Here is a 55,335-nt window from a genome sequence, read left to right as displayed (position 1 = left end):
CATCGACGGGCAACGGCGTAACACTGCCCGCCGCCGGTGACATACCGTTGGGCAACGGTGGCAACGCGGTCAGTTGATCGCCACTGATGGCCAGCAACGCCGCACGAGCTGCCGCTTCATTGCCCGCGAGTGTGGCTTGTTGCACCTGCGCCTCACCGAGCGCCAAGCCGGCCAAGTCGCGTTCCGGACTGCTGATGTCGCCCACCTTCAACCGCTGTGCGGCCAAGTCATCGAAGCGCTTCATCAGCGCCAGGCGGCGTTGCCCCAGTTCGCTCTGTCGGGCTGCGAGTGCGGCCGTCGACCAGGCTTTCAGCCAGCGGGTGGCCACATCGCGACGCAGCAGGTTGTAGCCAGCTTCGGCCGCCAGCAGGTCGGCCTCGCCCTGGCTGGCGCGAGCGCGGCGTTTGCCGGACAGATCCAGCGGCAGGCTGATGCCGGCCGTGCGCCGATTGGCGTCGGCATTCTCCGCATCAAGCGACAGCGAGGGGTTGTACAGCGGCTGCGCAGCGGCACGCGCACGGGCCTGGGCAGCATCCAGATCCGCGCGCGCGGCCTGCACCTCGGGACTGGCTTGCCAGATACGGCGCACCGCATCCTGCAAGGGCGACGTCGACAACGATGTCGGCAGGGGAGCTACCGGTGGGGAGAAAGGGGATACGGGCGCGGCACTGAGCATCGCCGCGTACAACAGACACACGGCGCCGATGGGCACCGAACGAAAAACAGACATGAAGCGATCTCCTGAAAACGGTCACGAAGCGACGAACTGCACCGGCGGTGGCGTCGCGTAACGGAGCGGTTTCAGGCGATCGGAGGGCGCAGCAGCGAGCCGGTCGTGGCCGGCGTGAATCCCGAATGGAGGGTGAGCGGTGCGAAGCGTGCTTCCATCATGGCGATGGGAAGCGATGCGCTGACGGGGAACGTCACCGAATGGGCACAGGCACAGTGGCAACTGCGCCCTTCACCCAGAAGACAGGAGTTCGCATCGTCAGCCGATACCGAACTGACGGCGGTGTCCGCCAACAGGGTGGTCGGGGCAGCAGCGGTCGCCGACGCGAATCGCGCTCCCGGTCCATCGGCCACGCAGATCGATCCGCTGACCAGTTTGATCAGCAACACGGCCACGGCCAACACCCACAATCCGCGGTGGCGGCGCAGGCGAGTCAGCAGTGATGGCGCAGACCGATACATCCCATGATCCTATACGACAGCCACGCTGTTAGACAATTTCACTTGGGCGCCGGTCGTGATGAATTCAGACAACCCCCTACCGGCACCGTTTGACCCCTATGAAGGATGGTCTACCCGCAGCACGACTTCTGTTGCTGGATCGGCGGACACGGCACGCTGCCGTACGAGCAGAACACGCAGCAGTCGCCCGCCTTGGGCCGGAGCAATTCGCCGCAGCCCTCACAGTCGTAGAAGAACTGGCAGGCGTCGGTCGGCATGGTCTCGGTGGCCTGATGGTCGCAATGCGGGCACGTCAGCGTGCTCTGCAGGATGGGCTCAACCGCCATGGTTTTGCGCCGTAGCCGGAAAACCCGCCTCGGTAACCGTGCGCGCCAGTGTCGACTCCGTCGTGCGATCGGCATCGAACGTCACAGTGACAGTCTCGGCCTTGAGATCGACCTTCGAGCTCGTGACACCCGCTATGCGGCTCAAGGCTTTCTTGATCGTCACACTGCAGCTCGGGCACGTCATGTTCGCCGCATGCAGCACGGCCGTGGTGGGTGTTGCCGCATGAGCCATGCCCAGCCCCAAGATGGCGACCATTACGAATAGCCACTGACGCATCGTTCGTCTCCTACAAAAACCAGCCAATGAAATAGGGAAACAGCAACAACGGCACGGTCAGCACGGTGGCTGTCCACAGCCAAAACCGCCGCCGCCGCAAGACCGTCGGCTCGACGCAGGTGCCCTCGGTGCGGCAACGCGACCATGGCCCATACAGCGTCCAGAACGCGAGACCAAGGCTAAGCAAAGTGGCCGCGATGAACCATGGACGCCAGGGATCGAGCGCCGTGAGATAGGCGATCCACGCCCCGCTGATGCCCAGCAACACCAGCACCAGCGGTACCACGCAACACACGGATGCCCCGATCGCCGCGAGCAGCGCGACGATCACGGCGGGTAGCGACGATTTGGCTGGTAACGTATTCATGAGCGCATACTAACTTCCGTACCCAACTACGGAGTCAAGCATGACTTCCGCCCTCACCATCGGCCGGCTGGCCCTGGCCGCCGACGTCCACATCGAGACCGTGCGCTACTACCAGCGGGTGGGCCTGCTGCGTGAGCCCGAGCGCCCGTTGGGCGGTGTGCGTCGCTATGAACACCAGGATCTGGCGCGTCTTCAGTTCATTCGACGCGCCAAGACCATGGGTTTCACGCTGGACGAGATTGCCGGACTTCTCCACCTCAAGGGCAAACGAGCCTGCGAGCAGACGCGTCGAATGACCGAACACAAACTCCTCGATGTGCGCCGCAAGCTGGAGGATCTGAAGCGGCTGGAAACGGAACTTATGCAGCTCGCCGACGACTGCGCGCATGCGCCGCGTGGGGAGCATTGCCCGACCTTGAATTTTTTGCATCAGACGTAGCGCTTATCGGCCTGTGACGTCTGCGTACGGCGTGGTGCGAACCTCTGAAATGAAACTTCGGACACGTGCCAGTGGGCCGATGAGGAATAGAAAAGCGAAGAAGAAAGTATCTTGGCACTCTGTTACGAGCCAGATGGCACCGAACCGTGGCTTCCCAATCTCTACTCCCCCGCTGGAGCAGCCGTTTAAGCGACGCGGCCCCGCCAACAGACCAGTGATCAAGGATATGTATTCGATCCATATCCGTGGGTTTTGCGCTGGCGGGCTAGCTGTTGACTCTGTTGACTGGAACCTCCGCGCTGAACCATCCGATGGACAGCGCGGTCGCCAGCGCTTGAACCATGACGAAGATGCCAAGCGCCATCCCGAACCCAAGCCGAAGCGCCTCGCCGAACAGGAGGCTACCCACGCCGAATCCAGCGAATAGTGCGAAGACGTTCAAGCCCATCGCCTGTCCCGGGCGCTTTCCTCCAAGCGCGGTGACGATGCCCCCGAAGAGGGGCTGCGTCATGTCGTAGCCGAGAGAAAGGACGGTCACGGCCACAATCGCGAGTATCAGGGGACCGTTGAAAATCAGGGTAGCTGCACCTAGGGCACCCAACCCAAGCCCGATGGGCAACAACCTGGCGCGCCCCCAGCGGTCGGCGGCCCGGCCGATCAGCGGGCCGAACAAGAAACCAGGAATCCCGTAGCCGAGCAGGGCTACACCAATCCCTACCGGGCCAAGACCGTAACGCTGCTCGAAATAGACACCGAGCCACGTGAAGACGCCAGAGTGAAAAATCGAATTGACGAAAACATAGCCATAAGTGCGCTGCCCCCGCGGAGTGCCGATGAGATCGCGATATCCGAGGAATAGCTCTCCCATCGTCTCGGGAACAGCCTTCCTCCTCGACGAAATAAGTGAACGGCGGAGCAGCAGCACCACGAACACACCCACGGCGGCCAAGGCGACCAAAACAAAGAGGCCGCGCCAACCAAGCAGAGGCTCCAGCACGGCACCGAAAGTCGAGCCGAAAGCCATGCCACCGGCCATTGCTCCGAACAGCCAGCCGAGGGGCCGTCCACGTTGTTCGTACGGATACAGGCTGCCGATGCCGCTTTGGGCCGTCGCGGAGCATGCCTTGGCGGCCTTGTCGTCGCGTCCGCTCAGTCCGCGCGCCGCGCGTGATCGGTCCGCTTCGCCGTGCCCTGGGTCAGCTCGGCACGTACGCAATGCGCGTCGATGATCGACGTTACCGTGGCATACCCCGCCACCGCGAACTGTTGGCGGGGCTGCCCTTTGTTTGGAACCACGAAGGATGTCCGCAGGACCTCCAGTCGCGCACCAACCGCTGGCAGTGGCGTGACTCGATAACAGACATCCAAACGCGGGCCATCCACATGGCCAACCCAGCCATCAGTGTAGGAATCGGTCGCGTACGCGATGCGGCCAATGGTAAGGCCCGCGAGCAGCAGCGGGAGGCTGAGACAAGCAGTAAACGATTTCATGGTCGTTCTCCAAAAATGACAACCACAACAAACACCGCCAGGCGCACGCATAACGTGCGTGGCGGTACTGCTTTCACGACCGCCGGCTGACCCTCGACAGTTGGGGCCAGCCGGCGACGTGGTCTGTCAACGTGCCGGACGGATCGCCGTCACCGTGCTACCCGTGCTGGCCTGATGGAAGGTGAATTGCACCTTATCGCCCACCTTCACGTGCGTCAGCAGCTCCGGCGAAGCCACCTTGAACGGCATCGTCATGGCCGGCCAGCCGATGGCGGCAATCGCCTCATGCTGCAGCGTGAGGGTGCCCTTGGTGGTGTCGACCGCCTTGACCACGCCCACGCCCTGCACATCGGCGGGTGTGGCTTCATGCATCCCAGCCATGCCCGGCATGTTGGGATCCATCTGCTGAGGGTTGGCAAACACCGGAGCCGTGAACAGCGCAGCGGTGATCGCGAGGGTAATGCATGGCTTTTTCATGGGTCAGTTTCCTTGTGGGTTGGAGTGAAGTGTGGCGTTTGTCTTGCTGGCTTTACGCAGCCGATAACGAACCAGCAGGCGGTACGCCGCGGGTATAACGAGCATGGATAGCAAGGGTGCCGTGACCATGCCGCCGATCATCGGGGCGGCTATGCGCTGCATCACTTCCGAGCCGGCGCCATGGCCGAGCAGGATGGGAAACAGACCGGCGAGAATGACCGCGACAGTCATTGCCTTCGGGCGCACGCGCTGCACGGCACCCTCGCGAATCGCTTCGTCCAGCGCTTCTGGGCCGGCGTGGGGATCGAGCGCAAGTTGGTGCTCCCAGGCATGGTGCAGATACAGCAGCATCACCACGCCGAATTCAGCGGCGACTCCGGCCAGCGCGATGAAGCCGATGATCGTGGCCACCGACACCGCATGACCAAGCAACCAGATCAACCACAGACCGCCGACCAGTGCCAGCGGCACGCTGGCCATGATCAGCGCCGCTTCGCTCACGCGTCGGAAAACGGCATAGATCAATAGAAAAATGATCACCAGCGCAATCGGCACCACCACCTTGAGTCTTTCCATGGCACTGGCCAGGTATTCGAACTGACCGGACCACGCCACGGTCGTACCCGGCGGCAATTTGACTTGCTGCGCCACCGCGCGTTGCAGGTTGGCCACCACCGTGCCCAAATCGCTGCCGGCCGTATCGACGTAGACATACGTGGCCAGCTGCCCGCCCTCGCTTTTCAGCATGGACGGTCCTGCTTCAACGGCAATGTCAGCGATCTGGCCAAGTGTAATCTGCGCACCGTTGGCTGCGACGATCGGCAACTGCCGCAGCGCTCCAATGGAATCGCGCTCGGCACGCGGGTAGCGCACCACGATGGGATAACGTTCGCGCCCTTCGACGGTCTGACCGATTGGATCGCCACCGACCACGGTTGCGATCAGTTGCTGCACGCGCTCCTGGGTCAACCCGTAGCGCGCGGCGACATCACGGCGGATGTGCACGTCGACGTAGCGGCCGCTGGTCGGGCGCTCGGCAATCGCTGAGCTGACACCGGGCACGGTCTTCGCCACCGTCTCGATCCGATCGGCCACAGTCTGCAGCGTAGCCAGGTCGGTACCCAGCACCTTGATGCCGATTGGGCTCTTGATGCCGGTGGAGAGCATGTCGATGCGGTTGCGGATCGGCGGCACGAACAGGTTGGTCAGCCCCGGCACGTGCACCGCCTTGTCCAGTTCCGCCTTGATCTTGTCCATCGTCATGCCGGGCCGCCACTGGTCCTTCGGCTTGAAGGTGATCGCGGTCTCGAACATTTCCAGCGGCGCCGGATCGGTGGCCGTTTCGGCGCGCCCGGCCTTGCCAAACACATGATCAACCTCGGGCACGGTCTTGATCATGCGATCGGTCAACTGCAGCAACTGCGAGGCCTTGCCGGCGGACAGCCCCGGCAGTGCAGTGGGCATGTACAGCAATGTGCCTTCGTCCATCGCGGGCATGAACTCGCTGCCGAGCTTGGTCATCGGAATGACCGCGGTGAGCAGCAGCACACCGGCCAGCACCAGGGTTGCTTTCGGATAGCGCAGCACGGCTTCGAGGAGAGGCCGATAGCCATGGATCAAACCCCGGTTGAGCGGATTGTCGCGCTCGGCACGGATGCGCCCGCGGATCAAATAACCCATCAGCACCGGCACCAGCGTCACCGCCAGCCCAGCCGCTGCCGCCATCGCGTAGGTCTTGGTGAAGGCCAGCGGCTTGAACAGCTTGCCTTCTTGCCCCTGCAGCGCGAAGACCGGCACGAACGACAGCGCGATGATCAACAGGCTGACGAACAACGCGGGCCCCACCTCGGCGGCGGCCTCGGCAATCAGCGACCACCGCTGCGCACCTTGCGGTTCACGTCCGTCGTTCGCGTCACGCCAATGTTCCAGATGTTTGTGCGCGTTCTCGATCATCACGATCGCCGCATCCACCATCGCGCCGATCGCAATGGCGATACCGCTGAGCGACATCAGGTTCGCCGTGACGCCTTGCAGATGCAGTGCAATGAAGGCGACCAACACGCCCAGCGGCAGCGTGATCACGGCCACCAGCGCCGAGCGCAGGTGCCCCAGAAACAACACGCAGACCAGCGTCACCACCAGGAATTCTTCGAACAACTTGCTCCACAGGTTCTCCACCGCGGCGTCGATCAGCTGCGAGCGGTCGTAGGTAGGCACGATCTCGACGCCGGCCGGCAGGCTGCGCTGCAGTTCCGCTAGCCGTGCTTTCACGGCGGCAATGGTGGCCTTCGCGTTCTTGCCCGTGCGCATCACGATAATGCCGCCGACCACTTCACCTTGCCCGTCCAGCTCGGCAATGCCACGGCGAAACGTCGGGCCCCGCCGCACCGTCGCCACATCGCGCAGCAGCACCGGCACACCGCCGGCGTTGGTGGTGATCGGCACGTTCTCGAAGTCCGCGCGGCTCTTCAGATAGCCTTCGCTGCGTACCATCAGTTCCGCTTCGCCCTGTTCGATCACCGAGCCACCGTTGGCGCCGTTCGCGCTGCGTACCGCATCGACCAGCTGCGCCACGGTGACGCCGCGCGCCGCCAGCGCCTGCGGATCGGGCACGATCTGCCAGGCGCGCTCCATGCCGCCCAAAGTGGCGACCTCGGCGACATTCGGCACGGTTTTGAGCTGATAGCGCAGGAACCAGTCCTGTAGCGCACGCAACTGGCCAAGATCGTGCTGACCGGTACGATCCACCAGCGCGTATTCGTAGATCCAGCCGAGTCCCGTGGCATCAGGGCCGAGGGCAGGCGTGACTCCGGCCGGCAGGCGATCCCGCGCCTGGCTCAGGTACTCCAGCACACGCGAACGTGCCCAGTACAAGTCAGTGCTGTCATCGAACAACACATCGACGTAGGAGTCGCCGAAGAACGAAAAGGCGCGCACCGTCGTCGCGCCAGGTACCGAGAGCATGGTGGTGGCCAATGGATAGGTGACCTGATCCTCGACCACCTGCGGCGATTGGCCCGGGTAACTGGTGCGGATGATCACCTGGGTGTCAGACAGGTCGGGCAGCGCGTCGACCGGCGTGCGCGTCACCGAGAACATGCCCATCAGGGCCAAGGCCAGTGCAGCCAACAGCACGAACACGCGATGCGCAATCGCCGCGCGAATCAGGGCGGCGATCATGGTCGGTCTCCCATCGGCATGCCCGGCATGGGCACGCTCGTGGCCGGCGCCGGTTTGGTGGGGGCGTCATTCAGACGCTCCAGCGCACCGGACAGGCTCGCTTCGGAATCGATCAGAAACTGGCCGGAGACCACGACTTTCTCACCACCCGCGAGGCCATCGAGAATTTCCGTATAGCCGCCGGCCGCCCGCCCGATGCGCACCGATACGGCACGAAAGTGGCCATCTCCCTCGGCGAGAATGACTCGCGTGTGGGTGCCCGTCGCGATCAGCGCGTCGTCCGGTACCACCGGTACGGCCACGTCCGGAGTCGGGTTGAGTTGCACGGTAGCGAACATGCCCGGACTCAAGGCACCGTCGGGATTGTCGAGCACGATGCGGGCGCGCTGGGTGCGCGTCACCGCATCCACGTCCGACAGCAAGGTTTCCACGGTGCCGTGGAACGACCGACCCGGCAGGGCATCGACCGTGACCCCCACCGGCGTGCCGCTGCGCACCGTGCCGGCCACCGCCTGCGGGAGTGCCGCCTCGACCCACACGGTGGACAGACCGTTCAAGGTCATCAGGGTCTGGCCTGCAGTGACGCGCTGGCCTTCACGCACATCCAGTGTCGTGACGACGCCCGCTTGCGGGGCGTGCAGTGTGATCGCCGCATCCGCGCCATGACGCGACGACTGAATATCCGCCGCTGTCAGCCCCAACACCTGCAGCCGTTGCCGCGCTGCGGAGCGCAGCTCGCGCGCGTCGGCGGACCGCGCCTGCTCCAGCGCGCGATATTCCGCCAACGCACTGTTCCATTGCGGCGCCAGCAACTGCGCCAGCGGTGCGCCGGCAGCGACCACGGTATACGGCGCGCGCACATCAAGCTTGCTGATTACCGCATCAACCCGCGCGCTGATCGTGCTGGCCTGGCGCAAGTCCCAGGTAATCGTACCGGGCACCCTGATGGCCGAAGCCAGCACCCGCCGCTCGACTAGTGCCGTGCGCACGCCGAGGTTTTGCACGGTGGTGGGATCGATTTGGATGACATCCTTGGGTCCACCATCATCGGCATACTTGGGCACCATCTGCATGCCCATCGGCGACAGGCCCGGCTTGTCGAAATGCTGCTGCGGCACCATCGTGTCGTACCAGTACAGGACTTTTCGCTCACCGGCATCCGTTGCTGATGCCGCGTTGCCAGTCGACGCCGATGCCGACGGTGCATGCCGGCGACCGCCGAGATAGCCAACCACCAGCAGTACCGCCGCGAGCAAGACGCCGGCGAAAATCATCAGGGCAGGTTTCAAGTGTGCGCGCTTCATGGCGTCGTCTCCGAATTGGGTAGCAGATAGGCCAGCGCGGCCCACAGGCGCGCATGGGTCGCCAGTGCCTCGGCGTAGGCCAGCCGCTGTTCGATTTCATCGCGACGAGCATCGAGCCATGGCTGCAGCGCACCACCACCGCGGTAGCTGGCCAGCGCCGTGCGTGCACGATCCCGTGCGAGTGGCAGCAACGTGTCCTGATAGCGCTGGACTTGTCGTCCCCAACCCTGCCAATTCACCACCGCACGCGCCACCGCTTCGCGCTGGGCGCGACGCGCATCTTCGTGATCGGCCTGCACTGCATCCCATTGCGCCTGCTTGGCGCTGATTCCCCGATCCTGCCGGTTGCGGGTGAACAGCGGCAGGCTCACACCCACCTGCAAGGTCACCATGTCCGAGAGATACGGCGCGCGCCGGCCATACTCCACCGACACGTTCCAATCCGGGTGTTTGGCAGCCCGTGCCTGGGCGAGTGCGGCCTCAGCTACCTGTTCGCGTGCTTGCCACGCCTGCATGGGTGCCTGCTGATCAATGGCTTGCTCAAGTCGAGCAGGCGCTACCGGCAGCACCTGGAAATCAGGCGTGTCGGCCACGGTGGCCGCGTCCTCACCAAGCCAACGCTGCAACCCCGTATGTGCTGCGGCGAGATCGGCGTCAACGGCCTCCAGTCGGTTGTCCAGTGTGGCCGCATCCGTGCGCGCCGCCAGCGCGTCGGTGGCGCTGCCGTCGCCACCGCGCAGCCGCGCCTGCGCAATCAGCACGGCTAATGCGCTTTCGCCGCGCAACTCGCCCAGCAGCGCACGTTTCTGTTGTGTGGCCCATACCTCGATCCACGCATCGGCAATGCGTTCGCGCACCGTTTGCGCGGCGCCGACGTAATCGGCTTCGGCTGCGTCAATCTGCGCAGCGGCCAAACCGCGCTCGGCGTCGCGCGCCGCTCGCGATGGAATCGTCTGCATCACGCCGACGGTGCGCATGGTCATACTGTCCGAGCGCAGGCTGAAAGCCCCTGGGCTGGTGACGGGGAAATTGGAAAGTCCGAGCGTCAGGGTGGGATCCGGCAACTGTCCGGCGCGCGCACCTTCCTCGCGGGCTGCCGCCGTATCGGCGGTACGCGCTTCAAGTTGCGGCGCCCGCGCCAGGCCTTGCCGAACGGCCGCCTCAAGCGTCAGCGGTGGCTCGATGGCACCGGCCGCCGTGGCCAAGGCTCCCCACAGGAGCGCGGCCAGACCCGGCACCATCAGGCGCCGGGCAAAGTGATGGGACAACATGGGTGAATACTCCGCTGGTCTGCGATCTGCGTCGCGCCATGCAGGCGCGACGCCACATACGTCAATGCCGCAACGTGTCAGATCAGATCAGGAGTGAGCAGAACAACAACATGGGCGGAGGTGGCGGCGCGCGCAGATGCCCGGCCCGTTGGAGCGCGCGATTCGATGGCAGCGCAACGACGGCGGGCGCCATCAGCATCGATGGCATTGCCGGCAACACGCTTAATGGCACCGCCGTCGTATGCGCTTCAACCTGCGTCGCGTGATCGGGCGTGCAATGCTTTTGGCACAGCGGGCTGGCGGGGGCATCCTGATTCTGCGCACAGCCGCCGTCCATGCCCGACATCGAAGTCATCAGCGCAGCCGCCGGTGTCGCTTCGGGGACCGTCGGACAAACGTAGGCAGCCAGTGCCGTCTGCTGCCAAAGCAGCAGCAGCGTCACCAGCCAGATAAGGCGGCGACGTGTGGCGCGATGCATGCGGAAAGGACGGGCCATAGGCAACACTATATCTCCAAAATACCAAGAATTTCATTGACCTGAATCAACTACAGATTGTCGGCCCGGTCTCCTTCGCTGTTCTTGCCGGCCAACCCCGGCCCTCCTGGAGAACGGGGTGGTCGCCAAGCCCGATACCAAGGTGTGCTGGGCGTGAGGAAGGAAACACATGGTGGCGTACTCCCGCGTGCCGGCGAAGGCATCGCGCTGGATTCGCTTCGCTTCATTCGCCGGCGTTGGTCATCTCAGCCATGCCGTTTTCGGCCCAGTCGCAATGCGTTGGCAACCACCGACACGGAGCTCAGGCTCATCGCCAAAGCGGCGATCATCGGGCTGAGCAACAGGCCCGTCACGGGGTACAGCACGCCGGCCGCAATCGGTACACCCAGCGCGTTGTAGAGGAACGCAAAGCCCAGGTTCTGCTTCATGTTGGCGACGGTGTCGTTGGAAATCGACCGTGCCCGCACGATGCCGCGCAAGTCGCCCTTCACCAGCGTCACCTGCGCGCTCGACATTGCCACGTCGGTGCCGGTGCCCATGGCGATGCCGACATCGGCGCCGGCAAGCGCGGGTGCGTCGTTGATCCCGTCGCCAGCCATCGCGACCCGGTGTCCCTCGGCTTGCAGCTGTTGTACAAGTTCGATTTTGTCCTTCGGGCGGACCTCGCCATGTACTTCGTCGATGCCCAGGGTACGCGCGACCGCATGGGCGGTGGTGACGCCGTCACCGGTGGCCATCACGATGTTCAGGCCCGCATCGTGCAGTGCCACGATGGCATCTTCGGTGGTGGCCTTGATCGGATCGGCCACCGCGAGCAGGCCGGCCAGGACGCCATCGACCGCCAGATACATCACGCTGGCACCGGCCCGGCGCAGCTCTTCGGACGGGATGGAAAGAACGGAGGCATCGACCCCGACCTCGTGCATCAGCGCGGTATTGCCGATCGCCAGGATGGCGCCTCCCACTTTGCCGCGTACCCCGATGCCGGTGGACGACTCGAAGCTCTCCGGCGTTTCTAGCGTCAGGTTACGATGGCGGGCTTCCGCGACGATCGCGTCGGCCAGTGGGTGCTCGCTGCCCTGATCGAGGCTGGCCGCCAGGCGCAGCACCTCCTGCTCGGTGAACCCTTCGGCCGCGAGCGCGGTGTGGAACGCCGGACGTCCCTCGGTCAAGGTTCCCGTCTTGTCCACGATCAGGGTGTCAATCTTGCGCAGGTTCTCGATCGCCTCGGCATCACGGAACAACACGCCTTCCCCGGCGGCGCGGCCGGTCGCCACCATGATCGACATCGGCGTGGCCAATCCCAGCGCGCAAGGGCAGGCAATGATCAAGACCGAGATCGCGTTGAGCACTGCGAACGTCCACGACGGGTCCGGGCCGAACAGTCCCCACACGAAGAAGGTCGCGACGGCGATCGCGAGGACCGCGAGCACGAACCAGAAAGCTACCTTGTCGGCCATGCGCTGCATCGGTGCGCGCGAGCGTTGCGCCTGTGCGACCAGTTGCACGATCTGCGACAGCACGGTCGCCGAGCCGACTTTCTCCGCCCGGATCACCAGGCTGCCGGTGCCGTTGAGGGTCGCGCCGATCACGCTGGAGCCGATGGCCTTTTCGACCGGGACGGGCTCCCCGGTCAGCATCGACTCGTCGACATGGGAGTGTCCCTCGATGACTTCGCCGTCCACCGGCACCTTTTCGCCGGGGCGTACGCGCAGGCGATCACCGACGTGAACGCGGCTGAGTTCGACATCCTCCTCGCCGCCATCGTCGCGCAGGCGGCGTGCGGTTTTGGGGGCCAGCCCTAGCAGGGCTTTCAGGGCAGTCGAGGTCTTCGAGCGGGCACGCAGTTCGAGTAGCTGGCCGAGCAAGGTCAGCGAGACGATCACCGCGGCGGCTTCGAAGTAGACGCCCACGCGGCCGTGTTCGTGGAATGACTCCGGGAACAGGTCCGGTACAAGGGTGGCGACGATGCTGTAGCCGAACGCCGCGCCGACGCCGATGCCGATCAGGGTCCACATGTTGGGACTGAGGTTGCGGACCGACTGCACGCATCGAACGAAGAAGGGCCAGCCTGCCCACAACACCACCGGCGTGGTCAGTACCAGCTCGATCCAGGTCCGGGCGTCCACCGGCAATCGGGGGAAGTGGTGGCCGAACATCGCCAGTACGAGCACCACCAGCGTTGCCGGCAAGGTCCACCAGAAGCGGTGGCTGAAATCACGCAGTTCGGGATGGTCCTCATCGTTCAGTCCTGGCATTTCCGGCTCCAGTGCCATGCCGCAGATCGGGCAGATGCCGGGACCGTCCTGGCGCACTTGCGGATGCATCGGACAGACATACATCGTTCCCGTCGGTGCCTGCACGGGGGCACCATCGGGTCGCCGGGTCAGATATTTGGCCGGATCCCTCGTGAAACTTTCCAGGCAGCGCGCCGAACAAAAATGATGCGTTACTCCATCATGTTCGGCGTGATGGGCGGTCTGGTGTGGATCGACCTGCATGCCACAAACCGGATCGATCGCGGTTGTCACTGCGCCGGGTTGGGTGTGACGTCCGTGGTTGTCGGCGCCCGTGTGGTGATGATGGGTGTTCATGCATCCTCCCATGACGATGGCAATGGCTTGACGTTGATCGACGTGTCAGTGTCCGTGGCGGGCGAAGTCGGACGTCGTGCCGTCGCGGCCGACCAGCTCAACCACGTAAGGCTGGACGCGGCCATCGGGCATCTCCATGCCCGGCGAACCGGCCGGCATGCCCGGCACGACGAGGCCCTTGGCATCGGGCTTTTCAGCCAGGAGCCGCTTGATGTCCGGCGCCGGCACATGGCCTTCGACAAAATAGCCGCCCACTTCGGCGGTATGGCATGACCCTTTGCCGAACGGAATGCCGACCTGACTCTTCACCGAATCGAGGTCGTCGACATCGCGCACGTCGACGTTGAAGCCCGCGGCACGCATATGGTCGACCCACGCGCCGCAACATCCACACGTAGCGCTTTTGTGCACCAGCATGACTGGAAGCGATGCGGCCGGTGAGCTTGCTGTTGCGGCATGGATTGTCGCGGAGGATGGCTGGCTGGACTGCGCATCGACGGGGTAGGTGCAGGCACCAAGCGCGCTGAAGGAAACAACGGAGATGGCTGCGAACAAAACGTTTCTTGCATTCATGGCTGAGATGCTCATTCGCTTCACGGTCATTCTCCCGATACCGGTGCGGATTGCCACTGGATCGAGACGATCTTCCAGTCTTTGCCGTCCTTCTTGAGATTGAGCAGTTCGCGGCTGCGCAACATGGTCGGCTTGCCCTTGACCATGGCTTGGATGTCGCTCTCGCTGCCGACCATCGCGGTGTCGCCCATCGGCATCGAACCGAGCGAGACGGGTGTGATCCTCGCGCTCTTCAGGAACGCGATGTCCTCGCCGAGATGGCCGTTCGCGTAGTCGTCACGCGTCTGGGTATGCCCGCCTTCGCTGATGGTGACATCAGGTGCCAGCAGGGCAAGCACCGCCGTTCGATCGCCATGCTGCAAGGCCGTGTGGAACGCCTGTGCCACAGCTTCGGCCTCTGGTGCCGCCTTTGGCTTCATTCCATCCAGCGACAGCGGGGTTTCGGCTGCAGGCGCGGTGGTCGACGCATGATCATGGCTATCCTCTGGAGCGGCGCCATGGCTGTGACCGGCCTCGCCGGACATGACCATGTCTTTCATGTCGGCAGCACCGTGAGCGTCCTCGTCAGCAGCCCCACCGTGGCTATGGCCGCCTTCGTCGCCCATGTCCATGTCTTCATCCGGCGGCGCCTTCGCCACCATGTCCTTGTATTGCTCCGGCGTCATGGCCGGCAGCTTCTGCAGGAACGCGACCATGCTCCAGATGGTGGGATCGTCGTGACTGCCACCCCATGCCGGCATCGCGCTCATCTTGATGCCGTGCTTGATGATCCAGAACGCGTCCTTCGGATCGACCCGCGTCTGTGACAGATTCGGTGGCTGCGGGTACAGTCCGGGGCGAAGCTCCGAGTCCTTCATGCCCGGCTTGAGGTGGCACTGGGTACACATAGCCGCGTACTGGCCGGCCCCTTTCAGGATCAGCTGGGGATCGTTGAGATCCGGAACCGTGAGGTCTTCCGAGCGGACATGAATGGAGCGCTCGCGCAGGGTCTGCATGACCGCGAACACCGGCTTGGTGTGATGGTCGTCGGCGCCGATGTTGTAGATGCCGGAGTACACGAACGCGCCTGCACCGATGGCAAGGACGCCAAGAACAACGGCGACGGTGATGCTGTGATGCTTGATGTGCTGTTTCATGATGTTTCCCCTTAAAACCAGATGCGAACGCCGGCCACGATCTGCCGGTCGAGAACGGGTTGATGATCCTGCCGCGCGTAGTCGGCGGTGGTGCCGATGCGACGCACCCAGTTCACGCCGATGTACGGCGCGAACTGACGACGGATCTCGTAGCGCAGACGCAAGCCGAACTGAATGTCGGACACGCCGCTACCGATCCGGCGTTGCGGATCGTTCTTGCCGTACAGGTTGATCTCCGCTTCCGGCTGCAGGATCAGGCGCTGGGTGAAGAGCATTTCGTATTCGGCGCGCAGACGCGCGGCTGTACGACCGGAAGCCCCGACGTAACCCGTCGCTTCCACCTCGAACCAGTACGGTGCCAGGCCCTGCACGCCAAAGGCCGCCCACGTGCGCTTGGGGCCTTCGCCCACGTCCTGGCGACCGCCGAGCTGAGTGCTCCAGAACGTGGCGATGTTGTGGTTCCAAAACGCTTCGAGGTCGCCGTCTTCCAGCTTGCCGCGGCTGCGCTCGCCTTCAGTGCGTACCCACAGCTTGTTCTCGTCGTTGCCGTACCAGCCTTCGGCTTCCCAACTCTGGCCGTTGGCATCGCGGCCGTGGAAGGCTTCCAACTGGTCGATCAACAGCCTGCCCAGCGGTGCGTTGTCGGCCATGTCCATGCCTTTCATGGAGCCGTAGCCGACGCCGTCGGAGTAGTCGGAGCTGCGCGCATTCGCTGGCGGACTCCCGCCCTGCATCGGGCCCATCGTCATGCCCGGCATCGCACCCATGCCGGTCATGTCGCCTTGATCCTTCTTCGGCATCGCGCCGTGATCCATACCGGCCATGCCGCTGTGGTCCATCCCCTGCATCGCTTCCGGGCTCATGCCGGGCATCGACGAGTGATCCATCCCCGACATGTCGCCGGCGGGTGCTGCCGATGCGGCAGGTTTGGCGGGCGTGGGCATGTCCGACATCGCGCGGTGATCCATGCCAGGCATGCTGCTGTGATCCATGCCCTTCATGCCATCCATGTTGTGGGAAGCCGGCGTCGGCGGGGCTGCGACGGGTTTCTTCCTGGCTTTCTTGGCAGGCGGTTTCGTTGCCGGCTTCGCCGTGCTGCTCGCAGCAGCCGGCATGGCCATACCGGACATGCTGCCGTGATCCATGCCTGGCATGGAGCTCATGTCCATCGACGATGTGCTGCTGGACGCGGGTGCACTCTGCGCCGTGACCACCGGTGGCAACGCCAGCAATATTGCGGCCAGCAACGCGGAACGCAGCGGGACGACTGAGGTGCTGCGGCGATTCATTTTCATGACACCACCACTTCGCGGAACATGCCCGCTTCCATGTGATACAGCAGGTGGCAGTGGTAGGCCCACCGACCGGGGTTGTCGGCCGACACCGCATAGGTGATGCGCTGCGCCGGCTGCACGTTGATGGTGTGCTTGCGTACCTGGAACTGGCCTTCGGGATTCTCCAGCTCGCTCCACATGCCGTGCAGGTGGATCGGATGGTTCATCATGGTGTCGTTGACCAGCACGATGCGCAGCCGTTCGCCGCTGTTGAAATGCACCGGCTTGGCGTCGGAAAACTTCACGCCATCGAACGACCAGATGAAGCGATCCATATTGCCGGTCAAGTGCAGCTCGATCTCCCGGCTGGGTTCGCGCGCGTCGATCGGTCCGCCGATGGTGTGCAGGTCGGCGTAGGTCAGCACGCGTCGACCGTTGTCGCGCAGGCCGATGCCCGGGTCGTCGAGGTTGGTACGCGGCATGTCCACATGCATGTCCACGCCGGGGCCGTATTCGGTGCGGGCGTGGCGCACCACAGGCGCTGGCGCAGGTGCCATGCCCGGCATCGCACCGTGATCCATGCCGGCCATGCCCTGCATGCCCTGCATGCCGCTCATGCCCGACATGCCTTGCATGTTCCCGTGACCGGCATCACCCATCGCCATCGCACCCATCATGTCCTGCATGGCCAGCCACTGAATGGGATCGGGCTTGGGCACGTCTGCTTCCATGCCGGCGCGCGGCGCCAGCGTGCCGCGAGCGTAGCCGCTGCGATCGATCGACTGGGCGAACAGCGTGTACGCGCGCTCGTCCTGCGGCTCGACCATCACGTCGTAGGTTTCGGCCACCGAGATGCGAAATTCGTCGACCGACACCGGCTCGACGTCCTGGCCATCGGCCGAGATCACCGTCATCTTCAGGCCCGGAATGCGCACGTCGAAGATCGTCTGCGCCGATCCGTTGATGAAGCGCAACCGGATCTTCTCGCCGGGTTTGAAGATGCCGGTCCAGTTGCCCGCCGGCGCCGCACCGTTCATCAGGTAGGTGTAGGTGTAGCCGGAGACGTCGCCGAAATCGGTCGGGTTCATGCGCATCTCGTTCCACATCTTGCGCATGGCCAAGGCCTGGCCCAGCCCCTTCTCGCGCACATCGCGAAAGAAATCCGGCACCGTGGGCTGGGCGAAGTTGTAGTAGTCGCTCTGCTTCTTTAGCTTGGCGTAGATGCGCTCGGGATTTTCATCGGTCCAGTCGTTGAGCATCACCACGTAATCGCGATCGGTCGGATGGCGATCCGGGCTGGCCGGTTCGATCACCAACGGGCCATACAAACCCGTCTGTTCCTGGAAGCCCGAGTGCGAGTGGTACCAATAGGTACCGCTCTGGCGCACCTTGAACTGGTAGAGAAAGGTTTCGCCGGGAGCGATGCCGTCGAAGCTGATACCCGGCACCCCATCTTCCTGGAACGGCAGGATGATGCCGTGCCAATGGATCGAGGTCGGCACGCGTAACCGGTTGGTCACTCGAAGGTTCACCGTAGTGCCTTCCTTCCAGCGCAGAATTGGACCCGGGATGCCGCCATTGACGGTGGTCGCCAGACGCGTGGCGCCGGTGTAGTTGACCGGTGTTTCGGCAATATCGAGTGCGAAATCGGTGCCGCTCAGCACGGTGGGCTGGCCGGGGCTGGTCAGCGCCCAGGCATTCGAAGGACGCAGCAGGCCCAGGCCGGCTACGGCACCGCCGATGGCCACGCCTTGCACGAAACGACGCCGCGACAGATCCGCCGGGGGCGGGGAAAACAAGTTCATGGGATCTCTCCAAGGCAGGTGATATCGAACATTACCGATACCGATCACAGCCGATTGCTTGCGATCGCCGACACGCGACGATCGAACGCAAAGCTCATTAGCAACGAGGGAGAGTCAGACCGCCGGTGGTCGCAACGGAGGGGCGGTATTCAACGAAGGCGCGCTGCTGGGCAGCGGCAAGGCGTAGCGGGCGGTGATCGCAGTCGAGATCAGGGCAACTGCTGGTCCGGGTGGCAACGTGGTACTGCACATCGCGGCACAATTGCAGGTGTGTCCCGTCATGCCACCGCAGCAACCGGCCTGATCGTCGCAACAGGATCGGGATGCCTTGACGGCCACATGGTGGTGACAGTGTTCACTGACCGCCGCGACCGTTGCGTGCATGGGATGGGAGTGAGGACCTCCCGTCATGCCCATCGGTGCAGCGGCCAATGAGTTGATGACCAGCATCAGCCACGCCAACACGCCCATCGCCCGAAGGCGACGTGAACGAGCAAGCAGACGTAGCGAGAAGGTCATAGGGGGAGCTTACCCGTGTGACCTGACACCCTCAACTCTGGAGGTGGGTTCAGGGGATTCACGGCTTGCTGAAACCCATATGCAAGGTGATTTTGTCGCCGGCCTTCAGGCTGGCCATGGCGGACGGTGGGAAATGCACCTTCAAGGCCATGCCCTCAGTCGTCACATCAACCACGCCGGTCTTCGTATCGGCCGCCGTCACCGTCGCCGGCATCATGTGCATGCCCATCATGTTGTCGTGCATGCCCTTCATGTCCGAGTGCATCGCACCCATCTTGTCCATGCCGCTTGTGGGCGTGCTGTCTTGGGCCACGGCGACGCCACTGAGGGCCAATGCGAGCGCCAGAGAGCCAAGCGTCGAAAGTAGTGATTTGCGTGAAGTAGTCATATGGCTGTCCCAACGATGAGTTGCCAAACGCAACAGTGTCGAGCGTGTGCCCATTTGTGTGTACGCAAGTTGAAATTCCGGCCGATTGTCCACTTTGCTACGGGCAATGTGGTTACACCTTTAAATAATCCTCACAGGCCACAATGAGTTCGCGTACCTCGGGTTCGCCGGCATCGGTACGCGCCAGAAGTATCGCGCGAAGCTGCGAAATCTGGTCGTTGTTCGGGATCAACTCCGACGGGCTTTCCCACATCCAGTCGACCACGATCGGGAGGAGTTTGGCGGCAGAAAGGGTAGCTACTTCCTGCCGAGTCGGGACATACATGCCCGCCCGAAAAACCGGGCTATTCACGCCGTGGCTTTTCCGGGCGGCCTTGAACGCACTGTCTGGCATGCCAAAGCGGTCGTCGGGGTCAGTCATGGCACGTCTCCGTGGGACACCGATGGCTCGATGCGTGGCTTCGTGGTGCTGGCATGTCGCGCATCCTCTTCCGCATGAATATAGATCGAGGTCGTACCAATGGAGCTGTGACGCAGATTCTGCTGGATGTGGTGGATCGGGGTGCCGTCCTCGGCCTGGTGCGTGGCGGCCGTATGCCGCAGCCAATGGGTCGAGGCCCGCCGCACCCGCGCGGCTTGGGCACCATCGTGCTTTTGCAGCTCGTCGGCCACGCGCCGGAAGGTGTCCTTGACGATCTGGTAGACCGCCGTGGGTGTCAGCGGGGAAGACCGTCCGGCGATGCCCAGAATGGCCGGGGCTGTGCCGTCGCCCGAAGGCAACGCCGGCAGTCCATGGAAGCGCCGATAGCGTGCAAAGTCTTCCATGAGACCGTCGCTTAGGGGAATCGTGCCCTCGACGCCGCCTTTCCCCACGGTATGCAGCCACCACCGGCCACGAATAGGCTGAAAATCGCCCTCGCTGGCGGCCGCGGCTTCGGCGGCCCGCAAGGCGGTTTCATAGAGAAAGCGAAGGATCCAGCGAACGCGTTCGTAGCGCTGCCGTTCCCGCGCAGTTGTCTGTGGCCAGCCGTCGACGACGCGTAGCACCTGGTCCCAGAGGGCACGGTCCAGGTAGCGTTCGATCGTGCGGCGGGGGCCGCGGCGTGCCCGTCGGCGCTGCAGCACAAACGGACTGCCCGCGAGATAGCCAGCGCGCACGAGGTAATTGAACAGCCCCGCCAGGATGCCCAAGGCCTGCCGGCGACTGCGCTCGGCCAGCGGCCCGATGAACAGTCGCCGATGCTCACCGCGACGGGCGAGACCGGCGTCGCACCAGGTCGCCGGTGGCTGGGCAAGAAACGCCTCATAGGCGATGACATCCTCGCGGGTGAGACTGGACACCGGCTTGCCACGCACTTGGGTGGCCCAAAGCAGCAATCGCTCGGCCTCCTTGCGGTAGCTGCGGAAGGTATGCGGCGAGTCGTGATATTCCGCCAGCCACAGGCCGATCGCGGCCACGTCGTCGTTGGCGGCGATCTGCCGCGCCACACTGGCCGGTGCGCGGTTGGTGCCGACACCTCCCGACAGGGCGGGCGGCAAGGCTTGGGGCAACGCCAAAAGGGTCACTGCAGGCTCAGTCATGCTTTCCGATGTCCGACGCCACGGAAAACACAGCGTACTGCCAAAAGACTTTCGATTATAGGAGTTATCGTAAATTTCTTGATTTAATCATTACGTATATAACGTAATACTATGATATACATTCTCTTATCCTTCGAAATTGACCCTCCGAGCGACTGGGAATTTGCCATGAGCCGTGTCAGCGATACCCGTCAGCGTACCCGTGAAGCCGCCGCCCAACTCGTTGCCGGTGCGAAGCGGCCGCACGAAATCACCGTCGACCAGATCTACGCCGTCATCCAGCAAGGCAGCCGTACGACGATCAATGACGAGCTGAAGCAGTGGAAGGACGAACGTACGAAGGCCGATGCGCTCGGTGCTGATCTCCCGGCTGCTGTGGCCGACGCCATGCGTGCCCTGTGGGTGGTGGCCGTCGAACAGGGCGAGGTGGTGTTCGCCGAACAGCGGAGCACTTTGGAAGCTGCCGTGGCAGATGCGGAGCAGCAGCACGCTACGGTTACGCAGGCGCGCGACGACGCATTGGCGACCTCAACGACACTGACCGAACAGTGCGAAACACTTCGACAGCAGATCACCACGCTGCAAACGCGAGTGGAGTTCGAGGCCACCGCGAAGAATCAAGCGCTTCAGGATGGCCAGGCACTGCAGCAGAAACTCATCGCACTCCAGACCGACACCGCCGAACAGATCGAACGCATCCGTCAAGCGCAAACTGACCAGGCCGAAGAATTCCAAGCCGTGATTGCGAGCCGGGATGCGGCTTTTCAGGTCGAACGTGATACAGCGAACGAGCGGCTGGAGGCCGCCCAAGCCCGCATGCTGCAGGAGATCGATACAGCTCGCGAAGGCCAGCGGCGCGCAGAACAGCAGATGGTCAAAACGCGAGAACGACTGGAGCGACAACAAGCCAGTTTGGCGGAGCTGCGCACCGAAGCAGGACATCACCGTCGTGAACTGGCCGAGCGTGATACCCGCTTGGGGGCATTGGCCGCGGCTGTCGCGGATCGCGATCGCATGGCCATCGAACTGGCCGCAGCTCGCGGGCAATTGGAAGGTTTGGGAACGGCGATGCAGTCGCTCGAAACTCGGGCTATCACCGCCGAGTCGCGTATCAGTACGCTGCTGGACGAACGGAAGTCGCCAGCAACGCCTCGGAAGAAACAGGGCAAGAAGTGAGACGCGTAAGCCTTGTTTGAGGCTTATGACCCAATTTTACCCTTATCCGGGCACGACCCCGGCCACGCGCACGCGGCTGTTGTGCGGCTGCCTGCGCAGGGCATTGCCGTCAATGCAATGTGCTGCGTTCAACCGGGCGCGGATCTGCCGTAGCGGATGCGTCCCCAGGCTGAGGCCGACACGCGCGTAATCCGCCAGCGCATCCTCGGCCTGCGTGGGCAAGGGCAAGTTCACCGCCTGCTCGGCGGGGCTTTCGATACCGAACAGCGGCAGCTGTGCCTCGACCCCGGCCACCGCCCAGCGCGCGCGATGGCGATGGCCGGCCAGCCCGCGCAAGGTCGCCGCATCGGCCAGCAGCTCCTGATGACGGCGATCGAGGCCGGCCCGCGAGCACAGATCGGTGACGTCGGCGAACGGCCGCTGCCTGCGCGCCGCCATCAAGCGAAGCGCGGTCGCTTCGGAGCATCCCCGCACCATGCGCAGGCCCAGCCGGATCGCGCGCGCATCCACATGGCCACGCGGGTCGGGTTCCAGCGTGCAATCCCAGTCGCTGAAGCGCACGTCCACCGGGCGCACCGCGACGCGATGACGGCGCACGTCCTGCACGATCTGGCTCGGCCCGTAGAAACCCATCGGCTGCGCATTGAGCAGCGCGCAGGCGAACGCCGCCGGGTAATGGCACTTCAGCCAGCTCGAGGCGTAGACCAGGTTCGCGAAACTGGCCGCGTGCGACTCGGGGAAACCGTAGGAACCGAAGCCCTTGATCTGTTCGAAGATGCGCGCGGCAAAGTCCGCCGTATAGCCGTTCTTCAACATGCCCTGCATCAGCTTGTCGCGATGGGGCTCCAGTCCGCCATGGCGTTTCCATGCCGCCATCGAGCGGCGCAGTTTGTCGGCCTCGTCGGCGCTGAAGTCCGCCGCATCCATGGCCAGCTTCATGACCTGTTCCTGGAACAAGGGCACGCCGAGCGTGCGTTCCAGTACGTTCCTGAAAGCCGGCGACGGATAGTCGACCGGCTCCTCGCCGCTCCGGCGTCGCAGGTACGGATGCACCATGTCGCCCTGGATCGGGCCGGGCCGCACGATCGCCACCTGGATCACCAGATCGTAGAAATTCGCCGGTCGATGCCGCGGCAGCATCGCCATCTGCGCGCGGCTTTCGATCTGGAAGACGCCGACGGTATCGGCGCGCCGGATCAGTGCATAGGTTGCATCGTCATCCGGCTCGATCGTTGCGATGGTCTTCGCCACCCCATGCCCGCTTTCCAGCAGGGCGAAGCATTTGCGCAGACAGGTCAGCATGCCCAGCGCCAGGCAATCGACCTTCAGCATGCGCATGTAATCCAGGTCGTCCTTCTCCCACTGGATGACCGTGCGGTCGGGCATCGCCGCGTTCTCCACCGGCACCATCTCGCTCAACGAGGCATCGGAGATCACGAAGCCGCCGACGTGCTGCGACAGATGCCGCGGCATGCCGCGCAGCTCGCAGGTGAGCTTCAACACGCGGCGGATGATCGGGCTGTCCGGATCGAAACCCTGTTCGCGCAGCCGTTCCTCGGCTGCACTGTCGCCCCAGCCGCGCGCAAAGACGTCACTGAGCCGGTCGACCTGGTCCAGCGGCAGGCCGAACGCCTTGGCCACGTCGCGCACCGCACTGCGGTCGCGGTAGCAGATCACGGTGGTAGCCAGCGCCGCGCGCTCGCGCCCGTATTTCCCGTAGATGTACTGGATGACCTCCTCGCGCCGCTCGTGCTCGAAATCGACATCGATGTCGGGCGGTTCGTCGCGATCCTCACTGATGAAGCGCGCCACCAGCAGGTTGTTCACCTCCGGGTCCACCTCGGTGACGCCCAGCGCAAAACACACGGCGGAATTGGCGGCCGAGCCGCGGCCCTGGCAGAGAATGCCTTCGCCACGTGCGAACCGGACGATGTCGTGCACGGTGAGAAAAAAAGGTTCGTACTTCTTCGCCGCGATCAGCGCCAGTTCGTCGTCGATCAGCCTGCGCACCTTGTCGCTGGCGCCCTGCGGCCAGCGCCAGCGGATGCCCTCCTCCGCCAGCTGGCGCAGCCAGCTGGTGGGCGTGTGGCCATCCGGCACCAGTTCGGTCGGATACCGATATTCGAGTTCGCCCATCCGGAACGTGCAGCGCTCGGCGATGCGCACGCTTTCCTGCATCAGGGCTTCGGGGTAGATCCCGGCCAGCACGTCGCGCCGGCGCAAATGCCGTTCGCCATTGCGGAAGATCAGCGCACCCGCCTCGGCGATCGGCACGCGATGGCGGATCGCGGTGAGCGTGTGCTGCAAGGCCAGCCGGCGGCGCACGTGCATGTGCACGTCGCCGCTGGCCACCAGCGGAAGATCCAGGGCACGACCGAGCGCCTGCAGTTCGCGCAGGCGCCCGGCATCATCGGGCCCGCGATGCAGTTCCACCGCCATCCATGCACGATCGCCGAATGTTTCGCGCATCCAGCGGCCGTGGACGACGTCCGGTTGCGGTTGCGGCATCCACAGCGCCAGCGTCCCCGGCAGTCCGCCCTGCAGGTCCGCGCGGGCGAGCCGGTACCTGCCCTTTTCCGAGGCCCGGCGCCCGTGCGTGATCAAGCGGCAGAGTTCGGCATAGCCCTGCCGGCTCTCGCACAGCAGCACCAGCTTCGGGCCATCCTCGAGCTGGAACTCCGCGCCCACGATCAGCTGCAGGCCGGTTTCGTTCGAGGCCTGATACGCACGCACGATGCCGGCCAGCGAACATTCGTCGGTGATCGCCAGTGCGCGGTAACCGCACGCCCTGGCGCGATCGAACAACTCGGCCGCGTTCGAGGCGCCGCGGCCGAAGGAGAAATCGGACAGGCAATGCAGTTCGGCGTAGCCGCTCATGCGAGCCAACTCATGCGAACCAGCCCTGCAGCATCCAGCCGCTTTGCTCGCCGGGCGGACAGAAGGCCCACGCCCGCTGGCCGAGCGAGGTTTCGACCACGTAGTAGTCGCGGCACGCCTCGCCGCCATCCCACCAGCCGGTTTCAAGCCGCTCAGGGCCGGCGAGAATGCGCGGCGGCGGGCCGCGCAGCGGAATCGGATGCGCCAATAGCCAGGTCGGCCGTGGCGATGGCTCGTCGTGGACGCCGCCGCATTCGGCCACCGACTGGGCGCGCTCGGGGCGCGGGTCGGTGGTGCCGCCCAGCCGATAGACCGCCCGATCGCCAAGGCGAGCGCGCAGGCGTTCGCGCAGCTGTCCGAGCGGCAGCGCATTCGTCGGCCGCTCGTCGAACAGATCGCGTCCGGCGGGCACGAACGCCGGCAGGTCGCGCGCGATCAGGCGCAGCGCCAACACCGGCTCGGGGAGTACGACGTGCTCCAGCCGACCCCGTGCGAACTCGAACAGCATTGCGCCATCGCGCTCCGAGGCCAGCAGCCCTACGGGCACATCGGTATATCGGCCTTCGCGATGTTCCAGGCGCAACAGGAAACGTTGCACGCCTCCATCGCGGCCGGCGAGATAGGCGGAAAGATCACCGGCCATGCGCCGTACCGGAAAGACCAGCGCCGATCGATTTTCCACTTCGTGGAGCAATTCGATGCGCAGGTCGAAGATGTCCGGCGGGCGATACGGCTCCAGGCCCGAGGGCCGGTCGCCGGTCAGGCGATCCAGCGACGCCGGCAGTTCCGCGCCGAAGCGCCGACGCAAGCCATCCCGTGGCAGCGCCAGCACCTGGCCCAGGCTGCGGATGCCCATGCCAGGCAGCGCGGCGATGGCGTTCGCCGGCAGAGAGCTCTTCGCGATCGGCACCCGCTGCAAGGCATGGCGCAGCGCATCGGCAGACAGCACCGCCTGCCCATCGGAAACCGTGGCCAGCACATGCGCGGCGTGAGCCGTCGGTGCCGTGGCCAGCCGATGACGAAATCCAAGTTCGATGAAATCCGCGCGCAGCATCGACGCAAGCCGCGGCCACGGCCCGAACAGGCCCATGCTCCTGCTGACCTCCAGCACGATCGCATGCGGCAGCAGGCTGACCTCGGAGCTGTAGCGATAGGCCACGGCGGCCAGGAACCGGTGCCATCGATCGACCGAGCCGCGGTCATACGCAATTGCCTCGAATTTCGACAGCAGCGCCTGCGCGGCGCTCAGCCGCTGCCCGACGTGCAGGCCGGCCGCCCGGGCGGAGTCATTGGCCGAAACGATCGTGCGCGCGTTGACCGGGCCGTCGACGAGCACCAGCGGCCCCGGCGCGGGGCGGCGTCGGAGAATCCCATCCATGGCCAGATGCGGCAGGTTGATGCAGGTCCAGAGCATGTGCGGCCACCATCAACGGGCAAGCTGCGCCAGCGAAACGGGCTGGGTGGGCACGGCCCCACCGCGGCATTTGCGCACCCATATCCGCGGCTGCGGCGAGGCTTCCAGTTCCAGGCGCAGCGCGGCAGGCGATGCGTTGGAAAGATGGGAGCGATCGCGGAACACGAAGGCGAGCGCCTGGCCGGTGACCGCCGCCACCTGCAGGCGACGCAAGGCGCGATCGTCGGCCTGCCGCGGCCACGCCAGCACGGCGGCGCAGTTTCCCGACCGCAGGCATTGTTCGGTGGCCCAGAGCACGTCTTTTTCAGCGGCCTCGACGATCTCCACCCGGCGCATGTCGACACCCTGCTGGTGCCAGCCGGCGACGCACGGCGCATACGGCGGCGACACGATCACGACGTGGCGCCGGCTTTGGGTCAATCGCGCCAGCGCAGGCAGCACGAGGCGGAGTTCGCCCACGCCATCGACGGGCAGCAGGATCTCGGACAACGAAGCGCCAGGCCAACCGCCCGCGGGCAGCACCGCATCGAGTGCCCGCCAGCCGGTGGGCTGGTCGCCGTCCGGCATTTCGGGAGCGCGACCACGCCACACCTGGCGCGCATCGAGCAACGCGGAAAGTGGCGCCACGGCGTTCATCAACTGCCCCGCAGCAGGCCTGCAAACAGGCCTTCGATCGCGAAGTCTTCGGCAGGGTCCACGTCGATGGGGCGGAAGCCCGGGCTGTTGGGCAACAGGCGAACCACGTCGTCTTTCCAGTAAAGGCGCTTGATCGTGAAACGATCACCGCCCACGCGGGCGGCCACCACCTGGCCGTGACGGGCCACCGGCGTGGCGTGCACCGCCACCAGGTCGCCATCGAGAATGCCCTCCCCGCGCATCGAATCGCCGACCACCCTCACCAGGTAGTCCGGCCGCAGCCGGAACAGCGAACGGGAGACACGCAGGCTGCGATCGACCCGTGACTCCGAAAACAACGGCTCGCCCGCCGCGATGCGACCGATCAGCGGCAATTCCATCGTGTCCGCATCCATCGGATCGGGCTCACGCACCAGCCGGATGCTGCGGGCGCGGTTGGGTTCGATGGTCAACCGGCCTTTTGCTTCGAGTGAACGCACGTGCTTGAGCACCGCGCTGACGCTGTCGATGCCGAGCGCGTTGCCGATTTCCTCCAGCGTGGGCGACTGCCCATCGCACTCGATCCGCGCGCGAATGAAGGCGAGGACGTTTGACTGGCGCTGGGTGATCTGAAGAGTCATGGTTCGCATATTTTCACCAAAAAAGGTGAAAATGGAAGACAAAGAAATACTGAGTTGAAGAATATTTCAAAATCAATGGTCTAACGTATTTAATGCATCTAATTTCGAGAATACGCCGCACCAGCGTCACTCACCGCCATCTCGCGGAATGAGATATCGGCGCGATCCACCGCTCCCCTCGCCGACCCGGCCACTGCATGAACACCCTCCGGGATCGTCACGCTTTCCAATGACCGCACAGCAGAGGCTGTTCCTGCGCCATGTCAGCCTGCTTCCCACGGGAGCGAGCCCCCGGTTTTTAAGCAGCACGACGTCAAAAACTGGATCTGGGACACCGGCTCACAACGCGATGGCCAGTTCCGACAGGAGCTCCAGGTCCCGATCCGCCAGTACGCCATGCGCCGGCCTGCTCGACAGGGCGGCATCACGCGCCGCCATGACTTCGTGAATCTCGCTGGCACACAGCGCGACCACGCTTTCCAGCACGGCGTCGATGCTGGCGTGGCCGGTGTCCAGGTGCATCCGGGCCAGCAGTCGTTCGGTACCCGCAGCGCTCAGCATCAGGTCGCCGGTAACCCAGCTGTTGACGGTGAACAGACTGGTTGGCACGCCCTTGGCGCTCATCCCTATGCCCAGCAAATGCCGGGTGGTGACCGGCACCTGCGGATCGCCGGTCAACGCGGCGAAGGCCTTTTCCGCAGCCGACCGGAGCCGTCTTGCCCACAGCGGACGACGGGCAAACAGATGGAAGTGACCGTGTTCGGTCGCGCCGGGTCGATCTTCGGGTGAATGCGAGTGGTAGAACCACTGGTAGCCGCTGACCCGATCGATCGCATCGTTTTCGGGATAGTGCTGCCATTGTCGCGTGGGCTTGCCCGCAAGCAGGCCTTGCAGCAAATGCTCGTCGCGCGCCGCCAGGGCGGCGTAGGTTTCCAGCAAGCGCTGGCCGGCGGCATCGGCGGCGGTACCGCCAACGGGATCCTGATGCCGCCGGCCAAGCGCCGGTGCCATCAGTGCTGGGCAGCGCACTTGGGAGCGCACTTCGCTCCGCATTTGGGTGCGCATTTGGGAGCGCACTTGCTGGCGCCACACTTCGCCTTCATGTGCCGGTGCGGGTGTTTCTTCGCGGCGCACTTGCCCGCCGCGCACTTGGCGCCGCACTGGGCCATGCTCGTCGACGGCCCGCACTTGGCCTGGGCGCTGCTCATGTCCGCGGCAGCTGCAGGAAGGGCAACGATGGCAGCGGTCAGCGCGGCGAGCGAGGCGAGCGAGGCGAGTTTCACGGAAGCTTTCATGGGTTTCTCCAATGTAGGTGACAGGCAAAAGTACGGGTAGAGACACACGGTCTCGATAACAAGGAGGCCGCCCGCTGGTGAAAGGATTCAAGAAACCGGCATTGCAGGGTGCATCCGGTCGATGCTGCGCCCGTCACCGGTCAACCGAGCCACAGATACAGCAACGCGCCGAACATCGCGCCGGCGGGCACAGTGATCACCCACGAAAGGACGATGGCGGTCATCACGGGGCGATCCACGCCTGCACCGTTGCTGAGGCCGCTGCCGGCGAGCGCGCCGACTGATACATGGGTCGTGGACACCGGCAGCCCGCTGAATGAAGCCGTGCCGACCAGCAGGCTGGTGGTCAGGCCGGCGGCCAGCGCCCCGCCGGGATCGAGCCGCGTGATCCTGTCGCTCATGGTGCGGGCGACACGCGCTGCCCCCAACAGGCCGCCCACGAGCATCGCCAGGCCGACCGCCAGCGCCGAGGCGCTACCATCCAGCGCAGCGATCGGCAACAGCAGCGCCGCGATCTTGGGCGTGTCGTTCAAGCCCCTCGCGAAGCTGACCGCCCCGCCGGAGAGGTACAGCAGGCCATCCACCAGGCCACGTGCGTCGAGCCGCCACGCGCGCCGGGCCCCGAGGCTTTCACACTCGGCCACGGTGCCGGCGAGGGCCATCGGCATGCCCGTCCGCAACAGCAGGCCTTCCGCGGAGGCCTGCACCGTATTCACCGTGCACTCGCACTCCGGCTCGCGGTCCGCACGAGCGGTCAGCCTGCGCAGCCACGGTGCCAGCAGGTAGGCCGGCAGAACCGCAATGACCGGAGTCGCCAGCAGCGGCAGCAGGAAGCTGTGTCCCAGCGTGCCGAACTTCACCGCCGAGCCGACGGCCATCAGGCCGACACCGCTCATCGCACCGACCAGCGCGTGGGTGGTCGAAATCGGCTGCCCGCGCCAGGCGGCCAGCGCGACGGTGATGCCGGCGCCGCCGGCGACCGCCAGGGCAAACGGAAGCTGTGCCGCGACCTCGGCCGGCACCAGGCCGGCGCCCGTGAACGCCTTCAGCAGCGCACGCGCGAGGAACACCGAGGACAACGATCCGGCCAGGGTGGTAATGCTCGCCCAGCCCAGGCTGGTCCAGTAACCGGCGCGGCGACTGCCGTACAGGACGGCCACTCCCTTGAAATTGTCGTTGGCGCCGTTGGTGGCGGCGAGGAACAGCACGGTCAGTACAAGCAGGGTTTCCATCGGGCATCCCGGGTAGCGTCACGCGAAGACGAAGCGGCGAGGCACAAGGCCACATGCCATAGAGCCATCCGGGTGGCAAAACGATTCAGGCGGTCGGAGATCCTGCAAGTTGCAGCTTCATCCATTCCGCCAGCGCACGCTGCGCCGGCAAGGCCTCCGGCAGCCGGCCAAGCGCGCCCAGCACCCGCGGCAGATCGTCGGCGTTGTCGACATCGGTGAGCACGGGCAGATCGAGGATGCTTCCCGTCCCTGGCAATGCCTTCCGCAGTTCCCGGCAGGTGTCGCCCTGCGAATAGCGCACCGACTGCCAGATCGCCAGCGGCACCGGCGTGTTGCTGCCGAACAGCCAGAAGCCGCCATCGGTGGCGGGACCGAGCACGAACGCAACCGGGGGCTGAGCCAGTGCCTGCGCGGCCCGGGCCAACTGCCCCGACGTGAGCTGCGGCACGTCCGCGCCCACCAGCAGCACGCTGTCGTGCCGGCTCAGCAGGACGTCGAGAACGTGATGCATGCGCGTGCCCAGGTCGCCCTCCCCCTGCCAGATCGTGGGAAAGTCCGGCCACGCCGCATGCGCCGCGTCGTCGGCCTCGGCTACCGCCCAGTAAGGCGTGATGAGCGGCCGGGCCGCCCTGGCCACCGCCGCCACGGCAGCGCTGGCCAGCCGATGGAAGGTGAGCGCGGCGTCTTCGCCAATAACGGTTGCCAGCCGCGTCTTCAACGGCGAATGGCCCGGGGTCTTGACGAAAATGGCCAGCGCGGTCGTCATGTCCTCGTCCGCCGCGTGGCGCGCCATGCCGGCCACGCCTGTACCGCGGTCAGTCGCCAGTGCCTGAGCGTGGTGCTCAACCAGCCGTGCCGCGCATATTTGCGCGCGCTGGTCTCCAGCACGGCGGGAATGCGCCGCAATGGCAGCCCTGCATGTCTCGCCGCCCATACCAGCAGGTGGTCCTCGCCGTAACGCGCCTGCTCGTCGAAGCCGTGCAGCGCCTCGAAGCAATGCCTCGGCAACAGCAGTCCCTGATCGCCGAACGGCAGCCCCAGCCAGCGCGCACGCCAGTTGGCGCCGGCCGCGTTCAACGCCGTCCAGCGCGGTCCGTCGCCACGAAAGGCGAGCGTGAACCAACCCAGTGCCGCGCTGCCCTGCCCGATGAAGCGCTGCAGTTGGTGCAGAGTGCCGGGACGCAAGCGCGAGTCGGCATGCAGGAACCACAACCACTCGCCCGTGGCCAGGCCGGCACCGTGATTCTGCTGGCGGGCACGGCCGGCCTCACTGCGGCACTGCCGATAGTGCAGATATGCGGGCCACGTCGCCGGCGATGGCCGCGGCTCGTCATCGGCAGAAACCACGATCACCTCGCTGCCGCCCGGCAAGTCCGCCAGCTGCCGCAGCAGCTCGGGCCATTCGGTCTCGCCGGGCGCCAGCGGCACGATCACCGACAACGAGCTCATCGACATGTCAGCAACAGCTGGCCGAGGCGCTGGTCGGCGCGGCGGGCGCGCAATCGAACAGGCCGAAATGCTGCCGCTTGTCGCCGTCGATGCGGAAATGCGTGGCATAGCGGCTGCCGGCCAGCATATCGGCAGTGTTGCCGCAGACCAGCACCGGCCGGCCGCTCTCGAACAGGTGGTGGTCGTCCAGTGCGAAGCGGTGCGGATACCCGGGCAAGCTGCCCAGGTAGGTCGCGACCTGGCCATAGTCCTCGCAGCGATCCTCCAGCGGCAGCTTGAATGCGCGCCAGGTGATCGACTCGAAGTTCGCAAAACCGATACGCTGCTCGATCGCCGCATCGGTCAGCGCAATCGGGCTGCGTGCGCACACGCGCGCATCGGCCACGCCCAGCTCACCGAGCAACCGGCGGAAATCCTCTACATACAGCGCGCCGGCCAGGCATTCGCCCAGCAGCACCGGGTCGGCCAACAGCTCGCGTGGCAGCCGGCGGTCGCTGAACACGTCGGAGAAATACAGCTCGCCACCGGGCTTGAGCACACGGCATATCCCGGCGAACGCGCGGCGCTTGTCCGGCACCAGGTTGAGCACGCAGTTGGACACCACGACGTCGACGGAGCCATCGGCGATGCCCAGCGCCGCCAGATCCGCGAGATCGCCCAGCTGCAGGGTGACATTGCTGCGCGCATGGCCGAAAGCCTGTGCGTGCCAGGCGCGGTGGCGCTCGGCCACCGCCAGCTGCTGTCCGGTCATGTCGACGCCGATCACCCGCCCCTGCTCGCCCACCAGCTTCGACAGCAGATAGACGTCCCGTCCGCTGCCGCAGCCGAGGTCGAGCACGGTGGCGCCTTCCACTGCCGGCGGCAGCGGCGAGCCGCAGCCGTAGAAGCGCTCGCGCACCTCCGGGTGCAACTGGGCAAGGATCGAACGCAGGTTTTCCGGCATCGCTTCCAGGCTGCAGCATGCCGTGGTGCGCAGGTCACGGCTCGACTGCAGGGTTTCGCCGTAGTAGCTGCGCACGGCGGATTGCTGCTCTTCCGCGCGGGCGACGACGTCTTGTTCCAGGTTCATGGTCATGTCAACGATCCTCCACAGGAGCTGCCCGCCCCGGCGGTACAGCCATAGCAATGATTGGCGAACGCAATCGGGCCGTGCCCGACGTCCGCCAGCGCGTCGATTTCCCACAAGCTGCGTCGGCCGCCGCCCAGCGGCAGCCCCAGCGCCTGGTTGAAATCGCAGTCGAAGAGTTCGCCATCCCAGCTCACCGACAGCAGGTTGCGGCACATCACGCCCAGCGCCGCCCGCGGATTGAACGCATCGAGCAGGGTCTGCATGTAGCGCTCGTAGCGGCCCTCACGCTCGAGCAGGTGCAGGAAGCGCTTGATCGGCATGTTGGTGATGGTGAACAGGTGGTTGAACACGATGCCGAAGTGTTCGGCCAGTTCGCGCCGGTAGGTCGCCTCCAGCGCCGTCTGGGCGGGCGGCAGCGTGGCGCCCAGCGGGTTGTAGACCAGGTCCAGTTCCAGCCCGGAGCCGGCGCGGCCGTAGCCGAGCGCATTCAGCCGATGAAGGGCGCGCAGGCTGGGATCGAAAACGTGGTGCCCGCGCTGCTTCTCCACGTTGGCCTTGCTGTAGCAAGGCAGCGAGGCGACCACCTTGACGCCCTGTTCGGCCAGGAACTCCGCGGTGTCCTCCTGTCCGGGACGGAACAGCACGGTCAGGTTGCAGCGGTCGATGACGGTCTTGCCCAGCGCACGGGATCCCAGCACCAGGGTGCGGAAATGCGGATTGAGTTCCGGCGCGCCGCCGGTCAGGTCCACCGTATGCACGCCCGGAGCATTCGCCAGCAGTTCCAGGATGCGTTCCACCGTGGCCGCCTGCATGATCTCGGTGCGCCCGGGTCCGGCCTCCACGTGGCAGTGCTGGCAGGCCAGGTCGCACAGCTTGCCGACGTTGACCTGCAGGATCTCCGTCGGCGTGCGCGTCAAGGCGAGCCCATGCTCGCGCAGGGAGCGGGCGAACGATGGTGCGGCGAAAGATGGAACGGCGTTCATGGCAGCATGTCCTGGCGATGTTGGCGGCGCTGGCGCACCTGTGCGGAGCGGTCCGGGCGCCCCGGCAGCAGGGCCTCCACAGTACGCCGCGATCCTTCGCATGCCGGTCGCATGGCAGGCGTACGGCATCCGGCCATCTGTCCGCGTATGAAGTCGTGATTCCTCATGCCGTCCTCACTTCCGCCGCCAGGCGTGATAACGGGCCAGCCAGCGCAGCACACGTTCGGGCGCATGGGCCTTCTTCCAGTTTCCCGCCGCGTACTTGTTGGCTTCGGCCCAGGTCGGATACGCGTGGATGGTGCCAAGGATCCTGTTGAGCCCCAGCCCATGGCGCATCGCCAGCACGAACTCGGCCAGCATCTCGCCTGCATGCTGGCCCACGATGGTTGCGCCCAGGATGCGGTCCTTGCCCGGTGCGGTCAGCACTTTCACGAAGCCATGCGCCTGATCCTCGGTGATCGCCCGGTCCAGATCGTCCAGTTCATAGCGCGTGGTCTCGAACGGGATGCCCCGCGCCAGCGCCTCACGCTCGTTGAGGCCGACGCGCGCCACCTCCGGGTCGACGAAGGTCACCGCCGGAATCACCGCATAGTCGACGCGAAAACGCCAGATCGAGCCGAACAGCGCATTGACTGCGGCGTACCACGCCTGGTGGGCGGCGACGTGGGTGAACTGGTAGGGCCCGGCCACGTCGCCGCAGGCATAGATGTTCGGATATAGCGTGGCCAGCCAGGCATCCGTATCCACCGTCCTGGCCACGGGTATGCCCAGTTCCTCCAGCCCGAAGCCGGTGACGCGGGGCTTGCGCCCGACCGCCACCAGCAGGGTGTCGAAGGGGATCCTTGCGCGCCGGCCCCCGTGGTCGCAGACCAGCGCGTATTGCCCGCCATCGCGCTCGACTGCCACGGCACGGCAGTCCGTACGCACGTCCACGCCATCGGCCGACAGGCGCGCCCGCACGAAGGCGGATACCTCGTCGTCCTCACGCATCAGCAGGCGCCCGTGGCTCTGCACCTGGATGACCTGCGTACCGAGTCGGGCAAACGCCTGCGTAAGCTCGCAGCCGATCGGGCCACCACCCAGTACCAGCAGTCGCCCGGGCGGCTCCTGCAGTTGCCACAGCGTTTCGGAGGTGAGATAGCCCGTTTCGGCCAGCCCCGGCAGATCCGGCACCACGGGTTCGGCGCCGGTGGCGATCACGATGGCGCGCGTGGTGACGGGCCTGCCGTCGATCTCGACTGTCCACGGTGACACGATGCGTGCATGGCCACGCTGCACGTCCACGCCCAGCCCGCGGTAGCGTTCCACCGAGTCGTGCGGCGCCACGGCCCGCACGGCGCGCCGCACGCTGTCCATCACGGCGCGGAAATCGACCCTGACATCGCCGGCATCCACTCCGACGCGCGCCGCGCCCCGCGCCTGCGCCGCCAGCCGGGCCGCGTGGATCAGCGCCTTCGATGGCACGCAGCCGGTATTGAGACAATCGCCGCCCATGGCGCCGCCTTCCACCAGGGTGACCTTTGCCCGCACGGCGGCGGCGATGTAGGCGCTGACCAGTCCCGCCGAACCGGCGCCGATCACCACCAGGTTCCGATCGAAGCGCTTCGGCGCCGGCCAGCCTGCATGGAGGCGCCGCCGCTTCACCCACGCCACGCACCAGCGCGCCAGCCACGGGAACACCCCCAGCAGGACCAGCGAGCCGGCGATCCGCGGCGAGACGATGCCCGACAACGAGTGCAGTTGGGCCAGCTGGGTGCCGGCATTCACGAACACCACGGTCGCCGCCAGCATGCCGAGCTGGCTGACCCAGTAGAACGTGCGTATCGGCAACCGGGTCAGCCCCATCAGCAGGTTCACCACGAAGAACGGGATCACCGGAACCAGCCGCAGCGTGAACAGGTACAGGGCGCCTTCGCGCCGGATGCCCTCGTCGACCACGTGCAGGCGCTGGCCGAAGCGCCGCTGCACCATGTCGCGAAAGACGAACCGGCTGGCCAGGAAGGCCAGCGTCGCGCCGATGCTGGAGGCAAACGACACCAGCAGCGTGCCTTCCAGCAGGCCGAACATCGCGCCGCCCGCCAGGGTCAGCAACGCGGCCACCGGCAGCGATAACGCGGTGACCGCCACATACAGCGCGAAAAACCCGCCGCCAAGCAGCCACGGATGGGTCTGCCGGAAAGCGTCCAGCACGAGCAGGTGCGCCTTCAGCGCAGCGAGCGTGAACTGGTGCTGCCAACCCAGCGCGAAGAAAACGGCGACCGCACCGGACAGGCCGATGACGATCAGCCAGCGGAGGATGGCGATGCGACTTTTCATGTGTAGGGGTCCCGGCGGGCAGCGGTCAGTCCCTTAGGTATTCCTGGACCATCTGGCGACCACGATGGATGCGGCTCTTGACGGCCTCCCGCGTCAGCATGAGCTGGTCGGCGATCTCGCTGATCGAGTACTCCTCGAAATCGCGAAGAATGATCGCCTCCCGGTATTTTTCCGGCAGCGACTGGATGGCGGCGGCCAGGTCCGAGCGCAGATCGAGGTGCTCGACATAGACAAAAATGGCGTGATCCGGCTCCGGCAACGCCACCTGCCCGCGCATCGCACGCAGCAACCGGTGGCATTCGTGGCGCACGATCGAGAAGGCCCAGGCGGGAAACGAGGTGATCGTGCGCAGCGTGCCGAGCCGGCGGTAGATCAGCAGCAACGATTCCTGCACCGCATCGTCCGGGTCCACGCTGCTGGCGCATTGCGACTGGGCGATGCGCCGCAGGTCCGGCCGGCAGGCGGTCAGCAGCCGTTCGACGGCGGCAAGATCGCCCTGCCGCGCGGATTCCAGGAGGGTCGGGTCATGTCGCATAGGGAAGCCTTTGCGTGGTTGCTCGATGATGCAAACGGTGGAGATTCCTGTTCTCTCGCCCCATAGAGGACACCAGCGCATCAAAGGATTCAAGCGGATTGGCCGGCACGGCCGGCTACCCTGCCCGTACCGCGGCATCCGCACCGTCGCCGCGCCGGGCCGTTGGCCGGAATCGTTCGAGGATCCGATCGAGCGAGAACGAGCCCGGTCCCCAGGCGATCACCGCCAGCAGCATCATCGCCCAGATCTTGTGGTCGCTGAAATCGTTGCCGACCAGGCCGGTCCAGAAACCGTGCGGCCACAGATCCGGGTAGGAAACGACGGCCATGATGTTGTAGATGAACAGGAACCCCGCGGTCAGCCGCCCGCCCAGCCCCAGCAGGAGGAACCACGGCGCGACCAGCTCGATCCAGGTGCCGAGAAACGCCGCGGCATCGCCCGACAACAGGGGCACGTGGTATTCGTTGTTGAACAGGTAGAACGTACCCGCCGGGTCGTCGAGCTTCACCACGCCGGCGCGCCAGAACGCCAGCGCCACCCACACCCGGAACAGCAACAGTACCACCGGCCCCAGGCTCGACAGCGCCTCTGCCAGTTGCCGGTAATAACCACTCGTGCGCCAAAGCAGCTTGTTCATGTGCAGCCCTCTTGGTTGTTGAACGCCACGACCAGGCCCTGCTCGAGCAGGTCCCGCAGGCAGGGTTGAAGATCGAAAGCGGAATCCAGGTCCATGGCCGCCCGGTGGGCCGCAGCCACGTCGCCGCCCGCGGCCAGCACCTCGATGCAGCGGAACGTGGCGGGGTCGACGGCGGCCATGGCCACCTCGCCTCCGTCACGCCACAGCAGGACGTTCTCGCCACCTCGATCGGGACGCGGAGCGGGCCCGACGGGCGACTGGCACCACTGCCAGAGCGTGAGCACGGCCCAACGGCTGTGCAGCAGATGCAGGCTCGGATGCAAGCGGAGATGCAACCGGCAGGGCTCCACCGCAGCCGCGTCGGCGGCGGCGCGTGCATCGGCAGGCGTCGCATCCGGCGCCAGCACGGTCAGCTGGCGCAGCCAGTCCAGCCTCGCGATGTCCGCCAGGTAGCCCAGTGACCGGGCCTGCGGCATCGTCTCGATGAACCCGGGCAGCGCGCCGCCGAATAACTGCAGGTTGCCGCAGGTCGAGGGATGCTGCTGCCGGTAACGCGCCGCCATCGCGTCGAAGAAATCCTCGCCCACCAGCGCATGCACGGTGGGGAAAGCGTCGTGCAGGGCCGCACCGAGGGTCGCAGCCACCGCGTTGCGGTAGATGCGCAGCCGCGCCGCCGGATCCAGCCCGGCGCCGTCGACCCATGCCGCCACGTCGTCGCTGCGGCCCAGTACGGCCGCGGCGAAGCCTTGCTGCAGCTCATGCAATCGCGGTGCGGCAGGCATGCAGCTCCTCCTCGGCACGGGCGGCTTCGGCCAGCAGCACCTCCAGTTCGGGAATGTCCTGGTCCCATTCGATCAGGGTCGGCTGCGGTCCGCACAGTTCCAGCGCCTCGCGGTAGAGCGCCCATACCTCGTCGGCGACGGGACGGCTATGGCTGTCGATCAGCAGCGGCACCGGCAGCCGGTCCTTGCGCAGAAAGCCGGCGAGATGGATCTCGCGCACCGAGGCATGCGGCATGGCGCGCAGGTACTCGCCCGGGTCGAAACCGTGATTGACGCTGTTGACGTAAACGTTGTTCACGTCCAGCAGCAGGCCGCAGCCGCTGCGGCGTACCAGTTCGGCGACGAAGGCCGACTCCGGCATGTCGGCATGGCGGAAGCTGAGATAGCTCGAGACGTTCTCGACCAGGAACTCGCGCCCCAGCGCGTCCTGTACCTGCTGCACGCGCGAGACCATCAGGGCCAGGGCTTCCGTCGTATACGGCAAGGGCAGCAGGTCGTTCAGGTGGACGCCGCCGATCGCGCCCCAGCAGATGTGGTCCGAGACGAGCGCGGGCTCGTAGCGGTCGATCAGCCGCCGCAGGCTGGCCAGGTGTGCAAGGTCGAGCGCGTCGGACGAACCCAGTGACAGGCCGACGCCGTGCAGGCTCAGGGGATAGTCGGCGCGGATGCACTCCAGCGCCGCATGCATCGGACCGCCGCCGGCGAAATAGTTCTCGCTGTGCACCTCGAACCATGGTACCGGCGGTCGCTCCCGCAGCACCCGGGCGATGTGCGGCGCGCGCAAGCCGATCCCGGCGGCTGCCGGGATCGGGTGCTGCGCCTGTGGCAGCAGGCAGCTCATGGCCCCTGGCTCAGGCCTTGTCGGCCGGGGTGGTGGAGCCGCCGTCGATCTTCTCGCACAGGCCTGCCGGCAAGGCCACGAACGCATTGGCGTCGCGTGCCTTGCTGTCCTGGCCGGCGCACGAATGCCCCGGCGACTTGCAGTCGTTCTTGTGCGCCGCATTGATGCCGTAGCACTTGGTCATGGCCATGTTGGCCGACTTCATGTCGTTCGCGCCGTTCGGCGCCGGGCTGGCGGTGGCGACCGACGCCACGCCGAAGGTCAGCGCGCCGGCCAGAGCGACTTTGAGCAGATTGTCGTAGTTCATGATGGGTATCTCCGTAAGGTGAGCCGGGGCGTCCGGCACCTCATAGAGCCGCCCGGGAGGCCAAAGGATTCACACGACTCGTGCGTGTCGCACGTGGCCATCAAGCGGCTGCCACGCGAGGTCGCCGCTCAACCGCCCGCAGACCGCCGCGGAAAGCGGGACGGGTCATGCCCTTCCGGCCCCGCATCCGCCGTGGCGGGAGGCGTGGCGGATACGGACGGTTCATCGTGCAGCTGACCCAGGAACGCCTGAAATTCCGGCGCCTGCATCAGCAGGCGTCCGGCCAGCGAGCGCAGCGCATCGACCTGGTCGGCATGCAGGTGAAATGCTGTCGGCATCGCATTGAATCGCCGCCGTTCGGCACGGTCCTTGATCTGGCTGAAGGTCAGCACGGCAAAGTTCACGTCGACTTGCGGCGCTCCCGGGCCTCGCATGGCATTGACGTGCTGTGCCCACATCAGGAAGCCGCTTTTCGCCAGCGCCGCCGTCTCGTTGTTGAGTATGCCCAGTGAAGCGTCGAACGAGGCACGCAAGGTGTCAATCGTTCCCGGCACACGCCCCTGCTCGGACCACGCATAGGGCGCATAGACCTGGGCGTTGGCGACGATGACCAGCACATGCCGCACACGGCGCAGCTGCTCCGGCGTGAACGCACCGGCCATGTCCGGCACGTTGCCGTACTGCGCCACCGGGCTCATCATCGAACCGCGCACGCCGAGGTTGTCGGTGATGCCGCCATCGACCAGGCGAAGGATCGGCATCCGCTCTGGGTCGTCGTAGCGTGCCAGTGCCAGCGCCACGGCATAGCGGCGCGAAAGCAGATCATCGTGCGCCAGCGACTGCGCCACCCACGACTGGTGCCGCTGCGGGCAATCGGGATAGTTGCGCAGCGCGATCGGCGCGAACAGCCCCGGCACGGCGGCCGATGCCATCACGGCGTTGGCCACCGGATAAGTCGACAGATCCGAGCAGAGAAAATCGAACTGTTGCTGGATGAAGGAAAACGTGGTGGCGTTGTTCAGGTCGCTGGCGTTGAGAATGACCATCGGCAAGCCCGCCGGTGACATGTCGGCGAAAGTCTTGCCCTCCAGCAACGTGCGGTCGAGGTAGGCGGCGACCAGGTCACTGCGATTGTAGTGGCGCCCGGCAAGCGACAGCAGGTGATCCGGGCGCTTCAGCAGACCCAGCAGCTCGCCCTGCCAGTCGCGATAAAGGAAGCGGGTCCGGAAGTCATCGAAAATGCGGTCGCCGAACAGGCCGTAGTACGCCGCGGTGTAGCTGCCGCCGGAAACCGAGGTGATCACATCGACCAGATCGAGCAAGCGTGTCGGCTGGCCACCCGAAGGAACCTCGGTGTCGCGCAGCTTTTCCAGCACACCGTAGCTGAAGGCCGCCGCGCGGGTGCCCCCACCGGAAAACGCCAGCACCACGAAGGTATCGCGGGGAGCGTGCGGGAATCGCGTCCTGGACTCGTAGCGATCCTCTACCCCGGCGGGCTGGATCCGGGCATTCCACACTCGCGTGGCGCAACCGGGAAGCCCGCACAGCGCGAGACCAAACAGCAGCAGATGCAGCCAGCTGTTCGGCAGGCCACGTGACGCCGGCGTCATGATCCGATCCCGAATGCGGTCAATTCACCCATCCCCCTGCTCCAGATGGACTTCAGGGCTGCACCGTGACCCCATGCCAGAACGCGACGCGCCCGCGGATCTCCGCGGCTTCCGGCTTGGGCTGCGGGTAGTACCACGCTGCTGCGGGGTTGACCTCACCGCCGACCACGACGTCGAAATAGCTGGCCGTGCCTTTCCAGGGACACACCGTATGCCGAGTGCTGTCGCGCAGGTATTCGCGCCGGAGCGACTCCGACGGGAAATAGTGGTTGCCTTCGATCACGATCGTCTGATCGCTCTCGGCGATCACCGTGTCTCGCCACATGGCGCGCATAGGTCTCTCCTCGTTGCGGTTTGTCGGAAAAGAACTGGAAACGATGCCACTGCCGCCCACGCGGGCAGGCTATCGACGTTTCATCGCAACACAGGCCACACGATGCCCGCCAGCAGCATCGTCTCGCCAAGATTTGGCGCCCGCGTGCTGCCGTTGGAAATGTGCCGGAGCTCGATCACCACGTGGCGATGGGACCAGCCCAGGGAGCTGACAAATTGCTGCGTGCTGCTCAACGCCGGGGTCTGCGGTGCCGCCGCGCCGACCTGGAAACTGAAGAATATGTGGTGCGCTATCTCGGGAAAGCGCACGCCCGCGGCAGCAACCCAGGCGCCCCGCCCGAAATCAGCCCCCTGGTACCGCCGTGACACGACATACGTCAAGCTCAGCTCAGGCTGGAACGCAATCCCCTGCCATTGCCGTATCTCGCCCGCCCAGTCCCCCGCCACGACAGGTGTGGATCGATGGCCACTGGTGACGCTGTCTCCTGCCATCAGGTCGATATCAGCCGACCGGGCGGCACCGCTGGCCGCGAAGAGCGCAAGGAACAGATATCTGGCAGAGATGCGATGTGCGGATCCAACCGCGCGTACTTGCCGTTCTGCGGACCACGCCGTTCCGCCGCCATCCGTCGATGCCTCGCAGACGGAGGTGCGACTGGAGGGCTCGGTGGATTTTCCCGGCGCCGGAACAACTTCGATAACCGGCCGTCGCATGCGATGCCGGCTCATACCGGGAGCCGCGGAAACATGGATGCTTCCATCTCGGTCCGGACCATGGAAGCGAGCACCGGCGAGATGCCGAGGCGCCGTTCGATCTCGGTGCGCGAGATCAATCCACGTATCTCGTCGCGTTCATCGTCCTGGCGCTCGGTGACCAGGAGATGGGTCTGTCTGGTTTCGCGAAAGGTTTCCAGGAGGTCGCCTGTCCGCGCCTTCCGGATGTCCTCGATCCGCAGGCTCGGCAAGCTCTCCACGGCGGTCATGATGTCGGCCACCTCGATGTCCTGGTGCCGGCATTTCGGATGGGTACAGTCGGAACCGCGCAGGAACTGCAGCGGTTTCTGGCCCTGGATGTCGTAGGCCGTGATCAGCCCGAGCACGTTTTCGCCTGCCACCACCAGCAGGGTGCGCACGTGCGCAGCGATCATGCGCTGGAGTGCCTCATCGATGCTTCGTTCGGGCTCGACCGTCAGCGGACAGACTCGATGGAAATCCACCATGACCGCCAGCGCGGGATCCTCGTTCTTCAGCGAGGATTCCACGCGATTGGGGTGCCGACGTACAAAGGTGGGAACGCGGCTGAGATGGGTAACGACTGGGCGAAACGGCATCGGGATCACCTCGACTCGGTGGGGTCGGAACCCACACGGGACCGTAGTGCAGAACCACCCTGCGTCAATGGCATGCGCACTTTCGCAGCTCAACGGCCCGTGAGGGGTGAAGACGCGCGCGGCAGCTCAGGCAGGCTCAGAATCCATGGCCACGGATACGGGGGGATGGCCATGGACTTCCCGCTGCCGCGCGACGCCCTCAGCCGATAGAGGGACCAGAACGGCCGAAGGATTCAACGAAGTTTCAAAGCGATCGCGAAACACCCGGCGAGTGTCCGTGGAGGCGCTTGAAGGCGCGGCTGAAGGCCGCCTCCGTCGCATAGCCGGCGATCACCGCCGCTTCGGCCACGCTGACACCACGCTCGGCCAGCGCCGACTTCGCCTGTTGCATGCGCAGGCCGGTGACGTACCCCATCGGGGTGGCTCCGGTCGAGTGGGCAAATCGCCGGGCGAACGCCGCCCGCGACAGATGCACCCGGTCGGCGAGCATCGCCACCGTCCAGGGCTGCTGCGGATCCCGATGGATGGCCAGCAACGCCGGGCCGAGATGCGGATCGAAAATCGCGGTCAGCAGCCCGTGTGCGACCGTACCGGCGGCCAGGCATTGCCGCAGCGCGTACATGAACAGCGCATCGGAAAGCTTGTCCATCAACGCCATCGCACCGGGTCCGTTCGACTCCGCCTCCGCGACGATCAGCTGCAGCAGGGCCGCAGGTGCGCCGGAGTCTCCGCCGCCCGGCTGCGGATCGTGCCGAAGCAGCAGCTGCGCCGGCAGCGAAGCCAGCAGCACTTCCGACAACGGCGAGTCGAACTCGAAGTAGCCGCACAGCAGCAGCGTGGGAACGTCGCCGTCGGCGTCCAGCGAGGCGATCAGGCAATGGTTCAGCGGTCGGTTGAACAGTACCGCGTCGCCGGCGCGGAGCAGGATGTCGCCGGCATGGCCGTCATGCCGCATCACGCAGCGGCCGGTGGCCACCAGGTGGAACATCGCCTTGCGCTCGTATTCACCATCGACCACCCACTGCCCGCAATGCGTGGTCCGGTGGAACACGCGCGTCTGCAGGCGGAGGTGCCGCATCAATTCACTCAGTTCGTCCACAACGGCTCCAGATCAAGACGCGCGGACAAGCATGCGCGCGTTGCGGACATGGTTGCGTGCGCGGTCGAGGGCCAAAGTATGCCCATGGCCGGCTCATCATTCGACCGGTCGTCCGCCAATCCACCAAAGGAATATCAGCCATGAGCGAATTCACCCTGCAGACCCCCGACTCCGCTCCAGAAGCAGCACGCGCGCTGCTGCGGGGCGCACGCGACAAGATGGGCTTCGTGCCCAACCTGTATGCCAACCTTGCCAACGCGCCGGCGGCGCTGGAGGCCTACTTCGGCCTTTCCGCGCAGTTCGACAAGACTTCGTTCAACCCGGTGGAACGTCAGGTGGTGCTGCTGGCCGCCAGCGTGGAAAACGGATGTGAATTCTGCGTCGCCGCCCATTCGATGATCGCCCGCAAGATGGCCAAGGCTCCCGATGCCGTGGTCGACGCATTGCGCAACCGCACCACCCTGCCCGACGCCCGTCTGGAAGCCCTGGCCACGTTCACCCGGCACATGGTGAAGGAGCGCGGCTGGGTGGCCGGAGCGCCGCTGCGGGCCTTCCTCAAGGCCGGATTCTCCCACCAGCAGGCGCTGGAAGTCGTGCTGGGCGTCGCCATGAAGACGCTCAGCAACTACGCCAACCACCTGACCGAAACCCGGACCAACGAGCAGTTCGCCAGCGAGGCATGGAAACGCCAGGCATGACGTTTTCGGCAATCCCCGCGAGGACTGACGCATCCTGCCCGCAACATACCCCATCATCAGGAAATCAGGTTCATGCATTACATGCAAAAGACTCTCGCACTTCTTGCGGCATCCGTGGGTATCGGTTTCGCAGCCGGCCCCGCCCATGCACAACTTCCCAAGACCACCATGCAGGTCGACCACGCCGATACCGCGCTGGTCGTGATTGACCCGCAGGTCGACTTCCTCAGCCCCAAGGGCGTGACCTGGGGGCTGGTCGGCAAGAGCGTCGAGGCCAACCACACCGTTGAAAACCTCGACACCCTGTTCAAGGCCGCGAAGGACAGCAACATGCAGGTCGTCATTTCGCCCCACTACTACTATCCGTGGGACCACGGCTGGAAGTTCGGCGGCCCGCTTGAAGTGGCGATGCACAAGATCGGCATGTTCGACCGCAAGGGCCCCCTGAGCCTCGACGGGTTCGAGAACTCCGGTGCCGACTGGATGCCGCAGTACAAGAAGTACATCAATGACGGCAAGACCATCGTCACCAGTCCGCACAAGGTCTATGGCCCACAGACGAACGATCTGGCGCTGCAGCTTCGCAAGCACGGCATTTCGAAGGTGATACTCGCCGGCATGTCGGCCAATCTCTGTGTCGAAAGCCACCTGCGGGAACTGCTTGAGCAGGGTTTCGAAGTCGAAGTGGTGAAGGACGCCACCGCTGCCGCGCAGCTGCCGGGGCTCGACGGCTACGCTGCCGCATTGACGAACTTCCAGATGATCGCAAATGACGTGGTGACCACCCAGGAAGCGAAGGACGCCATCCTCGCCACCAGGTAACCCCCTTCGACCGGGCAGCCCTTCCAGGAACGAAGGACTGCCCGGGTAGATTGCATCGAACACAAGCAGCGCCCGCCCCCGCATTCGAACAGAGGCGCGCGCAAAGTGCTCCCCCAACCACCAGCAGGAAAACCATGATCAAGGTCAGTGTGATGTACCCCCATGCCCCGGAAGCCCGGTTCGACCATGCCTACTACCGCGACACGCACATGCCGCTTGTGAAGCGACGCATGGGCGAGAGCTGCCGGTACTACTCGATCGACAAGGGGCTGGCCGGCGGAGTGCCCGGCGCGGCACCGACCTACATCGGCATGAGCCATATTTTCTGTGACTCGGTGGAAGCCTTCCGGAACGGCTTCGGACCGCACGCCGCCGAACTCATGGCCGACCTTCCCAATTTCACGGACATCACGCCGGTCATACAGACCAGCGAGGTCATGATCGAGCGCGGCTGACCGGCCTTACGTTGCCAATTCGTCCATTCGGCGAAAGAATGACCATCAGTCTGTCGCCCTCGCCTTCCCCGGAGATCCATCCCATGAATTCACCAAAACGGCTGGGCTGGGCACTGCTTGGGCTGCGCCTGTCGATCTTTCTCGTGATGCTGATGTGGACGCTGGACAAATTCATCCGGCCCGAACACAGCGCCGGTGTATTCAGCCACTTTTACGCCGTCACCGGCCTCGGCCAGGCCGCCTTCGTCGTGATCGGGGCCATGGAGCTGGTACTTCTTCTGGCCTTTGTTGCCGGGCTCGCACGGCGTTACACCTACGGCGCGGTATTGCTCCTGCATGCCGTCTCGACGCTGTCCGCCTGGCATCAATACGCGCACCCCTACGAAGGCACCAATCTGCTGTTCTTCGCCGCCTGGCCCATGCTGGCCGGATGCGCGGCGCTCTATCTGCTGCGCGATGCCGACAGTATGACGATCGACGGCCGCAGACAGGCCGCGCGCGGCAACCCGGGCCATTCCTGAACCTCCTCGCCAAACTGATGGAGGTACGACGACCATGACACGCCCCGACATCGCGGTATTCGACGCCTACGGCACCCTGTTCGATGTGCACTCGGCGGTAGCCCGGCTGGCCGATCGCATGGGCCCGGAGTCCGAAGACATATCCGAGCGATGGCGGCAGAAGCAGCTTGAATACACCTGGACCCGCAGCCTGATGCAGCGTTACGCGGATTTCTGGCAGGTAACCGGAGAAGCACTGGACTACGCCCTGGCCGCGGCGGGCCGTCGTGATGCCGCCCTGCGCTCGGCGCTGCTGGACGCCTACCGCGAGCTGGACGCCTACCCCGAGGTACCCCGCGCCCTGGCTGGATACCGCGCGGCGGGGATGCGCGTTGCCGTCTTTTCCAACGCCACCCGTTCGATGCTGCAGACGGCGCTGACCGCCGCGCAGCTCGGCGACCTCGTCGACATGGTGTATTCCGTGCACGAACTGCAGGTATTCAAGCCCGATGTCCGCGTCTACACGGCGGCGGCCGACGCCTTCGGTGTCGCACCATCGGCCATCGTCTTTCATTCATCCAACGCCTGGGATGTCGCCGGCGCGGCTTCCTCAAACTGGCAGGCGTTGTGGATCAACCGGGCCGGGCGCCCACAGGAGTACCCGTGGGTCCCGGCACCCGCCGTGCCTGATCTCGCCCAGGCGCTGCGGCACGTGGTGGGAGCGGCGCCAGTTACCGGCATCGACGACATCCGGAGAGGAGCCGACTGATGAGCTGGATCAGCGAAATCCCGGACAGCGAGGCACACGGCCCGCTGCGTGACACCTATGACACCATCAAGAAGCAACGCGGCAAGGTGGCACGCATTCTCGGCGTGCACAGCCTCGACCCGGACGCCCTGCAGCACCATCTCGACCTGTACATGCACCTGATGTTCTCTCCCGGCCCGTTGAGCCGGCGCGAGCGCGAAGCCATCGCGGTGGTGGTCTCCGCCGCCAACGGCTGCGCCTATTGCGTGGCGCATCATCTGGAGGCGCTGCAACGCCATGAAAAGGATGGGGCCGTGCTGGCCGCCGTGCGCACGGCGCCCGACCAGCTCGCCGACCTGCGGCTGCGTGCGATGCTGCTGTACGCGCGAAAGCTCACCATCGCCCCGTCGACGATGGACCAGGCGCAGGTGGCGGCATTGCGCACGGAAGGGCTCACCGACCCGGATATCCTGCGCATCAACCTGGTCACCGCCTACTTCAACTTCGTCAACCGCATCGCGCTGGGCCTTGGCGTGGAAGCCGACCCGGAAGAGATCAGCGGCTATGCCGACGAATGAAGCGGCTCCCGCCCATACCCGCCCCGGGGCCGGACAAGACACACCACCCCGTGCTTGCCACGCGACGCCACGCACGGTGGTAGGGTTGCCTGCGCCGTCGATTTTCGACGCGGGAATGCGGCGCCCCCGGCCTGCGCACCACTGCCCGTTTGACGATCGGATGCCGGATCCCGTTCCATGCCGGCTTGCCGGAAAGACCATGACATGATGACGCTGCGCCAAATCCCGAGGGTGGTGCTCCACCCTCCCCATCTGAAACGGACCTGCCTGGTGGCGCTGCTGGTGGGCGTGTGGCTGAGCGCGTTCAACCTCGGCGACCAGTTGCTGGCCGGACCGTGGAACGCGCAGCTGGCGATCAGGGTCGCCATGAATCTGCTGACCCCGTTCACGGTCGCCAATCTCGGCCTGATATCCCGCCAGACTGGAGCGGAATCGGACGGGGCTGGATGATGTCCTCGACGATCGATCCGGTTTCCTGACCAGGGCACCCGACGATGGCCCCGTTTCTGCTCGCCCACGAACCCGCGATCCGGCTCGGCGCCTTCGCCGGCATCTTCGCCGTGATGGCGCTGTGGGAAGTGCTGGCGCCCAGGCGGCGCCAGGCGATCGGTCGATGGCAGCGCTGGCCCGGCAATCTTGGCATCGTCGTGCTCAATAGCGTGCTGGTGCGGTTGCTCTTTCCTGCCGCTGCCGTCGGCGTGGCGCTGTACGCCGAGACCCATGGATGGGGGCTTTTGCGTGTGCTGAAAGCACCAAACTGGCTGGCGCTTGGCGCATCGGTGCTCCTGCTCGATCTTGCCATCTACCTGCAGCACGTGTTGTTCCACGCGGTACCGGCCTTGTGGCGGCTGCACCGGATGCATCACACCGACCTCGAATTCGATCTGACCACTGGCGCACGCTTCCATCCGCTGGAGATCCTGCTCTCGCTGGGCATCAAGCTGGGCGTCATCGTGGCCTTGGGCGCGCCCGCGACGGCCGTGCTGGTTTTCGAGGTGCTGCTGAACGCCACTTCGATGTTCAACCACGGCAATGTCCGCTTGCCGGCGCCGCTGGACCGCCTGCTGCGCCGGATCCTCGTCACGCCGGACATGCATCGCGTGCATCACTCCTGGCATCCGGACGAGACCAACTCCAACTTCGGCTTCAACCTGCCCTGGTGGGATCGCCTGTTCGGCACCTATCGTGCGCAGCCGCGCGACGGCCACCTCGACATGACCATCGGCATCCAACAGTTCCGCGACCCGCGCGAGCTGCGCCTGGACCGGATGCTGTGGCAGCCGTTTCGCGTCGGCCAACGCGCTGACCAGGACAGCCGCCCATCATCCGGTGTTTGACCATGGCGGGCTGCGCGTCCCTTGATCGGTACCCATCCGCGGCGGAATCCAGAGCAGGCCTGGCTTCGCCTGTAGCCGCCTTTCATGGAGGGTACAACACGCGATCGGTTTACCGGGATGATGCCGGCTTCCACACCTCGACCGAGTTGTCCGCAAGATTGGTGGCGTAGACCGTGCCATCTTCCGCCACCGCCACCCCGGTTTCGGTGAAGCCCGGAATCCGATGGGGCGTTCCGAAAGTGGTCAAGAAGCGACCCCTGGCGCTGAATTTCTGGATGCGGTTGTTTTCCTCGTCGGCCACAAACACATTGCCATCAGGGCCGATGGCAATGGCGGTCGGCGTCCTGAACCAGCCATGGAGCGAGCCGAGGATATTGATGGACGCAGGGAGGTGTAGCCCCATCGGGCCACCCCACATCCGGAGGAAGCGCCCATCGGGGCCAAACACCTGGATGCGATCGTTGTAGCCATCCGTGACATAGATATGGCCACGCCTGTCGGTGGTCACGTCGGTGGGATAGTTGAACGCACCGGCGGACACGTAACCCTTCTTCCCGGTAGTGCCCCACTGACGCACGAACGTGCCATCGGAACGCAACTCCTGGACACGCTGGTTGTAGAAATCCGCCACCACGAGATTCCCGTTGGGCAACACGGCAACCCCCGAGGGTGCCTTGAACTCGCCTGGTCCTGAACCGCCGTGGCCGATGACCTCAAGCAGCGCGCCGCTGGTCGAAAATACCTTGATGTCATCGTTCCAGTAGTCCGCAACATACAGTTTGTCGTTGGCCACGGTGAGGTTCATGGGCCGGCCCAGCCCGGCAACACCGGTGGCTGGATGATCGATGGCGTGAAGAAACCGGCCGTTGCGGTCGAAGACCTGGATGCGATGATTGCGCGAGTCGGCAACAAAAACCCTGCCATCGGCCAGCGCAATGCCCACCGGATCCTGGAATTGACCCGGCTTCGATCCGGCACCGCCCCAAATCATCACCCGCCGGTAGGGCGGCTCTCTGGAACCGGGCACCCAGAGCAGCCAGCCTGTTCCAGCGATCAGCAACAGGGCGGCCACAACGCCAAGCAGCCCGTACGGCATGCGTTTCATGGCTTGGCTCCCGCGGGGCGGTTGACTACAGCTTTCAGTTGAAAACCGGCCTTGTGCACTACTTGCGCAAGCTGCGCGTCGGTAAATGCGGTTCCGGGACTCACCGTAACGATGAGCACGCCATCGCCGAGGTTCACGTCGGTGTTCTCCACGCCCGGCTGCTTGGCAAATTCTTTTTCGATACCGTAAGCGCAGAACGGACAGGCCAAGCCGTCCACGCGCAGCACGTAGGCATTGGCAGGCGGTGGGACCGCAGCTGTGGAACTGGCGAAAACCGGCGTGATGGCTATCAGGCCCAGCGACAGGATGAGCAGACGCAGCAAGTGGACCATGGGACGAAACATAAGTGTTCTCCTTGAAAAATCGTGCACGGCTTAGAAATTGAACCGCAGGGCGACGTTGTAGATACGACGATCGCGCAAGCTGCCCGAGGCCACATTGCGCCGCACTGGAATCTGGACAGCCCCTTGCAAGACCCAACGAGGCGTGACGTACTCCAGACCGGGTGCGATGAACCACTCGGTGCCACCGGACGCCACGACAGGGCTGCCGTTCATGACGTTGCGCCCGGTCCGGATCAGGTTCGTTTCCAGCACGCCGTAAAGGAAGTGCGGCAAGCCGTTGCCAAGTTTCCGCGGCAGCAACCGGTACTGGAACGAGGCGTCGAACTCGCTGACATGGCCGGGCGAATACCCGGCGTGCCGGCCGTTGCTCTGGTAGCTCAGGGACGTATCGATCTCGTAGTTCAGCGTCTGCCAGGTGGCCACGACACCTCCGAGTACACCCCACGTGCCCGAACCAGGCTGGAACATCCGCGGCTGCGCACCATAAGTATCCCGGTAACTGTCGCGGCCGGTCGGCGCCACCGCACCAAGGATCGGCGCCATGCGAAAACTCGCGCCAGCGATGTCGTTCTGCCATACCGTATAACGGACGAAGAAAGTGCTGTCGCCCAGACCATGGTTGGCCCGACGGACGGCTCCCATGGGCGTGGTCATATCCAGCGTCTTGTCCAGAAACGGCACCATTCCGAACACGGTCAGCTTGCCGGTAACGCCATAGGCCAGGACGCCGATGCCGGCCCGGGCGGCCACCCGCATATCGGGCAAGGCCGTTCCATCGTCGAGCAAGCGATACATCATCGTCTCCTGGAACAGCAACTCACCCTGGCTGACCGGCAACGCCGTATTGAAGGTGATGGGGCCGGCGACGACGGGTGCGCTGCCGAATGCGCCGACGGCAGCAGTCATCAACACAACCCATGTCGCTCGAAGCTTTGCCGTTAATGCGTTTGAGCGGTTCGCTTTGCATGGTTTCATGGTGGATCGTTCCCAGGAAAATCTTGGTCCGGTGAGGGCTCGCGTCACCCGGTCCAATCCAGCACCGCATGAGCGTCGCCGGGGAGTTTCAAACCTGGAGCACGCTCCAAGTCAAGAGCATGGCTATCCTGGTTAGGATTTCCTGCACCTGGCATGCCTTCGCAATGAATGAAGCTGGTCTTGCACAACCCATGCAAGGAACCATCGCCGGTGAGATGGGAGCGGCTCCAGCACATGGACATCGCTGACTACCTGGAGCAAACTCCAAGTCGGGTATTCTGTAACTGTCATTGCACCGTGCCTGCCGAGCTTTACTACAATCCCTACTGCACCGCCTGCGGCGTCGATGAAGCAACGGATCAACGCAGTGCATCCGTGCGCTGGATCGATGCAACCATGCATCTGGAAGCGGCCGCCAGATTACGCATCGTCCGCCTGCCCGCATTGGTCATCGACGGTCGGCTGGTGGTGCAAGGCCCGCGCGCGTTTGCGCAGCTTCATGCGTGGATCGCCACACAAGGAAACGACAGGTGAGCGCCTATCGGATCGGCGATGCCGCGCAGTTGGCCGACATGAGCGTCGATACCCTGCGTTATTACGAACGCATCGGACTGATGCGCGGCGTATTGCGCGATGGCGGCGGACGGCGCGCCTACACCGGAACTGACCTCGAACGCCTGCGCTTCATCGCCCGCGCGCAGGCCATGGACTTCTCGCTGGCCGAGATCCGACAGCTTCTGGAACTGCGCGACCATCCGGCCACGGCGCGCGCGGAAGCACGTCGTCTGGCGCATGGCAAGCTCGATGCCGTGAACCAGCGTCTGCGCACCTTGCGCCATTTGCGCGACGAACTGCGCCTCCTGCTGAATCTGTGCACCCGTGCCGACGGTTCCTGCCCGATCCTGGAGATGGAATCCACATCTCAAACGACACCACCTGCCCCGGACCGTGTGGGAAAAACGGCCCTGACCCGAAAGCGCTTGTGAGCCATGGCACCACGCACGATGTCGGCGCAAGCGGCGTACGGGTTCTTGTGAGAACCCGCGGCTTCCGAGATGCGGAAGTCCAGATCTCTGCAGGTCAGGTCAACCTCGCCGGTACGCCATATCGGAAGGCGACAAGGCCTCCGATTTTCCACGTCGCCGGTTTCGAGTAGGAGTGGTGCCAATCTGGCTGCGCATCGATCGCTCCACCCGCAACCCGACCGTCTCGCTCAACCTGCGCAGCACGACAGCTGCTTGACATCCTTGCTGAAGGTTTGCGCGCACAACTTCAACCCCTCGACCATCGTCAGGTACGGGAACAACTGATCGGCCAACTCCTGTACCGTCATGCCGGCCCGCAACGCCAATGCAGCCGACTGGATGATTTCTCCGGCCTCGGCGGCAACCGCCTGTACGCCGAGCAGGCGACGCGAACCCGTTTCCGCAACGATTTTTATAAAGCCATGAGTATCAAAATTGACCAGCGCGCGTGGCACGTTGTCCAGGGTGAGCGTGCGACTGTCGGTTTCGATGCCCATGAGGTGGGCCTCGGCCTCGGACAGCCCGACGGTGGCGACCTGGGGTTCGGTGAATACCACCGCTGGCATCACGGTGAGATCCAGGGACGCCTCGCCGCCCAGCATGTTGGTGGCTGCGCGGGTACCGGCCGCCGCTGCCACATAAACAAACTGCGGCTGATCCGTGCAATCACCGGCGGCGTAGATGTGTCCGGCACTGGTGCGCATGAACTCGTCCACCACAATGGCGCCACCCTGGTTACGCGAGACACCGATCGCGTCCAGGTGGAGATCCCGCGTGTTCGGCGTGCGGCCGGTGGCCACCAGCAGACGGTCGGCACGCAGTTCGCCAGCGTTGGTGTCGAGTACGAACTCGCCCCCCGCATAGGTAACCTCGCTGGCCTGCGTGTACTCGAGCACGCTCATGCCCTCGTTCTCAAAAGCAGCCTTGACCGCGACCCCGATGGCCGGGTCTTCGCGGAAGAACAGCGTGCTTCGCGCCAGAATGGTGACCTGGCTGCCCAACCGGGCGAAGGCCTGGGCCAGTTCCACCGCCACCACTGAAGAGCCGATCACGATCAGGCGCCGGGGGATGGTGTCGCTGACCAGTGCAGTGGTGCTGGTCCAGTACGGTGTGTCCTTCAGCCCCGGGATCGGGGGAATCATCGGGCTGGCGCCGGTGGCAATCAGGCAGCGATCAAACGTCACCGAACGCTCACCACCGTCATTCAAACGCACGCCGAGCCGATGTGCATCCACGAATTGCGCCTGGCCATGGATCACCTCGATGTTGGCTTTCCCAGCCAGAATGCCCTCGTACTTGACGTGGCGAAGCTCCTCGACGCGTGCCTGTTGCTGCGCGAGCAATCGGGTCCGATCGATCACCGGAGTCGCTGCGCTGATTCCCCCATCGAAAGGACTGGTTTGGCGCAGCTGGGCGATGTGCGCACCGCGGATGAAAATCTTGGACGGTACGCAGCCGATATTGACGCAGGTGCCACCGATGGTGCCGCGCTCGATCAGTGTTACCTGTGCGCCACTCTCCGCAGCCTTGAGCGCAGCAGCCATCGCCGCCCCACCGCTGCCGATCACCGCCAGCCTGAGCGAGGAGCCTCGATCCGGACCTGGTGCTCCAATGGTGGGCGTGTTTGTCACCGGTGCGCTCGTACCCGGGTATTGCCGTTGAGGCGCGACCACACGGTACTTGCTGGGCAGCGCGGCATTGAGCGATTCAACCGTCAACGCGGATTCGGCCCGGATATGCGCGGTATTTTCGGGATAGGCGACCGTCACCGCATGGAGACCGGCCACGCTTTTCAGCGCGTCTTCGACATGCGCGGCACAGGCATCGCAGGTCATGCCAGACACGGACAAATACATTTCTTTCATGAATATCTCGAAATAGTGGCATGAAGCAGGTAGCTGCGGGCGAACACTTCTTGGAAACCTCGAAGCTTTCCCTTGCATCGGAAGGCGACGTTCCAGCAACCATAGGGAACAACAGGAAACATCAACACAACCAGTGATGCCCCGATCACCGCTGCTCTTTGTGGCTCGGCATGCAGCAGGCTCGCTCCCGCTGCCGTTTCCATAGCGCATAGACCGTGATGCCGAGAAATACCACCAGGGCAGGCAGCAACACATAGTCCAGATAACCGGTGAGTGCCGACAGGCCGATGGCCCCCAGCAAGAGCACCAGAATCGGCGTGGCGCAGCACAACACCGCCAGCACTGAGCCGACCACACCCACCCGTATCAATGTTTTCGGATTCCCCACGTCTTATTTCCTTACCGTGGCTGGATAACCGGCATTGGCGGTGGCCGTCGTCAGCTGCTGTACGCTGGTTTTGGCATCGTCAAAAGTGACGACCGCCTCACGCTGCTCGAAAGCCACCGTGACGTTCTCGACGCCCCCTACTCGATCGAGCGCCTTCTTCACCGTGATCGGACAGGCGGGACAGGTCATCCCCGGCACGGACAGCGTGACGGTCCGGGTGGCGGCCCAGGCAGGGGCAACGACGACGGTGAGTGCGAGAGCGGCAACCAGTTTTTTCATGACGAACTCCAGATCAGTAGAACAAGGGAAGCACGTAGGGAAATCCGAGCGCGACCAGCACCAGCGCGGCCACGATCCAGAAGATGAGCTTGTAGGTGGTCCGAACCTGCGGTATCGCGCAAACCTCGCCCGGCTGGCAGGCAGTTGCCGGACGAAAGATGCGTCGCCAGGCAAAGAACATCGCGACCAACGCCGCCCCGATGAACCACGGACGGTAGGGTTCCAGCACAGTCAGGTTGCCGATCCATGCGCCGGAAAATCCGAGGGCCACCAGCAGCAACGGCCCCAGGCAGCAGGTGGATGCCAGGATCGCGGCCAGGCCACCGGCGACCAGCACGCCACCGGATTTCTTTGGTGCAGACATGAGTGATTCCTTTTCCATTGCGACGACCCGATTTACCGTACAGGGACAGCATAAAGACGTACCTGAGTACGGAGTCAAGCGTTCTATGCGGAAGTGTTGTCTGGTGCCGTGACGCATGCCGTTGCGTGGTGGAGGGAACGCCGCCGTGATAACAGCTACGCCGGGCCTGGCCCTTTGTGCATCGCCACGCGGTGCTAACCTGCCTTCGCAGTCCTGCATGGAACCAAGCGCGATGACGAACAGCCAGAAAAACCTGACCATCGGCGCCTTTGCCAAAGCGGCCGGCGTCAATGTGGAGACGGTCCGGTTCTATCAACGGCGAGGCCTGCTGTCCGAACCGGACAAACCTTACGGTGGCATCCGCCGTTACGACGAGACGGACGTCGCGCGCGTGCGGTTCGTGAAGTCGGCTCAGCGACTCGGCTTCAGCCTGGACGAGATCGCCGAACTGTTGCAGCTGGAGGACGGCACGCATTGCAGCGAAGCCAGTGTGCTGGCCGAACACAAGCTCAAGGACGTGCGCCAGAAACTGGCTGACCTGAAGCGCATGGAACGGACCCTTTCCCAGTTGGTCCACGCCTGCCAGAGCCAGCCCGGCCATGTGTCCTGTCCGCTGATCGC

The 55,335-nt window shown here is 64.9% G+C and carries 60 protein-coding genes and 1 pseudogene (2 of these 61 running past the window's edge); 13 read left to right on the top strand and 48 right to left on the bottom strand.

Annotation, left to right across the window (positions count from 1 at the left end):
* The 5 genes from AC1Q5A_RS12370 to AC1Q5A_RS12350 all read right to left on the bottom strand — a co-directional run.
* Nucleotides 1-589: the beginning of a TolC family protein gene (locus AC1Q5A_RS12370; RefSeq protein WP_043795569.1), read on the bottom strand. The gene continues 590 nt to the left of window position 1, outside the view; 589 of the gene's 1,179 nt are visible here — the first part of the coding sequence; the start codon lies at nt 587-589; its stop codon lies beyond the left edge, outside the window.
* 212 nt (nt 590-801) lie between these two features.
* A complete protein-coding gene (locus tag AC1Q5A_RS12365) occupies nt 802-1,125 on the bottom strand; it encodes a hypothetical protein (protein WP_223250752.1) in 324 nt (107 codons plus the stop codon).
* Nucleotides 1,126-1,301: 176 nt separating this feature from the next.
* Nucleotides 1,302-1,517 (bottom strand): GDCCVxC domain-containing (seleno)protein, encoded by a 216-nt coding sequence (locus tag AC1Q5A_RS12360; RefSeq protein ID WP_027485201.1) that lies wholly within the window; start codon nt 1,515-1,517, stop codon nt 1,302-1,304.
* Nucleotides 1,507-1,794, bottom strand: a complete 288-nt coding sequence (locus AC1Q5A_RS12355; RefSeq protein WP_027485200.1) for a heavy-metal-associated domain-containing protein — start codon at nt 1,792-1,794, stop codon at nt 1,507-1,509. Before AC1Q5A_RS12355 ends, AC1Q5A_RS12360 begins: the two co-directional genes overlap by 11 nt.
* A 10-nt stretch (nt 1,795-1,804) precedes the next feature.
* Nucleotides 1,805-2,161, bottom strand: coding sequence for a mercuric transporter MerT family protein (locus AC1Q5A_RS12350; protein WP_027485199.1), 357 nt, complete (start codon nt 2,159-2,161; stop codon nt 1,805-1,807).
* 40 nt (nt 2,162-2,201) lie between these two features.
* Between AC1Q5A_RS12350 and AC1Q5A_RS12345 the strand changes: the two genes are divergently transcribed.
* Nucleotides 2,202-2,600 carry a MerR family DNA-binding protein gene (locus tag AC1Q5A_RS12345; RefSeq protein WP_027485198.1) on the top strand — a complete coding sequence of 133 codons (399 nt, stop codon included), beginning with the start codon at nt 2,202-2,204 and terminating at the stop codon, nt 2,598-2,600.
* 265 nt (nt 2,601-2,865) lie between these two features.
* Here AC1Q5A_RS12345 and AC1Q5A_RS12340 read toward each other — a convergent pair whose 3' ends face one another.
* From AC1Q5A_RS12340 to AC1Q5A_RS12270, 15 genes are all read right to left on the bottom strand, one after another.
* Entirely contained in the window at nt 2,866-3,816 is a 951-nt protein-coding gene (locus tag AC1Q5A_RS12340; protein ID WP_231381789.1) for an MFS transporter, read from the bottom strand.
* A complete protein-coding gene (locus AC1Q5A_RS12335; RefSeq protein ID WP_168149676.1) occupies nt 3,750-4,091 on the bottom strand; it encodes a hypothetical protein in 342 nt (113 codons plus the stop codon). Before AC1Q5A_RS12335 ends, AC1Q5A_RS12340 begins: the two co-directional genes overlap by 67 nt.
* A 126-nt stretch (nt 4,092-4,217) precedes the next feature.
* Nucleotides 4,218-4,568 carry a copper-binding protein gene (locus AC1Q5A_RS12330; protein WP_027485197.1) on the bottom strand — a complete coding sequence of 117 codons (351 nt, stop codon included), beginning with the start codon at nt 4,566-4,568 and terminating at the stop codon, nt 4,218-4,220.
* Nucleotides 4,569-4,571: 3 nt separating this feature from the next.
* Nucleotides 4,572-7,748 carry an efflux RND transporter permease subunit gene (locus AC1Q5A_RS12325; RefSeq protein ID WP_027485196.1) on the bottom strand — a complete coding sequence of 1,059 codons (3,177 nt, stop codon included), beginning with the start codon at nt 7,746-7,748 and terminating at the stop codon, nt 4,572-4,574.
* Nucleotides 7,745-9,037 (bottom strand): efflux RND transporter periplasmic adaptor subunit, encoded by a 1,293-nt coding sequence (locus AC1Q5A_RS12320; RefSeq protein WP_027485195.1) that lies wholly within the window; start codon nt 9,035-9,037, stop codon nt 7,745-7,747. The genes AC1Q5A_RS12325 and AC1Q5A_RS12320 overlap by 4 nt, the downstream gene beginning before the upstream one ends.
* 11 nt (nt 9,038-9,048) lie before the next feature.
* The gene (locus AC1Q5A_RS12315) at nt 9,049-10,323 is read right to left on the bottom strand and encodes a TolC family protein (RefSeq protein ID WP_027485194.1); all 1,275 of its coding nucleotides are present in this window, start codon (nt 10,321-10,323) and stop codon (nt 9,049-9,051) included.
* Between the two features lie 82 nt (nt 10,324-10,405).
* Nucleotides 10,406-10,819: a hypothetical protein gene (locus AC1Q5A_RS12310; protein ID WP_027485193.1), complete on the bottom strand. Its 414-nt coding sequence runs from the start codon at nt 10,817-10,819 to the stop codon at nt 10,406-10,408.
* A 245-nt stretch (nt 10,820-11,064) separates the two neighbouring features.
* Complete coding sequence (locus AC1Q5A_RS12305) at nt 11,065-13,320, bottom strand: heavy metal translocating P-type ATPase (protein WP_395121387.1); 2,256 nt, start codon at nt 13,318-13,320, stop codon at nt 11,065-11,067.
* A gap of 138 nt (nt 13,321-13,458) precedes the next feature.
* Nucleotides 13,459-13,986, bottom strand: coding sequence for a DUF411 domain-containing protein (locus AC1Q5A_RS12300; RefSeq protein WP_395121386.1), 528 nt, complete (start codon nt 13,984-13,986; stop codon nt 13,459-13,461).
* 26 nt (nt 13,987-14,012) lie between these two features.
* Nucleotides 14,013-15,122: a c-type cytochrome gene (locus tag AC1Q5A_RS12295; RefSeq protein ID WP_027485190.1), complete on the bottom strand. Its 1,110-nt coding sequence runs from the start codon at nt 15,120-15,122 to the stop codon at nt 14,013-14,015.
* An 11-nt stretch (nt 15,123-15,133) separates the two neighbouring features.
* Nucleotides 15,134-16,417 (bottom strand): copper resistance protein B, encoded by a 1,284-nt coding sequence (locus AC1Q5A_RS12290; protein WP_027485189.1) that lies wholly within the window; start codon nt 16,415-16,417, stop codon nt 15,134-15,136.
* Nucleotides 16,414-18,201 (bottom strand): copper resistance system multicopper oxidase, encoded by a 1,788-nt coding sequence (locus AC1Q5A_RS12285; protein WP_027485188.1) that lies wholly within the window; start codon nt 18,199-18,201, stop codon nt 16,414-16,416. Before AC1Q5A_RS12285 ends, AC1Q5A_RS12290 begins: the two co-directional genes overlap by 4 nt.
* Before the next feature lie 577 nt (nt 18,202-18,778).
* Nucleotides 18,779-19,108, bottom strand: coding sequence for a hypothetical protein (locus tag AC1Q5A_RS12280; protein ID WP_027485187.1), 330 nt, complete (start codon nt 19,106-19,108; stop codon nt 18,779-18,781).
* Nucleotides 19,109-19,220: 112 nt separating this feature from the next.
* The gene (locus tag AC1Q5A_RS12275) at nt 19,221-19,529 is read right to left on the bottom strand and encodes a hypothetical protein (RefSeq protein WP_027485186.1); all 309 of its coding nucleotides are present in this window, start codon (nt 19,527-19,529) and stop codon (nt 19,221-19,223) included.
* Nucleotides 19,526-20,689 carry a tyrosine-type recombinase/integrase gene (locus tag AC1Q5A_RS12270; RefSeq protein WP_027485185.1) on the bottom strand — a complete coding sequence of 388 codons (1,164 nt, stop codon included), beginning with the start codon at nt 20,687-20,689 and terminating at the stop codon, nt 19,526-19,528. Before AC1Q5A_RS12270 ends, AC1Q5A_RS12275 begins: the two co-directional genes overlap by 4 nt.
* Nucleotides 20,690-20,857: 168 nt before the next feature.
* Here AC1Q5A_RS12270 and AC1Q5A_RS12265 point away from each other — a divergent pair, with 168 nt between their 5' ends.
* The gene (locus AC1Q5A_RS12265) at nt 20,858-21,865 is read left to right on the top strand and encodes a DNA-binding protein (RefSeq protein ID WP_027485184.1); all 1,008 of its coding nucleotides are present in this window, start codon (nt 20,858-20,860) and stop codon (nt 21,863-21,865) included.
* Nucleotides 21,866-21,916: 51 nt separating this feature from the next.
* Here the strand turns inward: AC1Q5A_RS12265 and AC1Q5A_RS12260 are convergent.
* The 21 genes and pseudogenes from AC1Q5A_RS12260 to AC1Q5A_RS12160 all read right to left on the bottom strand — a co-directional run.
* Nucleotides 21,917-24,871, bottom strand: a pseudogene (locus tag AC1Q5A_RS12260) (error-prone DNA polymerase); the annotation flags it as partial.
* A complete protein-coding gene (locus tag AC1Q5A_RS12255; protein ID WP_492700999.1) occupies nt 24,753-26,156 on the bottom strand; it encodes a Y-family DNA polymerase in 1,404 nt (467 codons plus the stop codon). The gene AC1Q5A_RS12255 and the pseudogene AC1Q5A_RS12260, both read right to left, overlap by 119 nt.
* Before the next feature lie 12 nt (nt 26,157-26,168).
* Nucleotides 26,169-26,792 carry a translesion DNA synthesis-associated protein ImuA gene (imuA, locus tag AC1Q5A_RS12250; RefSeq protein WP_492700997.1) on the bottom strand — a complete coding sequence of 208 codons (624 nt, stop codon included), beginning with the start codon at nt 26,790-26,792 and terminating at the stop codon, nt 26,169-26,171.
* Nucleotides 26,792-27,412, bottom strand: a complete 621-nt coding sequence (gene lexA, locus AC1Q5A_RS12245; protein WP_492700995.1) for a transcriptional repressor LexA — start codon at nt 27,410-27,412, stop codon at nt 26,792-26,794. The genes imuA and lexA overlap by 1 nt, the downstream gene beginning before the upstream one ends.
* 339 nt (nt 27,413-27,751) lie before the next feature.
* Nucleotides 27,752-28,423 (bottom strand): DUF6969 family protein, encoded by a 672-nt coding sequence (locus AC1Q5A_RS12240; protein WP_492700993.1) that lies wholly within the window; start codon nt 28,421-28,423, stop codon nt 27,752-27,754.
* Between the two features lie 424 nt (nt 28,424-28,847).
* Nucleotides 28,848-29,939, bottom strand: a complete 1,092-nt coding sequence (locus AC1Q5A_RS12235; protein ID WP_492700991.1) for an inorganic phosphate transporter — start codon at nt 29,937-29,939, stop codon at nt 28,848-28,850.
* 85 nt (nt 29,940-30,024) lie between these two features.
* Nucleotides 30,025-30,705 carry a TIGR04282 family arsenosugar biosynthesis glycosyltransferase gene (locus AC1Q5A_RS12230; protein WP_492700990.1) on the bottom strand — a complete coding sequence of 227 codons (681 nt, stop codon included), beginning with the start codon at nt 30,703-30,705 and terminating at the stop codon, nt 30,025-30,027.
* Nucleotides 30,702-31,394 (bottom strand): TIGR04283 family arsenosugar biosynthesis glycosyltransferase, encoded by a 693-nt coding sequence (locus AC1Q5A_RS12225; RefSeq protein ID WP_492700989.1) that lies wholly within the window; start codon nt 31,392-31,394, stop codon nt 30,702-30,704. The genes AC1Q5A_RS12230 and AC1Q5A_RS12225 overlap by 4 nt, the downstream gene beginning before the upstream one ends.
* Before the next feature lies 1 nt (nt 31,395).
* A complete protein-coding gene (locus tag AC1Q5A_RS12220; protein ID WP_492700988.1) occupies nt 31,396-32,463 on the bottom strand; it encodes a methyltransferase domain-containing protein in 1,068 nt (355 codons plus the stop codon).
* Nucleotides 32,460-33,440, bottom strand: a complete 981-nt coding sequence (gene arsS / locus AC1Q5A_RS12215) for an arsenosugar biosynthesis radical SAM (seleno)protein ArsS (RefSeq protein WP_492700987.1) — start codon at nt 33,438-33,440, stop codon at nt 32,460-32,462. Before arsS ends, AC1Q5A_RS12220 begins: the two co-directional genes overlap by 4 nt.
* Nucleotides 33,441-33,614: 174 nt before the next feature.
* Complete coding sequence (locus AC1Q5A_RS12210; RefSeq protein WP_492700986.1) at nt 33,615-35,756, bottom strand: dihydrolipoyl dehydrogenase family protein; 2,142 nt, start codon at nt 35,754-35,756, stop codon at nt 33,615-33,617.
* 25 nt (nt 35,757-35,781) lie between these two features.
* Nucleotides 35,782-36,384, bottom strand: a complete 603-nt coding sequence (locus AC1Q5A_RS12205; RefSeq protein WP_492700985.1) for an RNA polymerase sigma factor — start codon at nt 36,382-36,384, stop codon at nt 35,782-35,784.
* 22 nt (nt 36,385-36,406) lie between these two features.
* On the bottom strand, nt 36,407-36,928 hold the full coding sequence (locus AC1Q5A_RS12200) for a DoxX family protein (protein WP_492700984.1): 522 nt from the start codon (nt 36,926-36,928) through the stop codon (nt 36,407-36,409).
* On the bottom strand, nt 36,925-37,692 hold the full coding sequence (locus AC1Q5A_RS12195; protein WP_492700983.1) for an HvfC/BufC N-terminal domain-containing protein: 768 nt from the start codon (nt 37,690-37,692) through the stop codon (nt 36,925-36,927). The genes AC1Q5A_RS12200 and AC1Q5A_RS12195 overlap by 4 nt, the downstream gene beginning before the upstream one ends.
* Entirely contained in the window at nt 37,685-38,551 is an 867-nt protein-coding gene (gene bufB / locus AC1Q5A_RS12190; protein WP_492700982.1) for an MNIO family bufferin maturase, read from the bottom strand. The genes AC1Q5A_RS12195 and bufB overlap by 8 nt, the downstream gene beginning before the upstream one ends.
* A gap of 10 nt (nt 38,552-38,561) precedes the next feature.
* Nucleotides 38,562-38,858 carry a BufA1 family periplasmic bufferin-type metallophore gene (locus AC1Q5A_RS12185; RefSeq protein WP_492700981.1) on the bottom strand — a complete coding sequence of 99 codons (297 nt, stop codon included), beginning with the start codon at nt 38,856-38,858 and terminating at the stop codon, nt 38,562-38,564.
* A gap of 128 nt (nt 38,859-38,986) precedes the next feature.
* Complete coding sequence (locus AC1Q5A_RS12180) at nt 38,987-40,468, bottom strand: patatin-like phospholipase family protein (protein ID WP_492700980.1); 1,482 nt, start codon at nt 40,466-40,468, stop codon at nt 38,987-38,989.
* A 52-nt stretch (nt 40,469-40,520) separates the two neighbouring features.
* Entirely contained in the window at nt 40,521-40,802 is a 282-nt protein-coding gene (locus AC1Q5A_RS12175) for a DUF427 domain-containing protein (protein WP_492700979.1), read from the bottom strand.
* An 80-nt stretch (nt 40,803-40,882) separates the two neighbouring features.
* Nucleotides 40,883-41,530, bottom strand: a complete 648-nt coding sequence (locus AC1Q5A_RS12170) for a hypothetical protein (protein WP_492700978.1) — start codon at nt 41,528-41,530, stop codon at nt 40,883-40,885.
* Nucleotides 41,527-42,063 carry a CBS domain-containing protein gene (locus tag AC1Q5A_RS12165; protein ID WP_492700977.1) on the bottom strand — a complete coding sequence of 179 codons (537 nt, stop codon included), beginning with the start codon at nt 42,061-42,063 and terminating at the stop codon, nt 41,527-41,529. The genes AC1Q5A_RS12170 and AC1Q5A_RS12165 overlap by 4 nt, the downstream gene beginning before the upstream one ends.
* A gap of 313 nt (nt 42,064-42,376) precedes the next feature.
* Nucleotides 42,377-43,231: an AraC family transcriptional regulator gene (locus tag AC1Q5A_RS12160; protein ID WP_492700976.1), complete on the bottom strand. Its 855-nt coding sequence runs from the start codon at nt 43,229-43,231 to the stop codon at nt 42,377-42,379.
* Nucleotides 43,232-43,371: 140 nt separating this feature from the next.
* Here AC1Q5A_RS12160 and AC1Q5A_RS12155 point away from each other — a divergent pair, with 140 nt between their 5' ends.
* From AC1Q5A_RS12155 to AC1Q5A_RS12120, 8 genes are all read left to right on the top strand, one after another.
* Nucleotides 43,372-43,929: a carboxymuconolactone decarboxylase family protein gene (locus tag AC1Q5A_RS12155; RefSeq protein ID WP_492700975.1), complete on the top strand. Its 558-nt coding sequence runs from the start codon at nt 43,372-43,374 to the stop codon at nt 43,927-43,929.
* Nucleotides 43,930-44,001: 72 nt separating this feature from the next.
* Complete coding sequence (locus tag AC1Q5A_RS12150; RefSeq protein WP_492700974.1) at nt 44,002-44,751, top strand: cysteine hydrolase family protein; 750 nt, start codon at nt 44,002-44,004, stop codon at nt 44,749-44,751.
* 134 nt (nt 44,752-44,885) lie between these two features.
* Nucleotides 44,886-45,206: an EthD family reductase gene (locus AC1Q5A_RS12145; protein WP_492700973.1), complete on the top strand. Its 321-nt coding sequence runs from the start codon at nt 44,886-44,888 to the stop codon at nt 45,204-45,206.
* An 83-nt stretch (nt 45,207-45,289) separates the two neighbouring features.
* The gene (locus AC1Q5A_RS12140; RefSeq protein ID WP_492700972.1) at nt 45,290-45,727 is read left to right on the top strand and encodes a hypothetical protein; all 438 of its coding nucleotides are present in this window, start codon (nt 45,290-45,292) and stop codon (nt 45,725-45,727) included.
* 34 nt (nt 45,728-45,761) lie between these two features.
* Nucleotides 45,762-46,475 (top strand): haloacid dehalogenase type II, encoded by a 714-nt coding sequence (locus AC1Q5A_RS12135; RefSeq protein WP_492700971.1) that lies wholly within the window; start codon nt 45,762-45,764, stop codon nt 46,473-46,475.
* The gene (locus tag AC1Q5A_RS12130) at nt 46,475-47,032 is read left to right on the top strand and encodes a peroxidase-related enzyme (RefSeq protein ID WP_492700970.1); all 558 of its coding nucleotides are present in this window, start codon (nt 46,475-46,477) and stop codon (nt 47,030-47,032) included. The genes AC1Q5A_RS12135 and AC1Q5A_RS12130 overlap by 1 nt, the downstream gene beginning before the upstream one ends.
* 204 nt (nt 47,033-47,236) lie before the next feature.
* On the top strand, nt 47,237-47,482 hold the full coding sequence (locus AC1Q5A_RS12125) for a hypothetical protein (RefSeq protein WP_492700969.1): 246 nt from the start codon (nt 47,237-47,239) through the stop codon (nt 47,480-47,482).
* A gap of 113 nt (nt 47,483-47,595) precedes the next feature.
* Complete coding sequence (locus AC1Q5A_RS12120; protein WP_492700968.1) at nt 47,596-48,369, top strand: sterol desaturase family protein; 774 nt, start codon at nt 47,596-47,598, stop codon at nt 48,367-48,369.
* 109 nt (nt 48,370-48,478) lie between these two features.
* Here the strand turns inward: AC1Q5A_RS12120 and AC1Q5A_RS12115 are convergent, their stop codons facing one another.
* The 3 genes from AC1Q5A_RS12115 to AC1Q5A_RS12105 are packed head-to-tail and all read right to left on the bottom strand — an operon-like array spanning nt 48,479 to nt 50,724.
* Nucleotides 48,479-49,474, bottom strand: coding sequence for an NHL repeat-containing protein (locus tag AC1Q5A_RS12115; RefSeq protein WP_492700967.1), 996 nt, complete (start codon nt 49,472-49,474; stop codon nt 48,479-48,481).
* Nucleotides 49,471-49,818: a heavy-metal-associated domain-containing protein gene (locus tag AC1Q5A_RS12110; protein ID WP_492700966.1), complete on the bottom strand. Its 348-nt coding sequence runs from the start codon at nt 49,816-49,818 to the stop codon at nt 49,471-49,473. The genes AC1Q5A_RS12115 and AC1Q5A_RS12110 overlap by 4 nt, the downstream gene beginning before the upstream one ends.
* Nucleotides 49,819-49,848: 30 nt before the next feature.
* The gene (locus AC1Q5A_RS12105; protein WP_492700965.1) at nt 49,849-50,724 is read right to left on the bottom strand and encodes a transporter; all 876 of its coding nucleotides are present in this window, start codon (nt 50,722-50,724) and stop codon (nt 49,849-49,851) included.
* A gap of 303 nt (nt 50,725-51,027) precedes the next feature.
* Between AC1Q5A_RS12105 and AC1Q5A_RS12100 the strand changes: the two genes are divergently transcribed.
* Nucleotides 51,028-51,327: a hypothetical protein gene (locus tag AC1Q5A_RS12100; RefSeq protein WP_492700964.1), complete on the top strand. Its 300-nt coding sequence runs from the start codon at nt 51,028-51,030 to the stop codon at nt 51,325-51,327.
* Nucleotides 51,324-51,779, top strand: coding sequence for a heavy metal-responsive transcriptional regulator (locus AC1Q5A_RS12095; protein WP_492700963.1), 456 nt, complete (start codon nt 51,324-51,326; stop codon nt 51,777-51,779). Before AC1Q5A_RS12100 ends, AC1Q5A_RS12095 begins: the two co-directional genes overlap by 4 nt.
* 227 nt (nt 51,780-52,006) lie before the next feature.
* Here AC1Q5A_RS12095 and merA read toward each other — a convergent pair whose 3' ends face one another.
* The 4 genes from merA to merT all read right to left on the bottom strand — a co-directional run bounded on the left by merA (nt 52,007) and on the right by merT (nt 54,714).
* Nucleotides 52,007-53,683, bottom strand: coding sequence for a mercury(II) reductase (merA, locus tag AC1Q5A_RS12090; protein ID WP_492700962.1), 1,677 nt, complete (start codon nt 53,681-53,683; stop codon nt 52,007-52,009).
* 145 nt (nt 53,684-53,828) lie between these two features.
* Nucleotides 53,829-54,071, bottom strand: a complete 243-nt coding sequence (merF, locus tag AC1Q5A_RS12085; protein WP_492700961.1) for a mercury resistance system transport protein MerF — start codon at nt 54,069-54,071, stop codon at nt 53,829-53,831.
* Nucleotides 54,072-54,074: 3 nt separating this feature from the next.
* Complete coding sequence (gene merP / locus AC1Q5A_RS12080; protein ID WP_492700960.1) at nt 54,075-54,350, bottom strand: mercury resistance system periplasmic binding protein MerP; 276 nt, start codon at nt 54,348-54,350, stop codon at nt 54,075-54,077.
* Between the two features lie 13 nt (nt 54,351-54,363).
* Nucleotides 54,364-54,714 carry a mercuric ion transporter MerT gene (gene merT / locus AC1Q5A_RS12075; protein ID WP_492701010.1) on the bottom strand — a complete coding sequence of 117 codons (351 nt, stop codon included), beginning with the start codon at nt 54,712-54,714 and terminating at the stop codon, nt 54,364-54,366.
* Nucleotides 54,715-54,946: 232 nt separating this feature from the next.
* Here merT and merR point away from each other — a divergent pair, with 232 nt between their 5' ends.
* Nucleotides 54,947-55,335, top strand: partial view of a mercury resistance transcriptional regulator MerR gene (gene merR, locus AC1Q5A_RS12070; RefSeq protein WP_492700959.1) — the 5' portion only. 13 nt of this gene lie beyond the right edge of the window; only the first 389 of its 402 coding nucleotides appear in the window; the start codon lies at nt 54,947-54,949; the stop codon falls past the right edge of the window.

Source organism: Rhodanobacter sp. GW835-FHT13D09, from assembly GCF_058793995.1.
This window is presented reverse-complemented; position numbering and strand designations above follow the sequence as displayed.

Excerpts from the sequence above, each read along its gene's own strand:
- AC1Q5A_RS12360 (WP_027485201.1), bottom strand. The coding sequence starts at position 1,517 with ATGGCGGTTGAGCCCATCCTGCAGAGCACGCTGACGTGCCCGCATTGC.
- AC1Q5A_RS12355 (WP_027485200.1), bottom strand. The coding sequence starts at position 1,794 with ATGCGTCAGTGGCTATTCGTAATGGTCGCCATCTTGGGGCTGGGCATG.
- AC1Q5A_RS12350 (WP_027485199.1), bottom strand. The coding sequence starts at position 2,161 with ATGAATACGTTACCAGCCAAATCGTCGCTACCCGCCGTGATCGTCGCG.
- AC1Q5A_RS12345 (WP_027485198.1), top strand. The coding sequence starts at position 2,202 with ATGACTTCCGCCCTCACCATCGGCCGGCTGGCCCTGGCCGCCGACGTC.
- AC1Q5A_RS12335 (WP_168149676.1), bottom strand. The coding sequence starts at position 4,091 with ATGAAATCGTTTACTGCTTGTCTCAGCCTCCCGCTGCTGCTCGCGGGC.
- AC1Q5A_RS12330 (WP_027485197.1), bottom strand. The coding sequence starts at position 4,568 with ATGAAAAAGCCATGCATTACCCTCGCGATCACCGCTGCGCTGTTCACG.
- AC1Q5A_RS12325 (WP_027485196.1), bottom strand. The coding sequence starts at position 7,748 with ATGATCGCCGCCCTGATTCGCGCGGCGATTGCGCATCGCGTGTTCGTG.
- AC1Q5A_RS12315 (WP_027485194.1), bottom strand. The coding sequence starts at position 10,323 with ATGTTGTCCCATCACTTTGCCCGGCGCCTGATGGTGCCGGGTCTGGCC.
- AC1Q5A_RS12310 (WP_027485193.1), bottom strand. The coding sequence starts at position 10,819 with ATGGCCCGTCCTTTCCGCATGCATCGCGCCACACGTCGCCGCCTTATC.
- AC1Q5A_RS12305 (WP_395121387.1), bottom strand. The coding sequence starts at position 13,320 with ATGCAGGTCGATCCACACCAGACCGCCCATCACGCCGAACATGATGGA.
- AC1Q5A_RS12300 (WP_395121386.1), bottom strand. The coding sequence starts at position 13,986 with ATGAATGCAAGAAACGTTTTGTTCGCAGCCATCTCCGTTGTTTCCTTC.
- AC1Q5A_RS12295 (WP_027485190.1), bottom strand. The coding sequence starts at position 15,122 with ATGAAACAGCACATCAAGCATCACAGCATCACCGTCGCCGTTGTTCTT.
- AC1Q5A_RS12290 (WP_027485189.1), bottom strand. The coding sequence starts at position 16,417 with ATGAAAATGAATCGCCGCAGCACCTCAGTCGTCCCGCTGCGTTCCGCG.
- AC1Q5A_RS12285 (WP_027485188.1), bottom strand. The coding sequence starts at position 18,201 with ATGAACTTGTTTTCCCCGCCCCCGGCGGATCTGTCGCGGCGTCGTTTC.
- AC1Q5A_RS12280 (WP_027485187.1), bottom strand. The coding sequence starts at position 19,108 with ATGACTACTTCACGCAAATCACTACTTTCGACGCTTGGCTCTCTGGCG.
- AC1Q5A_RS12275 (WP_027485186.1), bottom strand. The coding sequence starts at position 19,529 with ATGACTGACCCCGACGACCGCTTTGGCATGCCAGACAGTGCGTTCAAG.
- AC1Q5A_RS12270 (WP_027485185.1), bottom strand. The coding sequence starts at position 20,689 with ATGACTGAGCCTGCAGTGACCCTTTTGGCGTTGCCCCAAGCCTTGCCG.
- AC1Q5A_RS12265 (WP_027485184.1), top strand. The coding sequence starts at position 20,858 with ATGAGCCGTGTCAGCGATACCCGTCAGCGTACCCGTGAAGCCGCCGCC.
- AC1Q5A_RS12255 (WP_492700999.1), bottom strand. The coding sequence starts at position 26,156 with ATGCTCTGGACCTGCATCAACCTGCCGCATCTGGCCATGGATGGGATT.
- imuA (WP_492700997.1), bottom strand. The coding sequence starts at position 26,792 with ATGAACGCCGTGGCGCCACTTTCCGCGTTGCTCGATGCGCGCCAGGTG.
- lexA (WP_492700995.1), bottom strand. The coding sequence starts at position 27,412 with ATGACTCTTCAGATCACCCAGCGCCAGTCAAACGTCCTCGCCTTCATT.
- AC1Q5A_RS12240 (WP_492700993.1), bottom strand. The coding sequence starts at position 28,423 with ATGGCACCGGCGCTTGGCCGGCGGCATCAGGATCCCGTTGGCGGTACC.
- AC1Q5A_RS12235 (WP_492700991.1), bottom strand. The coding sequence starts at position 29,939 with ATGGAAACCCTGCTTGTACTGACCGTGCTGTTCCTCGCCGCCACCAAC.
- AC1Q5A_RS12230 (WP_492700990.1), bottom strand. The coding sequence starts at position 30,705 with ATGACGACCGCGCTGGCCATTTTCGTCAAGACCCCGGGCCATTCGCCG.
- AC1Q5A_RS12225 (WP_492700989.1), bottom strand. The coding sequence starts at position 31,394 with ATGTCGATGAGCTCGTTGTCGGTGATCGTGCCGCTGGCGCCCGGCGAG.
- AC1Q5A_RS12220 (WP_492700988.1), bottom strand. The coding sequence starts at position 32,463 with ATGACCATGAACCTGGAACAAGACGTCGTCGCCCGCGCGGAAGAGCAG.
- arsS (WP_492700987.1), bottom strand. The coding sequence starts at position 33,440 with ATGAACGCCGTTCCATCTTTCGCCGCACCATCGTTCGCCCGCTCCCTG.
- AC1Q5A_RS12210 (WP_492700986.1), bottom strand. The coding sequence starts at position 35,756 with ATGAAAAGTCGCATCGCCATCCTCCGCTGGCTGATCGTCATCGGCCTG.
- AC1Q5A_RS12200 (WP_492700984.1), bottom strand. The coding sequence starts at position 36,928 with ATGAACAAGCTGCTTTGGCGCACGAGTGGTTATTACCGGCAACTGGCA.
- bufB (WP_492700982.1), bottom strand. The coding sequence starts at position 38,551 with ATGAGCTGCCTGCTGCCACAGGCGCAGCACCCGATCCCGGCAGCCGCC.
- AC1Q5A_RS12185 (WP_492700981.1), bottom strand. The coding sequence starts at position 38,858 with ATGAACTACGACAATCTGCTCAAAGTCGCTCTGGCCGGCGCGCTGACC.
- AC1Q5A_RS12180 (WP_492700980.1), bottom strand. The coding sequence starts at position 40,468 with ATGACGCCGGCGTCACGTGGCCTGCCGAACAGCTGGCTGCATCTGCTG.
- AC1Q5A_RS12175 (WP_492700979.1), bottom strand. The coding sequence starts at position 40,802 with ATGCGCGCCATGTGGCGAGACACGGTGATCGCCGAGAGCGATCAGACG.
- AC1Q5A_RS12170 (WP_492700978.1), bottom strand. The coding sequence starts at position 41,530 with ATGAGCCGGCATCGCATGCGACGGCCGGTTATCGAAGTTGTTCCGGCG.
- AC1Q5A_RS12155 (WP_492700975.1), top strand. The coding sequence starts at position 43,372 with ATGAGCGAATTCACCCTGCAGACCCCCGACTCCGCTCCAGAAGCAGCA.
- AC1Q5A_RS12150 (WP_492700974.1), top strand. The coding sequence starts at position 44,002 with ATGCATTACATGCAAAAGACTCTCGCACTTCTTGCGGCATCCGTGGGT.
- AC1Q5A_RS12145 (WP_492700973.1), top strand. The coding sequence starts at position 44,886 with ATGATCAAGGTCAGTGTGATGTACCCCCATGCCCCGGAAGCCCGGTTC.
- AC1Q5A_RS12140 (WP_492700972.1), top strand. The coding sequence starts at position 45,290 with ATGAATTCACCAAAACGGCTGGGCTGGGCACTGCTTGGGCTGCGCCTG.
- AC1Q5A_RS12135 (WP_492700971.1), top strand. The coding sequence starts at position 45,762 with ATGACACGCCCCGACATCGCGGTATTCGACGCCTACGGCACCCTGTTC.
- AC1Q5A_RS12130 (WP_492700970.1), top strand. The coding sequence starts at position 46,475 with ATGAGCTGGATCAGCGAAATCCCGGACAGCGAGGCACACGGCCCGCTG.
- AC1Q5A_RS12125 (WP_492700969.1), top strand. The coding sequence starts at position 47,237 with ATGATGACGCTGCGCCAAATCCCGAGGGTGGTGCTCCACCCTCCCCAT.
- AC1Q5A_RS12120 (WP_492700968.1), top strand. The coding sequence starts at position 47,596 with ATGGCGCTGTGGGAAGTGCTGGCGCCCAGGCGGCGCCAGGCGATCGGT.
- AC1Q5A_RS12115 (WP_492700967.1), bottom strand. The coding sequence starts at position 49,474 with ATGAAACGCATGCCGTACGGGCTGCTTGGCGTTGTGGCCGCCCTGTTG.
- AC1Q5A_RS12110 (WP_492700966.1), bottom strand. The coding sequence starts at position 49,818 with ATGTTTCGTCCCATGGTCCACTTGCTGCGTCTGCTCATCCTGTCGCTG.
- AC1Q5A_RS12105 (WP_492700965.1), bottom strand. The coding sequence starts at position 50,724 with ATGACTGCTGCCGTCGGCGCATTCGGCAGCGCACCCGTCGTCGCCGGC.
- AC1Q5A_RS12100 (WP_492700964.1), top strand. The coding sequence starts at position 51,028 with ATGGACATCGCTGACTACCTGGAGCAAACTCCAAGTCGGGTATTCTGT.
- merA (WP_492700962.1), bottom strand. The coding sequence starts at position 53,683 with ATGAAAGAAATGTATTTGTCCGTGTCTGGCATGACCTGCGATGCCTGT.
- merP (WP_492700960.1), bottom strand. The coding sequence starts at position 54,350 with ATGAAAAAACTGGTTGCCGCTCTCGCACTCACCGTCGTCGTTGCCCCT.
- merT (WP_492701010.1), bottom strand. The coding sequence starts at position 54,714 with ATGTCTGCACCAAAGAAATCCGGTGGCGTGCTGGTCGCCGGTGGCCTG.